49 protein-coding genes (1 of these 49 only partly in view) are annotated in these 57671 nt (G+C 64.8%); 24 read left to right on the top strand and 25 right to left on the bottom strand.

Annotation, left to right across the window (positions count from 1 at the left end; all coding sequences use genetic code 11):
• Window positions 1-1128: 1128 nt before the first annotated feature.
• Window positions 1129-2472 carry an ATP-binding protein gene (locus tag QUV25_RS14465; protein WP_300864970.1) on the bottom strand — a complete coding sequence of 448 codons (1344 nt, stop codon included), beginning with the start codon at window positions 2470-2472 and terminating at the stop codon, window positions 1129-1131.
• Between the two features lie 56 nt (window positions 2473-2528).
• On the bottom strand, window positions 2529-3182 hold the full coding sequence (locus QUV25_RS14460) for a response regulator transcription factor (RefSeq protein WP_300864969.1): 654 nt from the start codon (window positions 3180-3182) through the stop codon (window positions 2529-2531).
• A gap of 243 nt (window positions 3183-3425) precedes the next feature.
• Between QUV25_RS14460 and QUV25_RS14455 the strand changes: the two genes are divergently transcribed.
• The 6 genes from QUV25_RS14455 to QUV25_RS14430 all read left to right on the top strand — a co-directional run bounded on the left by QUV25_RS14455 (window position 3426) and on the right by QUV25_RS14430 (window position 11918).
• Window positions 3426-5081: a serine hydrolase gene (locus tag QUV25_RS14455; protein ID WP_300864968.1), complete on the top strand. Its 1656-nt coding sequence runs from the start codon at window positions 3426-3428 to the stop codon at window positions 5079-5081.
• A 745-nt stretch (window positions 5082-5826) separates the two neighbouring features.
• Entirely contained in the window at window positions 5827-6309 is a 483-nt protein-coding gene (locus tag QUV25_RS14450) for a hypothetical protein (protein WP_300864967.1), read from the top strand.
• A 9-nt stretch (window positions 6310-6318) separates the two neighbouring features.
• Window positions 6319-6954: a ParA family protein gene (locus tag QUV25_RS14445; protein WP_300864965.1), complete on the top strand. Its 636-nt coding sequence runs from the start codon at window positions 6319-6321 to the stop codon at window positions 6952-6954.
• A gap of 681 nt (window positions 6955-7635) precedes the next feature.
• Window positions 7636-8115, top strand: coding sequence for a phosphatase PAP2 family protein (locus QUV25_RS14440; RefSeq protein WP_300864963.1), 480 nt, complete (start codon window positions 7636-7638; stop codon window positions 8113-8115).
• A gap of 249 nt (window positions 8116-8364) precedes the next feature.
• Window positions 8365-9891: an NAD(P)/FAD-dependent oxidoreductase gene (locus tag QUV25_RS14435; RefSeq protein WP_300864961.1), complete on the top strand. Its 1527-nt coding sequence runs from the start codon at window positions 8365-8367 to the stop codon at window positions 9889-9891.
• Between the two features lie 308 nt (window positions 9892-10199).
• Window positions 10200-11918, top strand: a complete 1719-nt coding sequence (locus QUV25_RS14430) for an alkaline phosphatase D family protein (protein WP_300864960.1) — start codon at window positions 10200-10202, stop codon at window positions 11916-11918.
• Window positions 11919-12120: 202 nt separating this feature from the next.
• Here QUV25_RS14430 and QUV25_RS14425 read toward each other — a convergent pair whose 3' ends face one another.
• The 5 genes from QUV25_RS14425 to QUV25_RS14405 form a co-directional block, all read right to left on the bottom strand.
• On the bottom strand, window positions 12121-12774 hold the full coding sequence (locus tag QUV25_RS14425) for a DUF6064 family protein (RefSeq protein WP_300864958.1): 654 nt from the start codon (window positions 12772-12774) through the stop codon (window positions 12121-12123).
• 495 nt (window positions 12775-13269) lie between these two features.
• Window positions 13270-13416 carry a hypothetical protein gene (locus tag QUV25_RS14420; RefSeq protein ID WP_300864956.1) on the bottom strand — a complete coding sequence of 49 codons (147 nt, stop codon included), beginning with the start codon at window positions 13414-13416 and terminating at the stop codon, window positions 13270-13272.
• A gap of 83 nt (window positions 13417-13499) precedes the next feature.
• Window positions 13500-13904 (bottom strand): hypothetical protein, encoded by a 405-nt coding sequence (locus tag QUV25_RS14415; protein WP_300864954.1) that lies wholly within the window; start codon window positions 13902-13904, stop codon window positions 13500-13502.
• The gene (locus QUV25_RS14410) at window positions 13901-16030 is read right to left on the bottom strand and encodes a hypothetical protein (RefSeq protein ID WP_300864953.1); all 2130 of its coding nucleotides are present in this window, start codon (window positions 16028-16030) and stop codon (window positions 13901-13903) included. The genes QUV25_RS14415 and QUV25_RS14410 overlap by 4 nt, the downstream gene beginning before the upstream one ends.
• Window positions 16027-18984, bottom strand: coding sequence for a cation-transporting P-type ATPase (locus tag QUV25_RS14405; RefSeq protein ID WP_300864952.1), 2958 nt, complete (start codon window positions 18982-18984; stop codon window positions 16027-16029). Before QUV25_RS14405 ends, QUV25_RS14410 begins: the two co-directional genes overlap by 4 nt.
• A gap of 92 nt (window positions 18985-19076) precedes the next feature.
• Here QUV25_RS14405 and QUV25_RS14400 point away from each other — a divergent pair, with 92 nt between their 5' ends.
• On the top strand, window positions 19077-20111 hold the full coding sequence (locus QUV25_RS14400) for a magnesium transporter (protein WP_300864951.1): 1035 nt from the start codon (window positions 19077-19079) through the stop codon (window positions 20109-20111).
• 274 nt (window positions 20112-20385) lie between these two features.
• Window positions 20386-21213, top strand: a complete 828-nt coding sequence (locus tag QUV25_RS14395; protein ID WP_300864949.1) for a GNAT family N-acyltransferase — start codon at window positions 20386-20388, stop codon at window positions 21211-21213.
• Here QUV25_RS14395 and QUV25_RS14390 read toward each other — a convergent pair.
• On the bottom strand, window positions 21200-21343 hold the full coding sequence (locus QUV25_RS14390) for a hypothetical protein (protein ID WP_300864947.1): 144 nt from the start codon (window positions 21341-21343) through the stop codon (window positions 21200-21202). The genes QUV25_RS14395 and QUV25_RS14390 overlap by 14 nt on opposite strands.
• A gap of 91 nt (window positions 21344-21434) precedes the next feature.
• Here QUV25_RS14390 and QUV25_RS14385 point away from each other — a divergent pair, with 91 nt between their 5' ends.
• The 3 genes from QUV25_RS14385 to QUV25_RS14375 are packed head-to-tail and all read left to right on the top strand — an operon-like array spanning window position 21435 to window position 23907.
• On the top strand, window positions 21435-22481 hold the full coding sequence (locus QUV25_RS14385; RefSeq protein ID WP_300864946.1) for a M14 family zinc carboxypeptidase: 1047 nt from the start codon (window positions 21435-21437) through the stop codon (window positions 22479-22481).
• Window positions 22478-23263, top strand: coding sequence for an alpha/beta hydrolase (locus QUV25_RS14380; RefSeq protein ID WP_300864945.1), 786 nt, complete (start codon window positions 22478-22480; stop codon window positions 23261-23263). The genes QUV25_RS14385 and QUV25_RS14380 overlap by 4 nt, the downstream gene beginning before the upstream one ends.
• Window positions 23260-23907 (top strand): hemolysin III family protein, encoded by a 648-nt coding sequence (locus QUV25_RS14375; RefSeq protein WP_300864944.1) that lies wholly within the window; start codon window positions 23260-23262, stop codon window positions 23905-23907. Before QUV25_RS14380 ends, QUV25_RS14375 begins: the two co-directional genes overlap by 4 nt.
• A gap of 143 nt (window positions 23908-24050) precedes the next feature.
• On the opposite strand, the gene QUV25_RS14370 is transcribed toward QUV25_RS14375, so the two are convergent.
• The 9 genes from QUV25_RS14370 to QUV25_RS14330 form a co-directional block, all read right to left on the bottom strand.
• The gene (locus QUV25_RS14370) at window positions 24051-24314 is read right to left on the bottom strand and encodes a LysR family transcriptional regulator (protein WP_300864942.1); all 264 of its coding nucleotides are present in this window, start codon (window positions 24312-24314) and stop codon (window positions 24051-24053) included.
• A 582-nt stretch (window positions 24315-24896) separates the two neighbouring features.
• Window positions 24897-25433 (bottom strand): N-acetyltransferase, encoded by a 537-nt coding sequence (locus QUV25_RS14365; RefSeq protein WP_291008959.1) that lies wholly within the window; start codon window positions 25431-25433, stop codon window positions 24897-24899.
• Window positions 25434-25879: 446 nt separating this feature from the next.
• On the bottom strand, window positions 25880-27472 hold the full coding sequence (locus QUV25_RS14360; protein WP_300864940.1) for a Na/Pi symporter: 1593 nt from the start codon (window positions 27470-27472) through the stop codon (window positions 25880-25882).
• Window positions 27469-28839 carry a DASS family sodium-coupled anion symporter gene (locus QUV25_RS14355; protein ID WP_300864939.1) on the bottom strand — a complete coding sequence of 457 codons (1371 nt, stop codon included), beginning with the start codon at window positions 28837-28839 and terminating at the stop codon, window positions 27469-27471. The genes QUV25_RS14360 and QUV25_RS14355 overlap by 4 nt, the downstream gene beginning before the upstream one ends.
• A 118-nt stretch (window positions 28840-28957) precedes the next feature.
• The gene (locus QUV25_RS14350) at window positions 28958-29845 is read right to left on the bottom strand and encodes a universal stress protein (protein ID WP_300864938.1); all 888 of its coding nucleotides are present in this window, start codon (window positions 29843-29845) and stop codon (window positions 28958-28960) included.
• The gene (locus QUV25_RS14345) at window positions 29842-31515 is read right to left on the bottom strand and encodes a cation:proton antiporter family protein (RefSeq protein WP_300864936.1); all 1674 of its coding nucleotides are present in this window, start codon (window positions 31513-31515) and stop codon (window positions 29842-29844) included. Before QUV25_RS14345 ends, QUV25_RS14350 begins: the two co-directional genes overlap by 4 nt.
• Before the next feature lie 7 nt (window positions 31516-31522).
• On the bottom strand, window positions 31523-34267 hold the full coding sequence (locus QUV25_RS14340; protein ID WP_300864934.1) for a cation-transporting P-type ATPase: 2745 nt from the start codon (window positions 34265-34267) through the stop codon (window positions 31523-31525).
• Window positions 34268-34451: 184 nt separating this feature from the next.
• On the bottom strand, window positions 34452-35165 hold the full coding sequence (locus QUV25_RS14335; RefSeq protein WP_300864932.1) for a YebC/PmpR family DNA-binding transcriptional regulator: 714 nt from the start codon (window positions 35163-35165) through the stop codon (window positions 34452-34454).
• A gap of 188 nt (window positions 35166-35353) precedes the next feature.
• Complete coding sequence (locus QUV25_RS14330) at window positions 35354-36586, bottom strand: saccharopine dehydrogenase NADP-binding domain-containing protein (RefSeq protein WP_300864930.1); 1233 nt, start codon at window positions 36584-36586, stop codon at window positions 35354-35356.
• A gap of 144 nt (window positions 36587-36730) precedes the next feature.
• Between QUV25_RS14330 and QUV25_RS14325 the strand changes: the two genes are divergently transcribed.
• The 10 genes from QUV25_RS14325 (at window position 36731) to QUV25_RS14280 (ending at window position 46742) form a co-directional block, all read left to right on the top strand.
• Window positions 36731-37417, top strand: coding sequence for a TetR/AcrR family transcriptional regulator (locus QUV25_RS14325; protein ID WP_300864928.1), 687 nt, complete (start codon window positions 36731-36733; stop codon window positions 37415-37417).
• Window positions 37414-38313 (top strand): SDR family oxidoreductase, encoded by a 900-nt coding sequence (locus QUV25_RS14320; RefSeq protein ID WP_300864926.1) that lies wholly within the window; start codon window positions 37414-37416, stop codon window positions 38311-38313. The genes QUV25_RS14325 and QUV25_RS14320 overlap by 4 nt, the downstream gene beginning before the upstream one ends.
• On the top strand, window positions 38310-39920 hold the full coding sequence (locus QUV25_RS14315) for a carboxyl transferase domain-containing protein (protein ID WP_300864925.1): 1611 nt from the start codon (window positions 38310-38312) through the stop codon (window positions 39918-39920). Before QUV25_RS14320 ends, QUV25_RS14315 begins: the two co-directional genes overlap by 4 nt.
• 84 nt (window positions 39921-40004) lie before the next feature.
• Window positions 40005-41168 carry an acyl-CoA dehydrogenase family protein gene (locus QUV25_RS14310; RefSeq protein ID WP_300864924.1) on the top strand — a complete coding sequence of 388 codons (1164 nt, stop codon included), beginning with the start codon at window positions 40005-40007 and terminating at the stop codon, window positions 41166-41168.
• A gap of 130 nt (window positions 41169-41298) precedes the next feature.
• Window positions 41299-42096 carry an enoyl-CoA hydratase-related protein gene (locus tag QUV25_RS14305; RefSeq protein ID WP_300864922.1) on the top strand — a complete coding sequence of 266 codons (798 nt, stop codon included), beginning with the start codon at window positions 41299-41301 and terminating at the stop codon, window positions 42094-42096.
• The gene (locus QUV25_RS14300; RefSeq protein WP_300864921.1) at window positions 42093-44150 is read left to right on the top strand and encodes a biotin carboxylase N-terminal domain-containing protein; all 2058 of its coding nucleotides are present in this window, start codon (window positions 42093-42095) and stop codon (window positions 44148-44150) included. Before QUV25_RS14305 ends, QUV25_RS14300 begins: the two co-directional genes overlap by 4 nt.
• 9 nt (window positions 44151-44159) lie before the next feature.
• Window positions 44160-45410: an acyl-CoA dehydrogenase family protein gene (locus tag QUV25_RS14295; RefSeq protein ID WP_300864919.1), complete on the top strand. Its 1251-nt coding sequence runs from the start codon at window positions 44160-44162 to the stop codon at window positions 45408-45410.
• A complete protein-coding gene (locus QUV25_RS14290; RefSeq protein ID WP_300864917.1) occupies window positions 45407-45901 on the top strand; it encodes a thioesterase family protein in 495 nt (164 codons plus the stop codon). The genes QUV25_RS14295 and QUV25_RS14290 overlap by 4 nt, the downstream gene beginning before the upstream one ends.
• A gap of 5 nt (window positions 45902-45906) precedes the next feature.
• A complete protein-coding gene (locus tag QUV25_RS14285; RefSeq protein WP_300864915.1) occupies window positions 45907-46341 on the top strand; it encodes a signal peptide prediction in 435 nt (144 codons plus the stop codon).
• A gap of 143 nt (window positions 46342-46484) precedes the next feature.
• Window positions 46485-46742 (top strand): SWIB/MDM2 domain-containing protein, encoded by a 258-nt coding sequence (locus tag QUV25_RS14280; protein WP_300864914.1) that lies wholly within the window; start codon window positions 46485-46487, stop codon window positions 46740-46742.
• A gap of 144 nt (window positions 46743-46886) precedes the next feature.
• Here the strand turns inward: QUV25_RS14280 and QUV25_RS14275 are convergent, their stop codons facing one another.
• From QUV25_RS14275 to QUV25_RS14245, 7 genes are all read right to left on the bottom strand, one after another.
• Complete coding sequence (locus QUV25_RS14275; protein ID WP_300864913.1) at window positions 46887-47279, bottom strand: DUF2784 domain-containing protein; 393 nt, start codon at window positions 47277-47279, stop codon at window positions 46887-46889.
• 108 nt (window positions 47280-47387) lie between these two features.
• Window positions 47388-48554, bottom strand: coding sequence for an ABC transporter substrate-binding protein (locus QUV25_RS14270; RefSeq protein WP_300864912.1), 1167 nt, complete (start codon window positions 48552-48554; stop codon window positions 47388-47390).
• A 43-nt stretch (window positions 48555-48597) separates the two neighbouring features.
• Window positions 48598-50454, bottom strand: a complete 1857-nt coding sequence (locus QUV25_RS14265; protein WP_300864911.1) for a long-chain fatty acid--CoA ligase — start codon at window positions 50452-50454, stop codon at window positions 48598-48600.
• A 135-nt stretch (window positions 50455-50589) separates the two neighbouring features.
• Window positions 50590-51378 carry an ABC transporter ATP-binding protein gene (locus QUV25_RS14260; protein ID WP_300864910.1) on the bottom strand — a complete coding sequence of 263 codons (789 nt, stop codon included), beginning with the start codon at window positions 51376-51378 and terminating at the stop codon, window positions 50590-50592.
• A 79-nt stretch (window positions 51379-51457) separates the two neighbouring features.
• Window positions 51458-52285: an ABC transporter ATP-binding protein gene (locus tag QUV25_RS14255; protein WP_300864909.1), complete on the bottom strand. Its 828-nt coding sequence runs from the start codon at window positions 52283-52285 to the stop codon at window positions 51458-51460.
• A 111-nt stretch (window positions 52286-52396) separates the two neighbouring features.
• A complete protein-coding gene (locus QUV25_RS14250; RefSeq protein WP_300864908.1) occupies window positions 52397-53473 on the bottom strand; it encodes a branched-chain amino acid ABC transporter permease in 1077 nt (358 codons plus the stop codon).
• A 173-nt stretch (window positions 53474-53646) separates the two neighbouring features.
• Complete coding sequence (locus tag QUV25_RS14245; protein ID WP_300864907.1) at window positions 53647-54522, bottom strand: branched-chain amino acid ABC transporter permease; 876 nt, start codon at window positions 54520-54522, stop codon at window positions 53647-53649.
• 160 nt (window positions 54523-54682) lie between these two features.
• Between QUV25_RS14245 and QUV25_RS14240 the strand changes: the two genes are divergently transcribed.
• From QUV25_RS14240 to QUV25_RS14230, 3 genes are read left to right on the top strand one after another with little or no spacing between them, the layout of a single operon-like run.
• Window positions 54683-56086 (top strand): acyclic terpene utilization AtuA family protein, encoded by a 1404-nt coding sequence (locus QUV25_RS14240; RefSeq protein ID WP_300864906.1) that lies wholly within the window; start codon window positions 54683-54685, stop codon window positions 56084-56086.
• The gene (locus QUV25_RS14235) at window positions 56086-56463 is read left to right on the top strand and encodes a hypothetical protein (RefSeq protein WP_300864905.1); all 378 of its coding nucleotides are present in this window, start codon (window positions 56086-56088) and stop codon (window positions 56461-56463) included. Before QUV25_RS14240 ends, QUV25_RS14235 begins: the two co-directional genes overlap by 1 nt.
• The gene (locus QUV25_RS14230) at window positions 56460-57254 is read left to right on the top strand and encodes a crotonase/enoyl-CoA hydratase family protein (protein WP_300864904.1); all 795 of its coding nucleotides are present in this window, start codon (window positions 56460-56462) and stop codon (window positions 57252-57254) included. The genes QUV25_RS14235 and QUV25_RS14230 overlap by 4 nt, the downstream gene beginning before the upstream one ends.
• Window positions 57255-57308: 54 nt before the next feature.
• Here the strand turns inward: QUV25_RS14230 and QUV25_RS14225 are convergent, their stop codons facing one another.
• Window positions 57309-57671: the 3' portion of an acyl-CoA thioesterase gene (locus tag QUV25_RS14225; protein WP_300864903.1), read on the bottom strand. 48 nt of this gene lie beyond the right edge of the window; only the last 363 of its 411 coding nucleotides appear in the window; its start codon lies off the right edge, out of view; the stop codon is at window positions 57309-57311.

The following is a 57671-nucleotide window of genomic DNA, read 5'->3' as shown; positions in this document are numbered from 1 at the left end:
ATTCGTCATCCTGCGAGGCGACCGACCGCTGCATGTGCATCAGCGGCCACTCAACAGCGATGGGCCGCACTAGCTGCCGAGCGACTCCTTCCCGCCAAGGCGACAGGCTCTTTGCGATCCGAAGTTGAGATGGCATTACCCCACAAGATCTGCGGCAGACAGAACAAGAAAAAATAGGATCAAGAAAGACACCGCGGCGACAAATAAATCGAACAACCGCTTACGGTTGAAGGAATCTGTGGGACGCACACGACTTGTGCTCATAAAAAACGCGTCTTTGCCCGCTAAGCGGTTTTGAAAATACCTTAGCGAGGCTCCCCAATACAGTGTCACAGCTCCGGCAGCAATCGACCCCTTCACGCTTTCGATCCACAAAAAGTAGAGACCTGCGGGCACCGCGAAAAACAGGCCCACTACCAAGAAGATAATCATCACTCGCAGTGCCGGACTCCACGCCCTCTCACTGACTTGGTCTAAAGCATCGCGCGGGGGTATTTGGTCTGGGATGGAGTGCATCCAACTTGACAGGTCGGGTCCCGCTCCGCAAGCAGGGCACCTCAACGCTCCTTGGGGAAACTCAAGATTGCACCTGGAACATTGGCGCTGAAGATGCATAGTTCGCGAGCTTTGTCCGAAATTTGATTTATGTTGAGGGAGCAGATTGCACGAAGAGCCCAAGCACAAGGTTAGCAACTTGGCCAAGTTCGCATACCTTCCCAATCATGTCGAAGAATCTCTCAATCTTGGACAAGCTCAGATTCTTTGCTTCCACAGCAATGTCCAGCTTCTGGCCGGCAGTATGAGTACGAGGCCGCTCCGGGAAGCTGACTGTCGATTGATAGACCCACGTCAAGGGTCAAAGTCAGGTTCCAACAGCACTACAGCGAACCCGGTATCGGCCAGGAGCGGTCGTTGCCGAAAGTCAAAAGCAGCCACTTACCGTCGGTGCGGGCTAGCAAACTTGCAACCTAGGTCGCACAGTGGAGATTTTCATCTTTTTGCTCAACGCTGAGCGACTTTTCAACCTTGCCCATCAAAGGCCTGAGTGCTCATCTTCGCACTTGAGTTCACCAATCCAATACGCCCAGCCTCAAGCCGCGGCCTTCGCGGGTATAGCCAGCCAGCGAGTCAACAAATTTGATGCAGGTCAGGCTTTGGCTGCAACGGCCAACGCACCCAAAAACCAATACCCTTTCCATCCAACCCATCCACCATCTGAAGGCTGCCACCCAGCTGCGATGCGGCTTGCGCGGCAATGGCCAGCCCCAGCCCCGAGCCTGAAACCTGCACCTCTCGCCCGCGCTGAAAGCGCTGCATCAACCGCGCGCGCTCCGTCAGGGATATGCCAGGCCCGTCATCGGCCACCAGCAACACCACATCGCCACCCTCTTCACTCAGCGTCAGAGTGACCCGGCCACCCTCGTGTACATAAGCCATGGCGTTGTTCACCAGGTTTTCCAACACCGATTGCAGCAACTGCGTATCTACCCTCACCACCAGCGTTTCGGGTGACACCATCCCCAGATCGATCCCGCGCATTAGAGCTGCTGGCTGGGCTCGGGCCAACTGGGCCTGCGACCACTCCACCAGATCCAGGGGCTGGCGGTTTTGAGGTGGCTGGCTTTCCAGGCGCGCGAGCGTCAGCAACTGGTGAACGAGGTGAGAAGCCCGTTGAATGGCCCGCTCCAGTTCGGCGCGCGCCACCTTTTGCAGCGCGGGATCGGTGGTGGACACCAGCAAATGCGCCTGCGCGGCCATCACAGCCAAGGGCGTGCGAAGCTCGTGAGCGGCGTCTTGCACAAAGCCACGCTCGCTGTGGATGCTGTTTCGAGCTTGTGCAAGCAAATCGTTGAACGCCGCTTCAAGCGGCCGCAACTCCGCGTAGCGCAGGTCCAGCGCCAATGGTGAAAAATCGGTGGGTGCCCGCTCGCCCACCCGCGTCACCAGCTCCCGCAACGGCCGCAGTCCTCGGCGCACCGCCAGCCACAGCGGCAACAACACCAGCGGAAATGCGATCAGCATCGATTGCACCAAATTGCGCGAGATTAGGTACATCGCTTCTGCGTCTGACAACGATGGTTCCAGAAGAGTCACACGCCATTGCGGCGTGGATAGCGTGGCCATCCAATAGGTTTGGCCGTTGCCGGTCCAACTGGGGCGTTCTGAATCGGCAATGGACAGCGCGGCGCCACTAAACCCCTTCGAGGCGTAAACCAGCGAGCCATCCAGCCTCGCCAACTGAAACAACAACTCGTCCCTGGGCAGCGGAAGCGACTCTCGGCGCAAAAGGCTGTACTGGGTCTCGGTTGCCTGCACTACCTGCACCGCCCGGGTTTCATCAGCAAAATCCAGCGAGGCCACCAGTGCACTTACCGCCAACCGCTGCGCCTTGCGACTTTCAGAAATACGCTTGAAATCCCAAAAATCTACCACCACCAGCGCCACCCAGACCAGGGTGAACGCCGCCAACAAGGCCGCCACCACTCTGCGCGCCAACGATGGTCTTCGAAAAGCGTCAAGCACCGTGTTCATGGCACCAACTGGTAGCCCACGCCACGCACCGTGCGCACGCGCTCGGCCCCGATCTTGCGCCGCAGATGCGACAAATGCACTTCAATCGTCGCCGCATCCAGCGGCTCACCCAGTGGCTCCATGCGCCGCCCCAGATCGCGCTTGGAGACCACCGCCGAAGGGTCGCGCGCCAGCTCCATCAGCAACCTGAATTCGCGCAGCGAGAGCTCCAGGGGCGCGCCATCGCGCCAGGCCAGGTGCGCCTGCGGCTCCAGCTTCAGGTCGGCCACCTGCCACACCGGGCTGGCCTGCCGCGCGCTGCGCCGCGTGACCGCGCCAATGCGCGCCATCAGTTCGGGCATGGCAAAAGGCTTCACCAGAAAATCGTCAGCGCCACTCTCAAAACCGCTCAAGCGGTCACCCAAGGCCGAGCGGGCGGTGATCACGATCACCGGAACCAACATCCCCTCGCGCCGCCAGCGGTTCAACAGTTGCAAGCCCAGCCCATCGGGCAACGACAGATCCAGCAACACACAATCCACTCCTGCCGCAGACGGCTCAGGCGCTTCTGACAAACGCCGCACCCAGAGCCCGGAGAAGCCCTCCGCCTTGAGCGCGGCCAACAGCGCTTGCCCCAGGTCAATGTCGTCTTCAACGATCAGGATGTGCATAACGGAGAAGTCTAGCGAACCTGTCTTTGGGAAAGCCCAAGGTTGGCGCCGCCACACTGAAATACTTGCATTTACCGCTCACCGTCCGCCATGAAACAAACCCCTTCCAAAACCACCCGCCCATCCAAGCCAGGCAGCCGTATGAGCAAACTCCTTCTGTTGGCTGCATTGACAGGCTGCGCCAGCGCACCGTCCAGCCCACCCAGGCTGGCCAGGGGCGACCATGCAACCCTGCAAACCCACATGGCCAAGTTCATAGCATCGGGTATGAAGACGAACAAGGTCACGGGCTTGAGCATCGCGCTGGTGAGCGATCAGCGCGTGCTCTGGTCTGAGGGGTTTGGCTGGGCCGATACCGATGCCCAATTGAAAGCCACCGATCAAACCCTGTACCGCATGGGCTCGATCTCCAAGCTCTTCACCAGCACCGCCGCCATGCAACTCGCCCAGCAAGGGCAGCTGAACATCGACGCGCCGATTCAACAGGCGCTGCCGGGTTTCAAGACGGGTGAGCAGGCGATCACTCCTAGGCTGTTGATGACCCACCACGCCGGGCTCACCCGCGACAAAGGCGAGGGCATGTGGGGCAGCGATGTGGGCCAATTTCAAGCCATGGTCAGAGCCCTGAACTCCGACCACCAAGACTTCCCCCCGGGCTTGCTGTTTTCGTACTCGAATGTGGGCATGACGGTGCTGGGCGCCGCTATCGAAAACGCAGCCCGCAAGCCGTTTGAAGCCCACATCAAAACCACGCTGTTGGAACCATTGGGCATGGACACCGCATTTTTCTCCAGCGCCCCAGGCCCCGGCCTCTCAAGGGCCTACAAAGACGGGAAACCGGCCAAAGAGCTCGCGCTGCGCGACACGCCTGCGGGCGGCTTGAACGCCAGCGTGCTCGACATGAGCCGCTTCATGATGATGGTGTTCGCGCAGGGCCGGAGCGCAACCGGGGCAAGCATCTTGCTGCCCGAGGACATGGCGGAAATGTTGAACACCCAGAATGCCCACAATGCGCTGGACTTTGACCTGCACACCGGCCTGGGCTGGATGCTCAACAGCCTGGGGCCAGACGCGTTGCGCAACGGCGGCCTGGTGGCCCACCACAACGGCGGCACCATCAATTTTCACAGCCAGATGTATGTCTTGCCAGAACACAAGCTGGGCGTGATCGTGGCGGCCAATTCGGCGGGGTCGGCCCAGTTTGTGGACGCTGTGGCGAAACGCGCCTTGGCCATGGCCCTGGAAGCCAAGACCGGCATTCAACAACCTGCACCCAAGCCCGAATTCACCGTCGCCCAGGCGCCCATTTCCGAAGCCCAGTTTCAAAGCTGGCTGGGCGACTACGCCACCATCGCAGGCCATGCCCGGGTGGAGCGCGATGGCAAGAGGCTCAAGGTACAAGCCATGGGCCAGGCGCTGGACCTTGTTCCCGGGAAAAGCGGCGACATGGGGTTGAGCTACAAACTGCTGGGCCTGTTCAGCTTGCCCATCCCCGATTTCAAGAGGTTCACACTCTCGCGCAAGCGGGTGGGCACCCGGGAACTGCTGGTCGCCAGATCGGGCGGGCAAGAGATATTGGTGGGCGAGCGCCTTAGCCCTCAACCCGATCCCCGCGCGGCCGCATGGGTGGGCACCTACAAGCCAGTAGTGCAAAACAATGAAGAGCCTATTGAGCGCATCGAATTGCGTATGGACAAGCAAGTGCTCCTCGCCACGGTGCACATGACCGCCATAGAAGGCGGCGCTACCGAAGTATTGCCCATTCGCCTAGTCTCCGAGCGCGAAGCCCGCGTTTTGCGCTCCCTGGCCGACTTTGGCGAAACCGTGCGGTTGCACGAAATTAATGGCCAGCCCGGCTTTGAAGTGTCGGGCATCGCTTTCGTGAAGTCGGCGCCATGAAGATCAGAAAGGGGGTGTTCTTTGTGGTCTCCAATTTGGCCCTGGCTGGTTTACCAGCCTGTTCAATGCCTGCCTTGCTGCGCCGTAGTCTCCTCACGGTTTTCAGCGCCACCGAGTGGCCAATTTCGATGCGCAAGCCCTAACGAAAAGCTGTTGCATCAGGCCAGGCATCTGGATGCCATGGCGTTGGACTGTTGAGTGACCGCTTTGCGGAGAATGCGCGAAAGACTGCAACGGGTCGGGAGTGCCACTTCGCCCCATGCGAAACCGGTCCTTCATCGAGGGTTTGATGCCATCCGCTGGCGAGTACCCGGTCTTGGTAGTGAAGCGGTCGGTGGTGTGGCCGATCGCTGAATGACCGCTGATGACCGTCCCTGCTGTTTGGACCGCCGTCCCTGAGTGACTCAGTACAGCCTGGGACCGACTTCGAAATCCAAGAACCGCATCGATTGAATTGTCTCCACTGGAGATCAGGCTTCAGATCACCAGCCGGCCAGCCTTTGCAGAAGGCGCAATCTACGCCTCTGTATCCGCTGAAACTTGGAGGTAGTCGGTCTGCATGCCGTCAGAAAAGATGATGCCGTTGTCCGACATGCGTGACCGGACCTTGAGCGGCTCACCGGCGAGCACTCGTCTGCAGAGCAGCCTGGCCTGAGCGGTCCGCGTCGGAAAAGGCTCTCAAACGGCAAACACCCGCATCAGCTTGGTATAAACTGTTTATACAGTTAATCAAAGGATCGTCAACATGCAAGAATCTGCCGCTACACCAACCAGCAAGGCCGCTGCGAACGCGTCCCCCGACGCTGCAACGGTTCAAATAAAAACGACTTCACCAAAGGCTGTAAAGCCGGCATCCACGAGCCCTCAGACAGGCGCTCGAGTGCCAGCCCCGAAAAGGACGGCGCCCCCTCTGAAAAAGGCTGCTGCAACACCAGTGTCGACCAAAGCCTCAGTTCCGACCAAGAATGCTACAAAGCCAAAGGTTGTCAAAGCTTCGTCTCAAAGGCCTCAGAAGATCAAGCTTGTGCGAGACAGCTTCACATTTCCCGAATCTGATCACAGGAGTCTGGTAGACCTCAAGAAGCGGGTCATCGCGCTGGGCATTGAAGTGAAGAAAGGGGAGCTGGTCCGCGCTGCCCTGGACCTACTTGCCTCCCTGGACAATCAGAGGTTGCTCAAGGCCATTGCCAGCGTGGAGAAGCTGAAGACTGGGCGCCCGAAGAAGTGACGTAGGGCGATGAAGGCGATCAGCATTGTCAATCCAAAAGGTGGCTCGGGAAAGTCAACCATTGCCACCAACTTGGCAGGCTACTTCGCACAGCGAAGTCCTGCCGTCCTGTTGGGGGACATTGACCTGCAACAGTCCTGCAAGCGCTGGCTTGACAGTCGCCCCGAGACTCTGCCTTCCATTGAGACGTGGCGGATTGGGGCAGATGGCGTTGCAAGACCACCCAAAGGCGTTACTCACGCGATTCTGGACACGCCCGCGGGCTTGTCCGGCAAAGCCTTGGAAAAGGTGGTTAAAGTTTCTTCCCGAATCATCGTCCCTGTACATGCCTCGCCATTCGACCTGTGGGCTTCCAAGCGATTTCTGGATGCATTGGCGGAGGTCAGGCGCGTGGCTGGTGGAAAAGCGCAGGTAGCCCTAGTGGGAATGAGAGTTGACCCTCGGACATTGGCGTCAATTCAACTGAGACAGTTCCTGGCGCAGCAAGGGTTTCGCGTCTTGACGACAATCCGCCCGGCTCAGCTGTACCCGCGGGTCGCGGCACAAGGGGCGACGGTCTTCGATCTGCCGGAGTCTTCTGCTGCCCGCGAACTGCAGGATTGGAAACCCCTGTTGGATTGGGTAGACCAGCCTTGGGGCCATTAGCGCCACTGGCACTTCGGTGCATTTGTGGTGGTCCTACAAGTCAAGGGCGCCACTGAGATGTCTATGACAGCTTGAAGACCGCTACCCTGCCTTCAAGTTTGGCGGCTTGGGCGAGCGTGCTTCCAGTGGCGGCAGCCCACTCTGCTCCACCGAGGCAGAGTTCTATCGTGAACCGTCCCGGGGCGGCTCACTTCGGTGAATCAGCATCGCAAGCGACTCATCTGCGCAAATGATGGGTACGGGCGCTGGCACTGACGTGCAGGCATCTAGGTCAAATGCCTGTTGCCAGCCGGGAAATGGAGTTCAGCCTTGCGACGTGTACTTTTCCTGCGCGACTTCCTGGGAGGTTGCTCAGGACGGCTCATCCTGGGACTTCAAGCGTCGGCGATAGCTGCCGTCTGCCTCTGAGCCATCTATGAAGGCCGAAGAACTGAAGCCGGCGTTCATTTGGAATATGGTGTCCCGATATTTTTTACCCGTCAGGACCAGCGGATACGCTGAAGTGTGCGCAGTCAATATGACACTGTGGTTGCAGCGCCAGCCCACGTGGTGTGCGTGTGGCAAAGAAATGCGGGTGACACATTCAGCGGGTTCAATGGTGGAATGAGGAGCTCCCCCGAACTCAGTGCCGCACCCGCCCTCCAATCGGGTCGATCCCGTGATGTTGCGTGGTTTCTCTGGATGGGTGCTGGTCAAACCGACCGCCCCTTGCGCCTGAGGTGTGCGATCGTCACGGCCGACTGGAGCTGGTTGCCATTGGCCGCCGTGCTCGGACTTACCCTGGTCGTCAGGACGAACTCCATCGGCCCCGTGCTGCAGGCCTTGGTGGTGGCGACGCTGCTGCAAGTACTGGTCAAACGGTTGGCGAAAAGACTTTCCTCGCGGCGCCCGTTCGCCATCGGTCTTTGCGCCAACCACCTCCAGCATTCGGATCGGGGGGGAATGCCCAGCACTCACGCCGCGGTGATGGCCTGTCTGGCCGGGTCGCTGTCGCCATGGATGGTCGCCTGGCCCGAAATCGCCTTGGTGCCAATCATTGCTGTGATTACCGCATGGGCGCGGGTTCACGCAGGCGCCCACTTCCCCTCGGACGTGCTGGCGGGACTGATGCTGGGAGAGTCATGTGGGTACGCGGCTTCACAAGTCTCTTTTTGGGCCTGATGAGGGATACCCTGATTTCGGAAATATCGCCAGGCGGCTAAGGCGTGCCTGCGTTGGGCAGGAGCTGTCACTGGCACGTGACCTACCCACCGACCGAACCATGGTTCCGCGAATCGGCTTAGGCTGGCATCTACCTGCAGCCCGGCGACCGCTTGCTGCTGCAGGTCGACGGACTGGGATTCATCCGCAACACCATCGCCGCTGGTGCCGGGCCGACGCCCGGCAGGCCGACCCCTTGAGGAGCTAACCATGTGGGACACCATCGTTCTCGGTTCGGGCATCGGCGGGCTCACGGCCGCCACGGCGCTGGCGCGGCGCGGCCAGCGCGTGCTGGTGCTCGAACAGCACCAGGTGGCGGGCGGACAGACGCAGACATTCCAGCGCCAGGGCTGGACCTTTGCCACCGGCGTGCATTACATCGGCGGCGTGGCGCCGCAGGTCGGCGAGGCGGGCCAGTTCGGCCGCCTGCTCGGGTGGCTCAGCGGTGACGCGCTCGAGTTCCATGACTGCGGCAACCCCTACGACATCGTGCGATTGCCGGGCTTCGAGTTCGGCATCGAGCACCCCGAGGCGGCCTACCGCGATCGGCTGCGCGAACGCTTCCCTGGTCAGCACGCCGCCATCGACACCTGGTTCGATGAGGTGAAGCGGGCGCGCGCAGCCGCGATGTCTCTGTTCGCGCTGCGCGCGCTGCCGGCGCCCTTGGCTTGGGGCATGAAGCTCTGGCGCGGGGCCGAGATCGAGCGCATGTCGCAGCGCAGCCTTGCGCAGGCGCTGGCCGACATCGCCGACCCTTACCTGGCTGCCGTGCTGGGCGCTCGCTGGGGCGACTACGGGGCCACACCTGATCACGCACCCCTGCTTGAGCACGCGCTCGTCACCGGCGCCTATAACCACGGCTCCTATTTCCCTTTGGGTGGCCCAGCGCGCTTTGCGCAGACCCTGGTACCGGTGATTCGGGCGGCCGGTGGGGCGCTGGAGCTGGGGGCCTCAGTCCAGCGCATCCGCGTGAAGGGCGGGCGCGCCTGCGGGGTGGACTATGTGCAGGGCGGGCAGATGCACCAGGCCGATGCCCAGCAGGTGATCTCGGCCATTGGCGCGCACAACACCGCGGGGTGCCTCGATGCGGCGCAGGCACCCGAGTGGCAGGCCGAGCTGACGGGCTTCGAGCCGGGCTTCTCCTACGTGTCGCTCTACCTGGGTCTGGAGGGCGACATCGTCGCCGCCGGTGCCAGTGCGGCCAACTACTGGCTCTATGCGTCCCCCGACATCGGGCGCCTGTGGCAGCGGCCGGCCGACGAGGACGCGCCGGGGCTCTTCGTCTCATTCCCCTCGCTGAAAGACCCCTCCAGCGGCGGCCCGCCCACGGCCGAGGTGCTGGCTCCCTGCGACGCGGCTGCGTTTGCGCCCTGGCTCGGTTTGCCGCCCGGTGAACGCCCCGAGGACTATCTCGCCTTCAAGGCCTGGGTTGAAGAGCGTTTGCTGGCGCAGTTTGCGCAACACTTCCCGGCTCTGGCGCCGATGGTGCGCTTCCACGAACTGGCCACGCCGGTGACACAACAGCACTACGTGCGCGCACCCCGCGGCGCCATGTACGGCCTGGAGATGGATGCCGAGCGGCTGGGCTCGCAAGCCTTGAACGTGCGCACGCCAGTGCCAGGCTTGCTGCTGGCGGGCCAGGATGTCTCGGGTGCGGGTGTACAGGCCGCGGCAATGAGCGGAATGATGGCGGCGGTGGCCATTGAGCCAGCGCTGCTGCGCCAGCTGTCCCGGTGAACGGCTGGTGATGAACCGACTCCTTCTGGGCGCGCTGGCAGCCTGGGCCTGCCTCGCAATATCGGCGGTCTTGACCTTTGCCGCGCCGCTGTGGATGCCCCGCCAGCTACTCTGCCCTTCGGCACAGCATCAGCGAGTCGGCGGCCCAGGGTTGGGCTTTTGCCCGAGTTCAATCTGGATGGGTTGGGATCGAGGCCCTGACAAGAACCTAAACGGATCATGTTTTTGCAGTGAGCGCGACATGGGAATGGCAAACACCCTGGTGAAACTTGAAGGTCGGAAGTATTCGGCTTGATCCAGGAGTACGTATGGCAATCGATCGGCGGCGATTCATGATTCACCTTGCTTCGGCTTCGGCTGTGGCAACCAGCGGCAAGGTCATGGCGAGCGATTCGCACAGCGCGCGGGAAGAAAAGCATTGGCGCCGCATACACGGTCCAATCGAGTTCAACTATGGCGTAGCCAGCGGCGATCCGTTAGCGGACCGTGTCATCCTCTGGACTCACGCGCACCGGCGTCACACCCCGATCCCCATCCGAATGCGCTGGGAAGTGTCGCTGGATGCACGTTTTCGCCGTGTGGTCTCATCGGGTTGGACGGTTGCGCATCCTGACAACGGACATACCGTCAAGGTCGATGCCACCAACCTTCGCCCCGGGCACACCTACTTTTACAGATTCCGAACCTTGTTCGACGTTTCTCCGGTGGGTGTGACGCGCACACTGCCTGAAAAGGGTGTGCAAGGCGTGAAACTTGCGGTATTCAGCTGCTCGAATTATCCGGCTGGCTTCTTCCATGCATACAGCGAGGCAGTACGCGCCGGGGCGCAGTACGCTGTGCACCTGGGTGACTACATCTATGAGTATGCGGCCGACGGGTACGCCTCGGAGGACGCAGGTACGCTCGGCCGAGTCAGCCAACCTCGCAATGAGCTGCTGAGCCTCGACGACTATCGCCGCCGCTATGCTCAATACCGCAGCGACCCCGACCTCAAGCAGATGCATGCGCGTCTCCCGATGATCGCCATCTGGGACGATCACGAGATTGCCAACGACACTTGGACCGACGGAGCAGAGAACCACACGGAAGGTGAAGAAGGTGCATTCGGCACGCGCGTGGCAGCTGCGCTGAAGGCTTATCACGAGTGGATGCCTATCAGAACGCCCGATGTCAATGACCTCAAGCGCGGCTATCGCAGCTTCGACTTCGGAGACCTGCTGTCTCTGCACATGCTCGAAACCCGGCTGCTTGGCCGCGAGCAGCCCATCGACATCGTCTCCTTGGTCAACCCGGAAACGGCTCCTGAGGCTTTGGCTGCTCTGACTTCCCCAACACGGGAAATGCTTGGCACCGAGCAACTCAACTGGTTGCAGCAGCGGTTCATTCAGTCCGACGCCGTTTGGCAGGTGCTAGGCCAACAGGTGCTGATGGCCCGCATGGAGTTTCCGGTCTCCATCCTGACCGCTCTGAATCCAGCCAATACCAGCCCCGAGGCCATCGCCGCTGGCGAGCGGGCGGTGCAGGATTACCTCACCGCCAAGGCCATCGCTGCCGCCAATCCCGCCGCGCTCACACCACTCCAGCAGGCTTTGCTCGATCCGCGGACCAACCCGCGCCTGGGCTACAACCTCGATGCCTGGGATGGCTATCCGGCCGCCCGCGAGATGGTGCTGGGCACAGCTTCCGCACTGGGCAAGCGACTGGTGTCTCTTGCGGGCGATACCCACAATGCTTGGTACAACGAACTGCGCTTGATCGATGGAACCCTGGTTGGTGAGGAGTTTGCCACCCCCAGCGTGAGCTCCCCAGGCTTGGAGCAGGCGCTGGCTACCTTGTCTCCCGCACAGACAACTGCGATCTTCCGCGGCGTGATCGACACACTGAAGTTCACCGACACCTTCCGTCGTGGCTTTCTGCTGATGCATTTCACGCAGGAAGCCGCGCAGGGCGAATGGTACTTCCTAGATACGGTGAAGTCGCAGACCTACAAGGTATCCAAAGGCTTCACGGGCGAGTTTTCGGCCTGAGCGTCAACGCGCTGGGTAAACCGCCGCCCCGTTTTGGGGGTACTACGCCTGCAGCTCTGCGAGCCTGGCATCGATCGCGCGTTCGGCTGAACTGCCCGTCGTACCAATGAAACGTCGGAAGCCCGGGGGCCTCGTCCACGCGGCCAGTTGCGGCCTTTGCTTGGGCGGAAGGACTCCGCCCAAGCCGAGTGATTCCTTGGCTTCAGACCTGCGGAGCCCTACTAGGGGATCGTCCGGATCGCAGCGCCAGCCCAAGAGCGATGAGCCCGGCAACAAGTAGGCCCGAGTCTGGAGGGACATCGAGGAGGAACGCAGCCTGGCCACCAACGAACGACCACAGTATCGGTACGACGAGCGCGATTCGCACCTTGCTTCCAACTGCCATGGCGAGCATGCCGATGGTGAAGATCGTGGTCGGGCATGGCAGCCCGAAGGTGGGGAGGTTGGGGTAGGCGTGTCCGGCAATTGACGACCACACTGGGTAGATCAGCAAGGCGAATACAACGAGCACCATACCCATCAGACCTCGCCCGTCGCGGCGCGGAACGAAATCAAGTTCGCGGCGGAGCATCCCGAGCCAGACGAACACTGCAGCGCCCACGAGGGACATCGCACCAAAGACGTAAGCGAGTGGATTGATGCTCGTGAAGAAGGCAAGGTGGTAGGCCACACCCATCCACGTCCAAAGCAACGCGAGGATGCCAGCGATGGCAACGCTGCTCCAAGAACGCTTCCACAGGAGCAAAGCGATCGCGGCCAACCCCATCAGCAGGACCAGCACTTGTGCGGGCCAGACAGCCTCGTTGTACTGGCGGATGATTGCGAAGAACTGTTCTACTGAAAACGGCAGTCGCATGACGGACTCCCAGGTTGCCTAAGGAACGGATTTGAACCATAGCCCAGGCAAGCAACTGGGGTTGACGCAACTCACAAGCCCAGGGAGTTTTGCAGCTCGTGAGCTCGATAGAGCCTGCAGACTGCTGATTCCAGAACTAGGGCTTGAGGTTGGCAGCCCGATATCCCCTCCGGGTCGCCTGCAGCCTGTCGTCTGATTTTCTGCCAAGGCCTACCCCCAGTCTCAAAACGACATCCCGATGCCTTGGACAAGTGCGCAGCGAATACTGACTGTGGGTGGTAAACGCACGATGCGCGCTGACCGCTACAAAGCGTCTGCAATTTTCGACATCGCGGTCACATGGGCTACGCTCAAAGGCTGCGCACCATCTTGTCCAGATCGGCTGCCATGTGTTCCATCGTTTCTCTCCTGTGGGGTTTGATTTCGGTTCAACTGCCGCCGCACGGCGATGTTGTCTCAACCGGCAGCGTCGCAACATTCGATTGTTGCAGCCCCTCAAGACGCCCGCGCTTCAAAGGCCGCTCCCACCCGATTGCCCGCCACGTCCTCCAGCCCCTCGCGCCAGTGCAGGGTCACTGGCCTTGCTGGCCAGCGGTACACCGGCACAAAAGAAGCGCTGTGCGGCTGCTGGGTCAAGCGCATCTGGGTTTCCACCGTGGCACCGTCCTCACCCACATGTGTCAGTGCCGTTGTCAGGTCAGGAACCACGGCTGCGCCGCCGCCCTTCAGGCCTGGTCTGGGGGCAGATCCGCAGCGTTCACTGTCGCTGACTTTCGGGGTGTGATTGCTTTGCGCGAACGGCTTGTCCGTTTGTGCGTTGCCTTGCCCGGCATGGTCTCCGGTGCTGCCGTGGCTGCACTCGTGGCGGCACGTTCGAAGTCAGCTGCATCGACCTCGGCGAGCGCTTCCTCGCGCGCTTCAGCCCACAGGTCTTCGACATGTTCGCGGGCCTGCGCGGCCAACAGCGTCGCGCGTTCCATGCTGCGGGCTAAGCCGCGCACCGTACGACGCAGGACTGCGGGGTCGCGCGCCACCGCAACGCCAGCGGCAAAACCGAGCAGCGCCGTGGCAGCGACGCCCACGATGCCCAGTGCGAGCACGCCCGGGCGGGCCACATCTTCGATCTTCATGAGGAATCACTCCTTTGGGTTACGGATCTGGCGGCTCGACGCCGCCGGGGGATCTTCGCAGGTTGCCGCAACGCAGCGAAGGGTTCTTGATGCAGTGCTTCGAGCGATTCAACACGCAGGCTGTCCAGCAAGAGCAGCAGAGCGAAGGCATGGTGCACCAGCGAGGTACCGATCGGCGGCAGCCAGCGCAGGGCGGCGGCTGTCATCAGCGCCGCATTGACAGCCGTCGCCGTGCCCTGATGCAAGCGCAGCCGCCGATGCACGCGTTGAGCCAAACGACGAGCCACCACCAAGCTGGTCAGCGGGTCGCCAAGCAGCACACCGTGCGAGCCGGCATCGGCGTCGGTCGGGGTCAGGCTCAGGCTACCGGGCGGCACCAGATCGCGCAGCACGGTATGCACCATGACGAGCGGTGAGCCGTCACGTGCGACGTCGGCGAGCCAGTCGGCACGAGTGCCTGCCTCGTCGATGACAAGTTCCAGCCCTTGCTGGCCTCTCCAGGCGGCTGGGCCAGCCTCCCCGCCGCACCCCCCATCGCCCTCCACGAATATGGCGACGCGATCAAAGCCCAGCGCCGCGAGTTCGTTCAAGCGGTCGAGCGCCGAAGGGCGCAATGCACTCACGAGAACGACCTGAGCGACCACCCGCCCGGCGGCCACCACCAACAACTCGCGGCGCATGGGTCCGGTAACAGTGAAAGGGGTCTCGGTACCAGGTGGCCGCCCCCAGACCTTCTGCAATCGATCCCGGCTGGCCAGATGCACCTCGTGTTCGTCGACACGCAGCACGGCACCGTGGCGGACCCACAGACGCACCACACGGTCGGGGAAACTCGCGCTTCCCAGCACCTCGGGCGGCATGGCGGCCAGCGCGGCCAGCCAGCTGCGCACCCGTTCAGCGTCGCCGCCTGCCTCGGTGTTCACGGCCTCGATGGTCCAACGACCGCTGGACAGCACGCCAGTGTCCTGTAGCACCAGCGTGCTCGCCGTGGCCAGGCGTTCGATGGTTTCAAGCCCAGCGGTCAGCAAGCCGTGGCGTGCCAGTGCGTACAGCGCGGCTTCGCGAGCCAGAGGCAAGGCCAGGTCCAGCCCCTGCTGAGGGTCGGCCTGCAGCATCGCCGCCGAGCGTGCGGTGTCGCCTGTGAGGCCGAATACCAGGGCCGATGCGGTCAGCGGCAGGGACAGCAGCCGCTCGATGCCTGGTGCCAGGCGGCCCGCCGGTTCGTGTGAACTGACGGCGTGTCGCACCTGGGCTCGCAGGCGTTCCAGCCGCGACGCCGCCGCGTCGGCCTCGGCACGCAGTTCGAGCGTGCCTTTGTGCAAGCGCTCGCCAGATGCCACATGGTCACCAAGGCTCACCAGGCGCGGCTGGCCCCGCTGCGCCGCTGGGACGAGAACGGCCGAGCCCTGGACTACGCAGCCGTCCACAGGCACCACGTCGCCGCGAAACAGGCGCACGCGGTCACCCGCGCGCAGCGAGCGCAAGGGCAAGAATGACCAGTCTCCGCCGTCCTCAGGATCACGCAACGCGGTGTACTGCGCTGCTGCGGTCGGCAGCAGGTGGTCGAGCAGGTCGTCCGCCTGGCGCACCAAACGTCCGGAGAGGCGCTCGGACAGCATGCGCAGCAGCACCGAAGTCGAGACGACAAGGGGCTGGCCGCTGAGGGCCAGCGATGCCAGCGACGTAGCATCGAGCAGCACGGCGGCCGGGTCATTGCGCATTCGATCGGCCTGGGTCAGCACGCGCGTCACCACTGCGCCGAGCGCCGCGCCGCGGCGCCAGTCTTGCGGCAGCACCGGCACAGCCACTGCCAGCACGGCCGGCGTCCACGCAGCCGTCTCGGTGGCCAGTCGGTGTGACCGAGGTCGTGGCCGCTTTGGTTTGTGCAAGGAGGTCCGGGCGCTATCTTGTTCTGGTGGGGTACGCAGGCGGGCCAACACGGCGGCCCGGGTTTCGGGAAGGCCGTCGTGCTGCACGACGACGCAGCGCAGCGTGGCATTGATGCGCACGGACTGCACGCCGAGCAGTGGCACCAGGTTGGCGCCGAGCGTGTCCAGGTCGACGCCCGGCGCCACACCCAGCCGCAGTCTGCGCGCGGTCTCGTGCAGGATTTCACCGCCGCTCATTGCTCGCGCTCCTTCAGAAGTTCGCGTGTGAGTAGCGGCAGCATCGCGGTGGCCGCGACCACGACGGCGTCGATCGGACCTATGGGGGTCGTTCGCAGGATGCGCCGCGCGAACGGCAGCAGCACGGTGCCTGCTTGGGCCGCCAGTGTCCAGCCGACGGCACGGCCCAACATCGGATTCGGCTGCAGACCACCACTGCGCAGGGGCCGCGGCGAGCGCATCGCGAGCGCGTAGAGCAATTGCGACGAGGTCAGCGTCATGAAGGCGAGTGTGCGCGCCTGCGGCCCGGCCCCATAGCGGGCGAGCCCGTAGCCGAAGCTGGTCAGCGAGGCCAGCGTCATCGCGCCTGCATCCGTGGCCACAGCGCCCCACTCGCTGCGGTCAAGCAATCCACCGCGAAGCGAAACCGGCGGACGCTGCAGGATGCCCGGCTCGGCCGGCTCCAGGCCGAGTGCGATCGCTGGCCAGATGTCGGTTGCAATGTTGGTCCACAGCAGGGCCAGAGGGTCATACGGGTCGGGCAGCCCTGCTGCCACCGCGATGGTCGTGGCCGCCAGTTCGCTGAGGTTGGTCGCCACCAGATAGCGCACCGACTTCTTGATGTTGAGAAACGCGGTGCGCCCCTGCTCGATGGCCACCAGCATCGCGGCCGGGTGGTCGTCGCGCAGCACGAGGTCGGACATCGCATGGGCGAAGTCGGTGCCGGTGACGCCCATCGCGACGCCGACATCTGCGGTCTTCAGCGCTGGTCCATCGTTGATGCCGTCGCCAGTCATCGCCACCACATGGCCACGTTGCTGCAAGGCCCTTACGATCTCCAGCTTCATCGCAGGGCTGGTGCGTGCGAAGCCACTGGAGTGCTCGGCCTGGTCGGCAATCAGCGCTGCCGACTCGGGCAGTTTCGCTGCATCGACTATCGGCTGCAAGCCGTCCAGACCGATGCGATCGGCCACAGCCTGGGCTGTGCCCATCTGGTCGCCGGTGATCATCAGCGGGCGGATGCCAGCATCCTTGAAACGTCGAACCATCTGCGGCAGATCAGGCCGCAGCGGATCGGCAAGCCCTGCCAGCCCGAGCCAGGACAGTCCGACCGTCTCACCGTAGGCCTGGTCCGGTTGCTGCCGAATAGCCAGCGCCAGTACCCGCTCACCGCGCGCGGCCATCCGGTCATTCAGCTGAAGCAGGTGGCGCCGCTGCGCAGGTTTCAAGGACCGCATGCGGTGCCCGTCAAACCAGGCGTCACAGCGCGCGAGAACTTCTTCCGGTCGCCCCTTCACAGTCACCAACAGGCCACGTTCGGCTGAGGCATGCAGAGTCACCATGTACGGGTGGTGCTCGGAACGATGGCGCACGCCCAGGGTCGGATGGCAGCGGCGCAGTTGGTCCACATCCGCACCCTGGGCTGCTGCAAACTCGAGCAGCGCGACCTCGGTCGACGAGCCTTGCCAGGCGCCTGCCGTATCACCATTCGGTCGCTCGACCGTGTTGCACAGCGCGGCCACGCGCACCCAATGCTCGGGCAAGGCAGGCGGCGACGGCGTGTCGCCGAGGACAATCAGGTCCAGTCCCAGCGTCAGGGACGCCACGCTCATGCGGTTCTGCGTCAGCGTGCCGGTCTTGTCGAAGCAGACGGTGTCGACCGCGCCGAGGTTTTCGATGGCGTCGAGACGGCGGGCGTAGATCTGGCGCTGCTGCAGCGAACGGATGCTGGAAGCCAGCAGGCTGGTGGCAACGGTTGGTAGACCTTCGGGGATGGCAGCCACGCCAAGCGACACCGCCGTGCGGAGCAGCGGCAGAAGCGGCCGGCCGCGCAGCGCTCCGATCGCGAACACGCCGACGCACAGCGCGGCCGCTCCGATCGCCAGGCGCCGCCCGAGGCCGTCTAGTTCCTGCTGCAGTTGCGTGTGCGGCGCCTCGGAGCCCTGCGCGAGCTGACGGATGCGACCGAGCGCGGCGTGTTCGGCCGTGGCCACCACCACCGCGCGGCCGGCACCGCCCGACACCACCGTGCCCATGAAGATCATGTTGCGGCGCTCCCCCAGCGGCGTATCTTCTGGCAAGCACGCAACGGGTTCCTTGCGCACCGGCAGGCTCTCGCCAGTCAATGCCGCTTCGTTGGTCGCCAGTCGGTGCGCCTGGATGACACGGGCGTCGGCCGCCACAGGTTCGCCAGGCCTGAGCACAAGCACATCGCCCACGACCACGTCACGCGCATTGATCGTGACCGGTACGCCGTCGCGCAACACCGTCGTCTCGCGTGGACCGAGCTTGCGCAGACTGGACACCGTTTCTTCAGCGCGCCGCTCGGTAACGAAGCCCAGCGCGGCGTTGGCGGCAAGCACGGTGCCGATGGCCCCTGCGTCGACGAACGCGCGCGTGGCCAAGGCCAGTCCGGCCGAGCCGCTAAGCAGCGCGACCGGTACCGACCTGAACTGGCCGAGCAGGATCTCCGACGTGCTGCGGCCGGTGATGTCACGGATTTCGTTGGGACCGTTGCGGGTCAGACGCTGCTCGGCTTGCGCGCTTGACAAACCCTTCTCTAGATCGATTTGTCCATCGTCTCCGAGATCCTCCAGCAGCCGCGGCATTGGCGTGCTGTGGGTCGCATCGGTCCAAGTGGCAACAGCCATACCGGCGGCAATCGATGGCTTCGGCGGCCGCAAGCGCCGCATAGCCGCACGCTGCCCAGGAACAATCGGCGATGGGGCTGGCGGTGCTGCGCCCAGTTGCGCCTCGACAGTCACCGACAACCATTCAAACCAGAAGGCCTCGGGACGCTCAGGCGACAACAGGACACGAACCGAACCGGTGTCGAGCCGAATCTCGATGGCGTCGGCGCTGGCAGCTGCCAATCTGGCGGCCAACGCAGCGTTGCGCAGCAGACCACGCACCCGGAAAGTGGTCCGGCGTCCGTTGCGTGAAGTGAGGACAACCTGACGTGCGAGAACGGACATGGATTTGACAAAGCTAGTCGAAGAACATGACAAAACCGTGACATCACTGGCGGTGCCTTCTGACCAAGACGCGCCTTCCGATAAATCCGATAATGCAGCAGCGCAGAGCACCCGCAACCAAGAACGGCTGCGCTGTTGATCGGAATCAATTGCCGCACCGCCACAAGTCGCGTCGCGAGACCTCCTCCGACCACCTCAGTCCTCACGCCATGCTGGCCAGCCCCAGCGAAACGGCCGAGGCGGTCGTCGCACGCATTCGCCACCACCGAAGCACTGCATGGGACCTGGTGTGCGTGATCGACGGCGACGAACGCCTGCTTGGCACGCTGACGGCTGCCGAGCTGATTGCACTGCCAGGGACCACCGCGCTCGGTCAGGTGGCGCGACGCGATCGTGTCAGCGTCCTGCCGGGAGCCGACCAGGAAAAAATGGCGTCGATCGCCTTGCATCACGGCGTAGTCGCAATGCCGGTGGTTGCCGAAGACGGTCGCCTTGTCGGGGTGGTTGGCCCGGCCAAGCTGATGAACATCCTGCGACGCGAACACGTTGAGGACCTGCACCGCCTAGCCGGCATCACGCGCGAATCCGACCAGGCGCGCGAGGCGATTGAAGAGCCGCCGTTGCGCCGGGTGCGTCACCGGTTGCCCTGGCTCGTCGTCGGCCTTGGCGGAAGCATGGTGGCGACTTTTGTTGTCGCACGTTTCGAAGCGGCCCTCACGGTCAAGCCGGCGCTGGCGTTCTTCGTGCCGGGTCTGGTCTATCTGGCTGACGCCATCGGAACGCAGAGTGAGGCCGTGGCGGTGCGCGGTCTGTCGCTCAGCCATGTCGGTTTGGCGAGACTTCTTGGCGGGGAGTTGCGGACCGGTGCCCTGATTGGGTTGGTGCTCGCGCTGCTCGCGTTTCCAATGGTCTGGCTGGTGTTCGGCGAGTTCCGCCTGGCCGCTGCCGTGACGCTGGCGTTGGCGGGGGCCAGCATGCTGGCTTCGGTCCTCGGTCTTCTGCTGCCCTGGTTGCTCGCCCGCTTCGGGTCCGACCCAGCCTATGGAAGCGGGCCTCTGGCGACGATCATGCAGGATGTTTTAAGCCTTCTCATCTACTTCGCCTGCGTCTCGGTGATAGTCCTTTGAGCGCCTCATGTGCATGCGCTTTTCTAGAGCCGATTTATTCCGAGACATCGGGTCAACATACAGCGATCTGAACTGAGTGGATTGCGGCCGACGCACATGGTTATGCTTCGAATAGGTCGTCATCCTCGTCACTTTCACGTTGCTGGCGGTCTGGTCTGCGTTCAGGAGACCCGATTGAAAAGGCACTGTCGCCATCCGCGCACCAGCACGCGATGTCACAACATTGCCGCGATGCCGTCACGACACTGTCAATTGACTGGAACAGCATCCGGGCATGGATCGAAACTATTTTTTCGCCACGCCCACTGCCGAAAGAAGCGGACATTTCGCAACACCTGCGGGGCTCCCTCCGCCGACGGCACGGCCTGCTGCGCTCGAGGTTGTTTGGGCCCGGCATGCCGATGAGGTGGAGCAGGCACAGCGACTGCGCTTCCAGGTTTTTGCCCAGGAGATGGGCGCGCGTCTGTCGCCACCGAAGGGGACGCCAGCAGGTCTCGATGTTGACCGCTTCGACGCCGCATGTGAACATCTGATCGTTCGCACGATAAGAACTGCGGACACTGCCTCCCAGGTGGTCGGCACCTACAGGGTGCTGACGCCGGCCGCTTCGCGGCTGACTGGCGGTCTCTACAGCGAGTCCGAGTTCAATCTTCAGCGCCTTGATTCGCTACGCCCACGCATGGCCGAACTCGGTCGATCATGCACCGCGCCTGCCTGGCGACAGGGTGGCGTGATCCTGCTGCTGTGGGCTTCACTGGCTGAGTTCATGCAACGCAGTCGGCTCGATCTGATGATCGGCTGCGCCAGTGTGCCGATGCTTGACGGCGGCCACTTCGCTGCAAGTCTGTGGAACCAGTTGCGCCAGAACCACTTGGCCGCAGCTGAGCGCACGGTGCAGCCACTGCTGGCCCTGCCGGTCGATGACCTAGACGGCGAGCGCAATGTTGAGCCGCCACCGCTGATCAAGGGCTATCTCAAGTGCGGTGCGAAGGTCCTCGGCGCGCCAGCCTGGGACCCCGATTTCGGAGTCGCTGACCTGCCGATGATGATGGACCTTAGGGATCTACCTGCTGCCTATCGCAGGCGCTTCATGGGCGGGTGATCGTGCGCCGCCAACCCGCCAGACGATCGTGCGCTCGTGACCGTGACAGTGCCAGCCATTCGATCACGCCATACGCTGCTGCAGCGATGATGAAGATCAAGGCAGTCAAGGTGATTGGCTTGGACGTCATGATTGCTCCCAATGGTGACCGTGGTCGACTGCCGGAAGTTTGCGATTGAGATATGACGTGTTGATGGCAGATCGCGGATACGCCGCAAGCCATGAACGATGACCCAGGTCCTGAGTCGGCTCGCCTGCCCGAGCTCGACGAACTGCTGCAACTCGTCGACGAAGGTGGCAAGTACCTGTGCTGCCGCACGCTTTGCCAGGTGACCACCGGTGAGCGCAGCTTCGACGTCCATGCGATCTCGCTTGGAAATCCTGACCCAGCGCTGCCTGCTGTCGGCTTCTTCGGGGGCGTTCACGGTCTTGAGCGCATTGGCGCCGAGGTCGTGCTGGCCTGCCTGCGCAGCTTGGTGCGCCGTCTGCGCTGGGACACCAGCTTGCACCAGATCCTCGAAGGCCTTCGTGTCGTGCTGGTTCCGCTCGTCAACCCCGGCGGGCTTTGGCGCGGCACGCGTGCCAATCCTCAGGGTGTCGATCTGATGCGCAACGCGCCTGTTGAGTGCACTGAAGGTGCCGCATTCCTGCTCGGCGGGCAGCGGCTGAGCGCGGGCCTACCCTGGTACCGGGGTGGGGTCGGACATCCCATGCAGCCAGAAGCTCAGGCGCTGTGTGACTTCGTCGCCGCCGAGTTGCTGGTGCGCGATTTCTCAGTGAGTATTGACTGCCATTCGGGCTTCGGCCTTGCCGATCGCTTGTGGTTCCCACACGCACACACGATTAGCCCAATCGAACACCTGCCCGAAATGCATGCGCTGAGCCGCTTGCTGGACGACAGCCTTCTGCATCACCGCTACCTGTTCGAACCACAGAGTCGACAATACCTCGCCCATGGCGACCTTTGGGATCACCTCTACCTTCGCGCGGCAGCGCAGCCGCAGCGCACCTTCCTGCCGCTGACGCTGGAGATGGGATCCTGGCTGTGGGTCAAGAAGAACCCGCGCCAGCTCTTCTCGCGGCTCGGCATCTTCAACCCGTTGATCGGTCACCGCCAGCAACGTGTGCTGCGCCGCCACGTCGCTCTGCTGGACTTCGCGATGCGCGCAGCGTACAGCTACCGCCGCTGGCTGCCCGGCGGTGACTCCCGAGATGAGCAGCGCGCCTGCGCCCTTGCCCACTGGTACTCACCGCAGGCAAGCCAATGACCACCTGGGTTCTGCTGCGCGGTCTGACGCGCGAAGCAGCGCACTGGGGTGAATTCCCCGCGCTGCTGGCGCAGGCCATGCCCGGCTCCCACATCGTCGCCATCGACCTGCCGGGTGCGGGCAGCTTGTGGCGCGAGACCTGTCCCCCGCGAGTCGAGGCGATGGTCGAATCTTGTCGCCGTCAGTTACATGAAAAAGCGCTGATGCCGCCATATGCACTGCTCGGGCTTTCGCTTGGCGGCATGGTCGCTGCTGCCTGGGCATCGGCCTGGCCTGGCGAGCTGTCAGCCTGTGTTCTGGTCAACACCAGTATGCGACCGTTCAGTCCGGCGCGCCACCGACTGCGGCCATCCCGGCTACCGACCTTGCTCCGGCTGCTGGTCCCTGGGGACGCACGGTCTGCCGAGCAGACTGTGCTGCACCTGACTAGCAATTTCCCCGAGCAGCATGCGGCTGTCATCGACTCGTGGACTGCTATCCGCCAGCTGCGGCCGGTGACCGCAGCGAATGCCATGCGCCAGTTGCTGGCGGCGGCGCGCTACCGCCACCCGGGGCCCTGGCCCTCGGTGCCCTTGCTGGTGGCCTTCAGCACGCGCGATGCGCTGGTCGATGCCATCTGCTCACGTGAACTGGCCAGGCGCTGGAGCGCCGCGCAGATTAACCATCCGTTGGCAGGTCACGATCTGCCGCTGGACGCCGGACCTTGGCTCGCTTCCCACCTTGCCGACTGGAGCGCGCGCATTCTGGCAGCCGACACGCAAGCCCGACCTCCAGCCCCGTGAACGTTCCACAAGCCCGCCAACAAAGCCCCGCCGAGGAAGTCGCCAACAGCGTCAGTCACGGCATCGGCTTCCTGCTGGCCGTCGCGGCACTGCCGATCCTCGTGCACAGCTCCCTGCAGCAAGCCAGCGGCGCGCTGCACACCCTATCGGTCGCCGTCTTCGCAGCAACGATGATGCTGCTGTACCTGTCATCGGCTCTGTTTCATGGTCTGCCGCCGGGGCGCAGCAAGCTGTTCTTCGAGAAAGTCGATCACGCAGCCATCTACCTTTTCATCGCCGGCAGCTACACGCCGTTTGCAGCGCCAGCGTTGCAAGGCTTGCAGGCCTGGCTGATGTTCGCCCTGGTCTGGACCCTGGCCGTCCTGGGCGTGGTGTACAGCCTGTCGAAGCGGGTTGAGCGACCGCTGCTGTCGACAGGTTTGTATGTCGCCTTGGGATGGATGGTGCTGCTGGCAGCACTGCCGTGGATCGGACAGGTCTCAACAACAGGCGTCACGCTGCTGCTGGCAGGCGGCGTTGCCTACACGCTTGGCGCTGCGCTGTTCCTTCTCAGCTCACGGCTGCGCTTCGCGCATCTGGTGTGGCATCTGTTTGTCATGGCAGGCAGCGGACTGCATTTTTTTGCGACGCTGTCGCAGGCCTGATCGACCAAGCAAATGTCGAGCTTGGCGTCCCACCCCGCCCTGGGTTGAACCTCAAAACTGCCGTGAAACTGGTGTTGCTAACCATCGCGGGCCGTTGGCGAGGTCTTGGCCTGCAGCCCGTACGTGGTGAGCTCAGGGCCACCTCACCCGCCAAACCTAATACTGCAAGCCCAGCCAGGTCGTTGGCTTGCTGTGTTGGTGGTGGCGCCGCGGCTCTTCGCCAGAATGCGCGTCAGTTCACTGGCACCTCCTTCCACCTGGCGTGCGGCCTCGGCAATGGCCAGCCCGGTAAAGGTGGGTGTAACGGCACGGCCGGTGCGCTTGAACAAGGGCACGCCAAGCTGCAGCTCGAGCTCGGCTATATGTCGCGAGAGCGTGAGCTGCTGCGCCTGCAGGCGCCGCGCCACGCCCATCAGGCGTAGCCCAGCGCTACAACGTCGGCTGGCTCATGCCCTAGCGTGTCCTCTGACAGATCTCCTGGCGGTGGTATTGGCGCCCCATCGCAATCTGCCAGGGGCTGGAGTGAGGCAAATGCAGCCGTTCAGGCCATCCACATTGAATGATCGCTGATCAGCCTTCAGCGGTCAGCGCGCCCTCGTGACCTGCATCGAAATCAGCCACCCGTGGAGATCGCAACGGCCCTCGTACCCCAATCACTCCTGCGCATCTTCCGCGCTCGGCCGATCAAATCCGATGCGGTCTGAGGGTTGAGCGTATCGGCTCAAAGTCTCGTCCAGGGTCTGCCCTAAGCCCAGCGCCCAAAGAACCGTGAAATAAGCTCCTACTGGGGTACTCGAGCGACCGAGCTCGATGGCCTTGAGTGCACTGCGGCTAACCCCGTCCTAGTCTCCAAGTCAGCGAGCGAAATGTTTTTGCATGTTCGCACTGTCCGAATGTGTTGGCCAAGAACGACCAGACGATCAGCGACAAGCGCAGAGGGTACAAAGGCACTCACGGCATTGGCCTCTCATCTCTGTAGACGCGAACCATCACCAGAGCCTTGGATCGTCGAAGCCGGCGACGCAGGACGCGGGGGCTTTGAGCGGCGTCAGGGGGGCCTCCTGTAGCGACTGGCCCAGCCAGCCCTCGGGATGCTGCAAGCTGTGAGGTGCGGGGATGGTGCCCTCGGCCACAGGCACGAAGCCGACGCGTCTGTAGAAGGCAGGGTCGCCATAGGTCACCGCTATGTCGACGCCCTCGCTGCGCAGCAGGTCCAGGCCGTGGGTGATCAGCGCCTGCCCAATGCCCTCGCCCTGGCGATCCGTTGCCACGGCCACAGGCGCAAGCATGAAGGCCGTGCGGGGGTCGTCGAAGACAAGGCGTGTGAACAGGATCGCGCCGACCAGCGCGCCGCCGTCCCACGCGGTGAAGACGCGCAACGCGTCGGGCGGCGTCTCGGCCATCAAGCGGCGGGCGAGATCCCCGATCAGGGTCCCTTCCTCAGCCCCTTCCGATGCCGTGAAGGTCGCCTTGAACATCGCTGCGATGGTCTCGGAGTGCGGCCTCAAATTCGAAGAAAAGTCCATGTTTCGATCCTCTATGGCGCCAGACAGGCACAAGGCCGTCGCATCACTAACGTCTCGTAGCCAAATTGTCCGCGCCCGGCTTGTGGCATGGCAATCTCATCGCGCAGACCGTCGGGCACCCGGTCTCGGAGGTCCAGCAGTCATGTGGAGCGCAGCCGTTCCAATCACCGGTGATGAAGGCTGCTGTCGTTCAGGCTACGGCCGCGAGTGACTCTGACCAGCCTTCACCCGATATTGCCCGCGGTCGAGCGAACTGTTGCTCCTGGCCGCCAGCCTAAATGCGAGGTGGCGCGAGTGAGCTGACTTTCGCTGCGCTGGATGGCCTGCCAAGGGAAACGGATAGGGGCAGGTTGTCTTCTCGACCAGGGAACTCCTGCGATCACCCGGGATGCGGCAGTTGGACCAGCCAACAAAGGCGGATATCCAGGCCGTTGCACGGTCCCGCTTCAGTCTGCCTGCAGCCCTTGCAACCGAGTGCGCGCCTTGACCGCCTGCTGCAAAGCCCGGCGCAGCGCGCTGTACCGTTCGAGCGCGGCCTCCATCTCCACCATGGGCAGGTGTCCCGCCGCGGCAGCGGCCAGCACCGCAGCCTTGAGCTGCTGGTAGGCCTCTTCCATCGCTGCCGGATCCAGCGCCACTGGCGGCGCTCCGGGCGTTGGCGGCTGCTCGTGTGCGGCCAGCAACTGCCGCGCAGCAGACACCAGGCGCTGGTGGGCTTGCAGCGGCTGAGGGTCGGTGATGGCATAGGGTGGCAGCGGCGCCGCTGCCAGTGCCAGTTCGGCGCAGGTGGCGTAGTACCGCTGCACACGCAACAGCTCGGCCAGGCGTTCGGCAGCCAGGCCCGACAGCGCCGAGCGGCCGATGCGCTCGACGAAGGTTTCCACCGCCGCGTCCAGCTGCTTGATGACGATCTGAGCCTTGCCCAGGTCGGCGGGCGAGCTGCCCTCCAGCACCGCACCCACCTGGCGCACACACAGCTGGCCGAAGCGCGTGACTTCCTGAGTCAGTGCGTCCAGCGCCAGCGTGGGCACGGCCAGCACGTTGTCGTCCAGGAAGCGGGGCCTGGCCTCGTCTTCCTCGCGCGCCCGGAAGCGCTGCTGCAGCCAGCGCGTGAGACGGTCGGCCAGTGGCCACATGAGCAGCACGCCCAGGATGTTGAAGGTGGTGTGGAACAGCGCCAGTTTAGTGGCCGGATCGGGCGGCAGGCTCAGCGCCTCGCCCGCGCTGGTCAGGGCGCCGATGAGCCAGGGCAGCAGCAGCAGCGCCACCGCGCCTGTGAGCAGGTTGAACACCACGTGCGCAGCGGCGGTGCGGCGGGCGTTGGGTGTGGCGCCGATGCCGGCCAGGGCGGTGGTCACGGCGCTGCCGATGTTGGCGCCGATCACCACCGCAGCGGCGCCTTGAGGCCCGATCAGTCCGCTCTGGGCCGCCGTGAGGGTGATGGTCAGGGCCGCGCTGGACGACTGCATCAGCACCGTCATCAGCAGACCAATGCCCAGCTGGGCCAGCACCGACAGCGCGTCCGTGCCCTGCGGCAGGCTGATCTCGGCGGCCAGGCCCACAAAGGCCTGCTGGAGCAGGCCGATGCCCATGAACAGAAGACCAAAGCCCGCCAGGGCGGTGCCCATGGCGCCACGCCGCTGGTGTTCGCCGGTCAGGCGCATCACCGCGCCTAGTCCCACCAGCGGCAGCGCCAGCACCTCCACCTTGAACTTCAGGCCCACCAGGGCCACGATCCAGCCGGTCATCGAGGTGCCGACATTCGCCCCGAACACCACCCACACCGCCGGTGCCAGCCCCAGCAGCCCGGCGTTGACGAAACCGATGGCGGCGATGCCGACCGCGGTGGACGACTGCACCATGGCCGTGACCAGGACACCCGTACCCAGTGCGTGCCATCGCGTGCGGGTGGCCTTGGTCAGGATGTTGTGCAGGGCTGGACCTGCCACCAGTTTGAGCCCGTCGGTCATCATGCCCATGCCGATCAGGAACAGGCCCAGACCACCGGCCAGCAAGCCCAGCGAGGTCCAGAGGTTCATTGGGACATCCAGACGGTGGCGGCCAGGGTGATGGCAGCGATAAAGACCAGGTTGAGCACGAAGCCGCAGCGCATCATGGTGGCCTGCGGCACTTGGTCGGTGGCGTACACGATGGCGTTGGGTGGCGTGGCCACCGGCAGCATGAAGGCGCACGAGGCCGACACCGCAATGGCCACGGCCAGTGGCGCGCCCGGCAGACCCAGTGACTGGGCCACGCCGAGAAAGATGGGAATCAGCAGGGCGGCGCTGGCGGTGTTGCTCACCAGTTCGGTGAGGAAGACGACAAACGCCACCACACCGAGCACCAGCCAGAACGTGGAGGCGCCCTGCAAGGCGTCCACCAGCGCGGTGGCGAGAAAGCCGCTGGCGCCGCTGACCTGCATGACTTGGCTCAGCGCCAGGCCGCCGCCGAACAACAGCAACACGCCCCAGTGCGTCTGATGCTCGATGGCCTCCCAGCTCAGTGTGCGGCTGGCCACCAGGGCCGCGACGGCGGCCAGTGCCACCCAGCTGTCCATGTCGGCGGTGATGCCCAGTGCGCTGCCCAGCGGCGCGGCGCCGATCCAGCCTGCGGCGGTGAGCGCGAAGATCAGCAGCGTGAGGCGCCGCGCTGGCGTCCACTGAAACGGTGCCGAAGCCGTCAGCGCGATGCGTCCGCCCAGGCGGGGCCGCAGCACCCCGTACAGCACGGCCACCATCACCGGCAACAGGAGCATCACCAGCGGGATGCCGAACCCCATCCATTCGGCAAAGCTGATCCCGGCCTGGGCCGCCGCGATGGCGTTGGGCGGACTGCCCACCAGTGTGCCGATGCCGCCGATGCTGGCGCTGTAGGCCACGCCCAGCAACACGAACACCCGTTCGCGGGGACCAGTGTCATCGCCGTCACCCGCCGGGCCAGGGCTGCTCAGCAGGCCCAGCGCCATCGGCAGCACCATGGCCGCGGTGGCGGTGTTGCTGATCCACATGGACAGCAGGGCGGTGAGGCCGAACAGCAGCGCCACCGCCAGCGCCCGCCGCCCGTCGGCCAGGCGCAGCACGGCCTGGGCCAGGGCGCGGTCCAGGCCGTGCTGCTGCAAGGCCGCGGTCAGCGCAAAACCGCCGAGAAACAGGAAAATGATCGGGTGCGCGAACGCGCTCAGGGCGGTGCGCAGATCCATCAACCCGGCGCCAGCCGCCAGCAGCGGCACCAGCAGGGCGGTCACGCTCAGATGCAGGGCCTGGGTCATCCACAGCCCGCCGATCAGCGTGAACAAAGCCAGGCCAGCCCGCAAGGCGTCGGTCCCGGGCGCCATCTCGTGGACCCCGGCGGCAAGTGCCAAGCAGGCCAGTGCGCGCAGCAGGGGACCGGGTGCGCTCAGCGGCATGGGCAGGTCTCCACCGGAGCGCAGTGCGCCAACCCAGGATGCTTTGGTCCCGGCTTTGCCGGGCCGCACCGCATCGCCCCATTGAGGGGGTCGCGCGCAGCGCGGCGGGGGTGTTCCTTCATCTCGCTGTCGACACCAGCACGTCGACGCTGCCTTCGGCCAGCACGTGTTTGGTCACGCTGCCAAGCAGCAGATCCTCCGTGGCGGAACGGCCGTGTTTGCCCAGCACCACCAGATCGCAATCGCGTTCCTGTTCCTGCTCAACGATGCGCTGCGAGGCCTCCCCTTCGACCACACAGGCCTCCCACCTGCCCGGCAACAGGGCAGCCTGGGCAGCGAGAGCGTTCACGCGTTGTGTGGCGTCGGCGCGCGCCTGCACCCGGTAGTGCTCGATGGTGGCTTCGTCCACGCCGGCGTAGCGCAGCTTGTCCCCGAACGGCACCTCGTAGGCGGTGAACAGCACACAGTGGGCTTGTGGTGCCACGCGCTGGGCGACCGCTACTGCCTGGGCCGACCAGGGTGAAAAGTCCAGCGCGACCAGCACCCGCCGGTAGGGCTCGTGCGGCGTCTGGCGCACCACCAGCACGGGGCGGGTGGTGCGACGCAGCAGGCGCTCCGAGGTGGAGCCCAGCACCAGCCGGCGCATGAAGCCAGCGCCCCGCGCGCCCACCACCAACAAGGCTGCGTCGAGCGCATCGGCTTCGCGGCGGATTTCCTCCAGCACCGAGCCATTGGTTTGTACCGGCTTCGCAGTGATGCCTCGCGCAGTGCCGACGGCGTCCACCAGCTGCTGCAACTGCTGGCGATTGGCTTGAGCCAACTGGCTCTCGGAAGCATGGCCTGTGCCGAGCCAGCGGCGCAGTTCGGCCAAGACCTCTCCGGGCATCACATGCATCACGCTCAGCGGGCTGCCGGTTTCGTGCGCTAGGTGGGCTGCGCGATCCACAGCGTGCCGCGCCGGGCCAGAAAAATCGGTGGTGGCAAGGATGGGTCCCCAGGCGGTCATGGCGTTGGCTCCTTGGTGCGGATGGTTTTCGCGAGGTGTTCGGCGGCGAAGTCGGCGGCATCGTCGAACGGGTTGAGGATCTGGCGCACACCGGCCTCGCGCAGGGCGCGCCCGTGGGCGGCATCGCGCACCGCGGCCACCACCTCACCCTCGAAGCGCGCCACTTTCAGCGCGTGAAGCAACGCTCGGTTCGACTCCCATTGCGGAAACGTGGTCACCACCCAGCGCAATCGGGAAAGGGGCAGTGACTCCAGGAAGTCGGGGTCCTCGCCGTCACCGAACTGCACCGGCAGCTGCTGCGCCTGCAACGCACGCACCGCCTCGGGGTCGAAGTCCACTCCGATGGTCTGCACACCGGCGCTGCGCAGTTGCTGCAGCAGCCGGCTGCCGTAGCGTCCCAGACCGAACACGATCACCTCGGCTGGGGCCTGGTCGGCCGGCGCCTGCTCTGCCGCCTGCTCGCGGAAGGGCTGCTGGCGCTCGAACCATCCCAGCCAGGGTGCCAGGCGTTCGTAGAGCGGCTGCGAATACAGGATCATGTAGGTCGACAGCGTGATGGTGATCACCCCGACCAGGGTGGTCAGGCCCAGCGCCTGCGGTCCCACATGGCCGAGCGTGATGCCCATGGCCATGAACACGATGGAGAACTCGCTGATCTGCGCCACCGTGAGCCCGGCCATGAAACCGGTTCGCTTGCGGTAGCCCATGGTGCCCATGATGGCCATCACGATCAGCGGGTTGCCGATCAGCACGAACAGCGACAGCAGCACCGCAGGACCCACCTCGGCGCCCAGGGTGGAGAAGTCGAGTTGGGCCCCGAGGTCGATGAAGAAGAACAGCAGCAGGAAGTCGCGGATACCGGTCAGGCGCGCGTTCATGGCTTCCCGGAACGGCGTGGACGCCAGCGAGAAGCCCGCCAGAAACGCGCCCGCTTCCTCGCTGAAGCCGGCCCAGTCGCCCAGCGCCGCCAGCGCCACGCCCCAGGCGATGGCGAACACCAGCAGCAGCTCCTGCGAGCGCGCCATCGAGGCCACCACCACCGGCAGCACCCAGCGCATCAGCACGAACATCGCCACCGCCGCCAGCGCCAGGCGCCACGACAGCGACAGCGCCACGTCGAGCAGCGTCGCTTCGCTGCCGTCGGCGCCGCCGGTGCCGCGCAGGGCGCTCATGGTCATCATGGCGACCACCACCGCCAGGTCCTGCACGATCAGGAAGCCCACCGCAATGCGCCCGTGCAGGCTGTCGAGTTCGCGTTTGTCTGACAGCAGCTTGACGATGATGATGGTGCTGGAGAAGGTGAGCGCCACGGCCACGTACAACGCCTCCACCCAGTCGCGGCCCAGCGCCATGACGATGCCGAAACCGATCACGATGGTGAACGTCAGCTGGCCCAGCCCCGTGGCCAGTGCCACCGGGCCGATGTGGCGGATGTGGTTCAGGTCCAGCTTCAGGCCCACCGCAAACAGCAACACCGCCACGCCCACCTGCGCCAGCAGGTCGATCTGGTCGTGTGCCGTGACCAGGCCCAGCACCGCCGGGCCCACCACCACGCCCACGAAGATGTAGGCGATCAGCACCGGCTGGCGCAGCCGCACGAACAGAGCGCCGATCAGGGCGCAGATCAGCAGCAGCATCGCGATCTCGCTGAACGTGTCCTGAGCGATCATCGGCGCGTCATCCGGTGACCACGCCCAGTCGGCGCAGCAGCAACTTTTCGAGTTCGAGAACGACCAGCACCGCCACTCCAATACCCACGATTGCGATGCCGGTGCGCAGCGTGAGCGCGGTGCTGGCGAACAGCCCCTGCATAAAGGGCGTGTAGGTGAACACCAGTTGAAGCGCGAACACCGCCGCCACGGCCAGCAGCACCCGCGGCGTGCCCTTCACTCCTTGCAGCGTGAAAGACGGTGCCTTGAGGTAGCGCACGCTGAACAGATAGAAGACCTCCATGGCCACCAGCGTATTGACTGCAACCGTGCGGGCTGTCTCCACGGATGCGCCGTGCCACAGCGCCCATTCGTACATGCCGAAGATGCCGGCCAGGAACAGCGTCGAGACGAAGCCGATGCGCCACAGCACGAAACGCGACAGCATCGGCTCGTCGGGCCGGCGTGGCGGGCGCCGCATGACGTCGACCTCGGTCGGCTCGAACGCGAGCACCAGCGCCAGCGCCACCGAGCTGACCATGTTGACCCACAGGATCTGCGCCGGTGAGATCGGCAGCGCGACGCCGATCAGCACCGCCAGCAGCAGCGACAGCGACTCACCACCGTTGATCGGCAGCAGGAAGGTGACGGTCTTCTTCAAGTTGTCGTAGACCGTTCGCCCTTCCTTCACCGCGTGCGCAATCGAAGCGAAGTTGTCGTCCCCGAGCACGATCGAGCCGGCCTGCTTGGCCGCCTCGGTTCCCTTGCGCCCCATGGCGATGCCAACGTCGGCCTGCTTGAGCGCCGGCGCGTCGTTGACGCCGTCGCCGGTCATCGCGACCACCTCGCCATTGGCCTGCATGGCCCGCACCAGGCGCAGCTTGTGCTCTGGGCTGGCGCGTGCAAACACGCGCGTGTCGCGCACCAGCTCGCGCAGCTGGGCGTCGTCGGCAGCCTCCAGCTCTGGCCCTGTGATGGCGTGCAGGCCTTCGCCGAGGCCGAGCTGTCCGGCAATGGCGCTGGCGGTCACGCCGTGATCGCCGGTGATCATCACGACCCGGATGCCCGCCGTGCGGCACTGTGCCACCGCCTCGATCGCCTCCTGGCGCGGCGGGTCGATGATGCCGACCAGACCGAGCAGCGTCAGCCCGGCGGCAACGTCTGCGTGGTCGAGATCCTCGGTGCCGGCGGGCAGGGCGCGGCGGGCCAGCGCCAGCACGCGACGTCCGGCTCGCGCTTGCGTCTCGACCGCAGCGTGCCAGTATTCGCCGTCCAGCCGCTCGATGGTGCCGTCGGCACCGAGCTGGTTGGCGCACATCGCCAGCACGCGTTCGGGTGCGCCCTTGACGAGGACGACGCGCGCCTCGTCGCGTGAGCCACCATCACCACGTTCCGATTGCAGCGTCGCCATGAAGCGGTGCTCGGACTCGAACGGAATCAGGTCCAGCCTTGGCCGATCGAACCGCATCTCGGCCGGGTGCATTCCAACCTTGCCGGCCAGTGTCTGCAGCGCGCCTTCGGTTGGGTCGCCGGAGAGCTGCCACTGACCGTCTCGCTCATGCAGCGCAGCATCGTTGCACAGCGCCGCCACCTCGGCCAGCGCGTGCAGCGCCGGCAGGCGAGCCTTGAGCGCTTCGGGCGCCACCACCTCGTCGTCGATGCGCAGCGCGCCCTCAGGCGCATAGCCGGCGCCTTCGACTGCAATCACGCCGTTGGCGCACACCACCTCCTGCACCGTCATCTCGTTGCGTGTCAGGGTGCCGGTTTTGTCCGAGCAGATCACCGTCACCGAGCCCAGCGTCTCGACCGCCGGCAGGCGGCGGATCACCGCATGGCGCGTGGCCATGCGCTGCACGCCGATCGCCAGCGTGATCGTCATGATCGCCGGCAACCCCTCGGGAATCGCCGCAACCGCGAGGCCGACGGCCGTCATGAACACTTCACCGGCCCCCATGCCGCGCACCAGCAGACCAAAGAGGAACAGCGCGGCCGCCGCGACCAGGATGACCAACGTCAGCGTGCGGCTGAACTCCCCCATCTTGCGCAGCAGCGGCGTCGTTCCGGTTTCGACCGACTCGATCATCTTGCCGATGCGGCCGATCTCGGTGGACGCACCGGTGGCCACCACCACCGCGCGCGCCTGACCCTGGGTGACCAGCGTGCCCGCATGGCCCAGGCACAGCCGGTCGCCGATCGGGGCATCAGCCGCCACCGGCGTGACCCCCTTTTCAACCGGCACCGACTCGCCCGTCAGCGCCGACTCGTCGATGCGCAGGTTGCGCGCCAGCAGCAGGCGCACATCGGCCGGCAGACTGTCTCCGGAGGCCAGCAGCACGATGTCGCCAGGCACCAGATCGGCAGCGTCGACCTCGCGCTGGTGCCCATCGCGCAGCACCACCGCGTGCGGCGACAGCAGGTGGCGGATCGCCTGCAGGGCCTTTTCGGCCTTTCCCTCCTGGACGAAGCCGATCACCGCGTTGAGGACGACCACGGCCATGATGACCGCCGTGTCGACCCAGTGGCCCATCAGCGCGGTGACCAGTGCCGCGGCCATCAGCACGTAGAGCAGCAGGTTGTTGAACTGGCGCAGCAGCCGTGCCAGCAAGCCTGGCGGCTCAACCTCAGCCAGCCGGTTCGGACCGTGGGTCTGGAGGCGAACGTCGGCCTCAGCCTGGGTCAGCCCGCCTGCCGACGCATGGGACAACGCCAGCACCGCTTCGGCAGACAGCGCGTGCCAAGGTGCAGGGGGTTGTTTGTCCGGGCTCGACCGCACGTTTCACACTCCAGTGGAAGGGGGCATTGATCACTCCGTTTCACTGTATCGGCATGGCGGCGAACGAGGCTGATGCGCATCAAGGTTGAGGCCGCTAGGGTCTTTTTTTTGCCGTCGTGGCTGGCGGCTGACGCTGTGGCATCGCCGACGCGGTGGACTTCAGCGCCTGTGGGCGCGCAGTGACCTACCCAGCCAGGCCCGCGTAAACGTGCTGCACGTCTTCGTTGGCGTCCAGCGCGGCCAGAAAGGCCTCGACCTCTTCGAGCTGCTCGGTCGTGAGGCTGGTCGAGTCCACCGGGTTTTTCGGGCGGTAGGCGAGCTGGGTCGCCAGCACGGTGAAGCCGTGCTGCGGCAGGGCGCGGCTGACCAGGTCAAGGTCGGCCGGGTCGGTGATGAAGCGGGTGCTGCCTTCGTCGTCGCCGGGCTCCAGGTCTTGTGCGCCGGCTTCAATCGCGGCCACCTCCGGGTCGGCTCCCGGTACGCTGGGCTCGGCCTCGATGTGGCCGACGTGGTCAAAATCCCAGGCCACCGAACCTGGGGCGCCTTGCTGCCCTTTGCGGAACAGCACGCGCATGTCGGAGGCGGCTCGGTTCACGTTGTCGGTCAGGCATTCCACCATCACCGGCACGCGGTGCGGCGCAAAACCCTCGTACATCACGGCGTCAAACTGCACCGTCTCGCCGGTCAGGCCCGCGCCTTTCTTGATCGCGCGGTCCAGCGTGTCCTTGGGCATCGACACCTTGCGCGCCTGCTCCACCACCAGGCGCAGCCGCGCGTTGGCAGCCGGGTCGGCGCCATGGCGCGCCGCGATCATGATGTCTTTGGCCAGCTTGCCGAACAGCCGCCCCTTGGCGTTGGCGGCGAGGTCTTTGTGCTTGGCTTTCCACTGCGCACCCATGCGGATTCTTTCGTTGTCGATCCGGGGCGAAGGCGCCGGAGAAGTCGGAAGGTGAGTTTAGAGCCTGTTCATCCCGTTCTTCATCTCAGAACAAAGGCTTGAACTGGCCCCAGTGGACGATGTTTGCCGCTGCGCGCGCGCCGCGAGGACTGGTGGCGTGTGGCCAGTGGTGTGGGCGAGTGCCAGCGCTACGCGGTCGCGGCGTTGATGGCGAAGCTGAGTCCTGCGCGGGCTTGCAGGCGGCTCGCCAGCGTGAGCCCCATGGCGGCACCAGGCGTCCACACGCCGCCCGGCGCCATCTGGTGGTCCACTTCCTGGATCAGGCACAGCGCGCTCTCGGTGATCAGCTTGCAGGTGGAGCCATAGCCCGGGTCGCGGTCGCCCTTGACGGTGGCGCTCAGTGTCTGTCCGCCCGCGGTCTGACCCACGAACAGCAGCTCATAGTGCCCGGTCTCGCGCTGATGCTGGTTGGGGCCTTCGCCCGGCTTGGGCAGGGCAAAGCGGCGAATCAGCGCGCGGGTCGGTCCGATGGCGAGCAACACGTTTTGAATCTTGGTGTTGCGCGCCATCTTTCTGGCGCGCTGCTCACCCTTGCTGCCTTTGCCGGTGAGCATGCGCTCGCTGTAGACAAAGTCGGTGCCCCAGGGGTGGCCGCGCAGGGCGTGGGTGCGGTGCACGTTTTTGGTGTTGATCGGCGCCATCACGAACGGCGCCGTCCAGGCCTTGGCCAACTCGTCGTACTCGGCCACGCCATCGTTGGGCTGGCGCGGGCCTTTGAAGCCAGGCACGAGCGCGTAGGGGTTCCCCAGCGTCTTGATGAGCGAGCGGTCTCGACCGACGGCCTCCATGGTGGCCAGCAGGCTGGCGGCGGTGCCGCCGGAAAACGTGCCCTTCATGGTCTTGACCCGGCCATGCACCCGCACCAGCGGCTCGCCCAGGCGCTTCATCGCTTCGTGCTGGAGGAAGACCACGCCGAGGTCAAACGGAATCGAATCAAAGCCGCAGGAAAACACAATGCGCGCGCCGCTGGCGGCTGCGGGTTTTTGCAGCTGTGGGATCTTTTCTGCCATCCACCCGGGTTCGCCGCACAGGTCCACGTAGTCGGTGCCGGCGTCTGCGCAGGCACCGACCAGTTGATTGCCGTGCAGCTGGTACGGCCCTACCGTGGTGATGACCACCCGGGTCTGGGCAACCAGTTTTTTCAGCGCTGCTGTGTCGCTGGCGTCGGCCACCAGCAGGGGCAGGTCTTCGCTGATCCCGAGCTCGTCGCGCACCCGCCGCAGCTTGTCCAGGCTTCGCCCGGCCATGGCCCATTTCACGTCGCGGCCAACGCCGTAGGTGGTGTTCAGGTACTCGGCGACGAGCCGACCGGTGAAGCCGGTGGCGCCGAAGACAATCAGGTCATGGGTTTTTGGGTTCATGTTTTCATCCTCGCACATGCGTCGCCCGCGCGGTAGGCACGTGACCCTGCGAACGCGGCGTGTTGTCAGACGCGGGACAGCGCCCATTTATTTTCGCCAAGCAATTGCTTGCTGAAAATAGACTGGCCTGCTATTGTCCCCCTCATGACCAGCGCCAGCCCCGTTGACGACATGCTCCCTGCGGCCGCAGTTCGACCGCGCGGGCGGCCGCGCAAGACCGCCGAAGAGCGTGACGACGGCAACCGTCGACTGGCGCTGCTGGCGACCGCGGCGAGACTGTTCCGCCAGCAGGGCTTCGACGCCACCAGCACCCGCGACATCGCCAGCGCGACCGGCATGCGATCGGGTTCGCCCTTCTACCACTTCGAGAACAAGCAGGCGCTGCTGGCGGCGGTGATGCGCGAAGGCATGCGCAGCGCGCTGGCGCGTCAGACGGCGGCGATCACGCTGCTGCCCGCGCAGGCGACCCCGCGCGAGCGGCTGTCAGCGCTGGTTCGCAACCACTTTGAGGTGCTGCTCGGGCCCGACAGCGATTTCATCCCGGTGATGCTGTACGAATGGAGGCGACTGGCGCCCGAGCAGGTCGGTGAAGTGACCGCGCTCAAAGACGCCTATGAAGCTGCCTGGGTGCCGGTGCTTTCGGCGCTGCACGCCAGTGGTCAGCTGGCAGGCGATCCTGTGCTGGCGCGGCTCATGATTTTCGGTGCGCTGAACTGGGCCGTGCAGTGGTACCAGCCACCACCCGCGCGGGCCGGCCGCGGCCGTCACCGTGCCACGCTGGACGACCTCACCACCACTGCCTTGCGTCTGTTTCTCAAGGACCCCGAATGAGTGCCGAGTCTGCTGCCCGCTACCGCTCCGTTTTTGCACCTGGCCTGTTTGCGGGCCGGGTGATCGTCATCACCGGCGGCGGCTCGGGCATTGGCCGCTGCACCGCGCACGAGCTTGCCAGCCTGGGAGCAACCGCGGTGCTCGTGGGGCGCAACCCCGACAAGCTGCAGACCACCCTGGCCGAAATCGAAGCCGATGGCGGGCGCGCGGGTGTGCAGGTGTGCGACATCCGACGGGAAGAAACGGTGCGCGCCATGGTGACCGCGGTGCTGGACGCACACGGCCGCATCGATGGCCTGGTGAACAACGCCGGCGGCCAGTACATGACGCCTCTGGAAAAGATCAGCGCCAAGGGCTGGCAGGCCGTGATCGACACCAACCTCACTGGCGGTTTCCTGGTGGCGCGCGAGTGTTACCTGCAAACCATGCAGGCGAGGGGTGGCGCGGTGGTCAACATCGTGGCCGACATGTGGGGCTCCATGCCGGGCATGGGCCACAGCGGCGCGGCGCGCGCGGGCATGGTGAGCTTCACCGAGACCGCGGCGCTGGAATGGGCGAAGAGCGGCGTACGGGTGAATGCGGTGGCGCCAGGCTACATCGCGTCCAGCGGTATGGACCACTACCCCGCTGAAGCCGGCCCCCATTTGCGCGCGATGCGCGACACCGTGCCGGCCGGGCGCTTCGGCAACGAGGCCGAAACATCGGCTGCCATCGTGTTCCTGCTCTCGCCCGCGGCCAGTTTCATCAGCGGCTCGGTGTTGCGGGTGGACGGCGCACGGCCTCAGGTGCGTCTGGGCTGGGGGCAAGTGGCGGCGAGCGCCGAGGCCCAGGCGCGCGACGCGGTGAAACCGTTTGACGGCTTCCATCGCGCGGTCACACCCAAGGTGTTTTCATGAGCCGGTTCAACTCTGCGTTCAACGCTCAGAGCGAAGCAGCGCAGCATCGCCGCTCGACCATGCTGGCCCGAATCGCGCAGCTGCGCGCACTCGAAGACCGCGCCGCGCAGGCCTCGGCGAAGTCCATGCCCGTGTTCGACAAGCGCGGTCAGCTTCTGCCGCGCGAGCGCATCGGCTTGCTGCTCGACGCCGGTGCGCCATTTTTGCCGCTGTGTTCGCTGGCCGGGTTTCTGCAGGACAGCAAAGACCCCGAGAAATCGGTGCCGGGTGGCGGCATCCTCGCGGGAATCGGTTTCGTGGGCGGCGTGCGTTGCATGGTGGTGGCCAGCGACTCGGGCATCGAGGCGGGTGCCATTCAGCCGCGCGGACTGGAGAAAATTCTGCGGGTGCAGGAGATGGCGCTGGAAAACCGGCTGCCGTTTGTGCACCTGGTGGAGAGCGCAGGCGCCAACCTCACCAAATACAGGGTCGAGGGCTTCGTGCTCGGCGGCGCGCTGTTCCGCAACCTGGCGCGCCTGTCGGCCGCCGGCCTGCCGGTGATCACGGTGCAGCACGGCTCGGGCACGGCAGGCGGCGCCTACATGCCGGGGCTTTCCGACGTGGTCATCATGGTGCGCAGCCGGTCCCGCGCTTTCCTCGCTGGCCCGCCCCTGCTGATGGCGGCCACGGGCGAGGTGGCCACCGAAGAAGAACTGGGTGGCGCCGAGATGCACACCAGCATCTCGGGCCTGGGCGAGTGCCTCGCTGAAGACGACCGGCAGGCGCTGGGCATCGCGCGCGAGGTGGTTCAACGCACCGGTTGGGCACTGCCCGCGCGCGCAGCCGCGCCATCGCCCGCGCTGCCTGCGGACGATCTGCTGGCTCTCATGCCAACCCACCACCGTGAGCCGGTGGACATGCGCGAAATCGTGGCGCGCCTGGTCGATGCTTCCGAGCTGCTCGAATTCAAGCCGCTGTATGGCGCAGCCACGCTGTGTGTGCAGGCGCGCATTGGCGGCCACGCGGTGGGCATCGTCAGCAACAACGGCCCGATCGATGTGGCTGGCGCCAACAAGGCCACGCACTTCATTCAGTGGATGTGCCAGCTCGGCCATCCGCTGATCTACCTGCAGAACACCACCGGCTACATGGTCGGAAAAGAGAGCGAGCAGGCCGGCATGATCAAGCACGGCAGCAAGATGATTCAGGCCGTGACCAGCGCTAATGTGCCGCAGCTCACCATCCAGTGCGGCGCCTCGTTTGGCGCGGGCAATTACGGTATGTGTGGACGCGGCTACGCGCCTCGCTTCCTCTTCAGCTGGCCCAACGCCAAAACCGCGGTGATGGGCGGCGAGCAGGCCGCGCGCACCATGCAGATCGTGGCCGAGGCCGGCATGAAGCGCAAAGGTATCGCACCCGACCCGCTTCAGATGCAGGCGCAGTTTGACCAGATCGTTCAGGTGTTTGACGACCAGTCCGACGCCTTCTTCACCAGCGGCCTGGTGCTGGACGATGGCGTGATCGACCCGCGCGACACGCGCGCTGTTCTCAGCTTCTGTCTGGATACCTGCGCCGAGGCCGCTGCCCGACAGGCCAGGCCCATGCAGTTTTCGGTGGCACGTATGTGAGACCTTGCGGGACAGACCCAAGGACGCGCGAAGCGCCCCTTGGCTCTGTCCCCAACTTGATAGGACGGACCTCAGGAGACAACCATGCAATTCACCCACGAACACCGCGAAATCCAGAACACGCTCAAGCGTTTCATCGACGACCAGATCAATCCCCATGTGGACGATTGGGAGGCCGCTGAGATCTTCCCGGCACACGAGGTCTTCAAGCAGATGGGCCAGCTCGGCCTGCTTGGCCTGACCAAGCCCGAGGCCTATGGTGGCGCGGGTCTCGACTACTCCTACAGCGTGGCCATGGCCGAGGCGCTGGGTCACATCCACTGCGGCGGCGTGCCCATGGCCATTGGTGTGCAGACCGACATGTGTTCGCCCGCGCTGGCGCGCTTTGGCAGCCCTGAGCTGTGTGAGCAGTTCCTGGCGCCAGCCATCGCGGGCGACGCGGTGGGCTGCATCGGCGTCTCCGAACCCAGCGCCGGCAGCGATGTCTCGGGCATCAAGTCGTTCGCCAGGAAGGACGGTGACGACTACGTGATCTCCGGCCAGAAGATGTGGATCACCAACAGCTTGCAGGCCGACTGGATGTGCATGCTGGTCAACACCAGCGAGGGACCGACGCACAAGAACAAGAGCCTGGTCATGGTACCGATGCGCGAGCACGGCCGGTTGGTCAAGGGCATCGAAGTGGGTCAGAAGATCCGCAAGATCGGCATGAACAGCAGCGACACTGGACTGATCTATTTCGACGAGGTGCGCGTGCCGCAGCGCTACCGCATCGGTCAGGAAGGCGCAGGCTTCATCTACCAGATGCAGCAGTTCCAGGAAGAGCGGCTGTGGGCCGCGGCCAGTTGCATCCAGAGCCTGAGCAACTGTATCCAGTGGACGGTGGAGTGGGCGCAGGAGCGCAAGCTCTTTGGTGCGACGCTGGCCGACCAGCAGTGGGTGCAGTTCAAGCTGGCTGAGATGAAGACCGAGGTGGAGACGCTGCGCGCACTCACCTACCAGGCCTGCGAACACTATGTGGCGGGCGAGGATGTGACTGAGTGGGCCACCATGGCCAAGCTCAAGGCCGGCCGCCTCAACCGCCTGGTGCCCGATACCTGCCTGCAGTTCTGGGGTGGCATGGGCTTCACCTGGGAGAACAAGGTCTCGCGCATGTTCCGGGATGGCCGTCTGGCGTCGATCGGTGGCGGGGCCGATGAGGTGATGCTGGGTATTCTGGCCAAAACAATGGGCATCGCGAATCGATGACCCCCCGCGCCGCTTTGCGTCACCCCCCTTCCAGGGGGGCAATCCCTGTGGCCCGGCGAAGCCGGTTCCACGGGATTTCTGGGTTGAAGGCATTGCGCTCCGACTTGTCGAATGCAAATGAGGAAAGACCATGGCCGAACTCTTGATCGAACGAACCGGCGACACCGAGCGCTGGACGCTCAGCGATCCGGCCACGCGCAACGCCTTGAGCGATGCGATGGTGGTGGCTCTGTTTGAGGCCTGCTTGCGCGCCAAGCAGGATGAGTCGCTGCGCCTGATTGTGCTCACCGGCGCGAGCGGTGCGTTTTGTGCGGGCGGCAGTCTGGGCCATTTTTCCAGCGCCATTGGCCAACCCCTGGCCCCGGGCGAGAGCGATCCGCTGGTGGCGGCCAACCGGGCGTTTGGCGATGTGCTGCACGCGTTGTGTGAACTGCCCCAGTTGCTGGTTTGCGCGGTGGACGGTGCGGCCATGGGAGGCGGTTTTGGTCTGGTGTGCTGTGCCGACCATGTGATCGCCACCGAGCGTTCGGTGTTCGGCACGCCCGAGGTCAGCCTGGGCCTGCCGCCGGCGCAGATCGCGCCCTTTGTCTCGGCGCGCCTGGGCGACCGGGTGGCGAGGCAATGTCTGTTGCAAGGCCTGAGCCTCAAGGCCGATGCGGCCATGGCCGTGGGCCTGGTGGATGAGCTGACCGATGGCGATCTGGCCTCCGCTCTGGAAGACCGGCTGCAGCGCCTGCGCCGCGCCGCGCCGGGTGCTGTGGCCAGCACCAAGCAGCTTTTGCAGCGCATGCGCGGCCGCGTACCCGATCTGCGCGACGAAGCCGCCATCGCTTTTGCCAGCGCATTGCGCGGCCCCGAGGCCCGGGATGGTCTGGCCGCGTTTGCCAAGAAAAGACCCGCACCCTGGGTGGATCACGGCAAGCCATGAAAAAGCTGCTGATCGCCAATCGCGGTGAAATTGCCCGCCGCGTGATCCGGACGGCTCACGCCATGGGCATCGATACGGTGGCCGTGTATTCAGACGTGGATCGCGATGCCTTGCACGTGCGAGACGCCGGCACGGCAGTGGCGCTGGGGAGCAACGCTTCGGCAGACACGTATCTGCGCATTGACAAGCTGCTCGATGCAGCGCGCGTGAGCGGTGCGGACGCGGTGCATCCGGGCTACGGCTTCCTGAGCGAGCGTGCCGAGTTCGCTCAGGCGGTCACGGACGCTGGTCTGATCTGGGTGGGTCCGCCAGCCTCGGCCATCAGGGCGCTGGGCAGCAAGGCCGCCGCCAAGCAACTGGCGCTGGCGAACGGCGTGCCCTGCCTGCCGGGCTACCACGGTGAGGCGCAAGACGAAGATCGCCTGCAGGCCGAGGCTCAGCGCATCGGCTTGCCCTTGATGGTGAAGGCGGTGGCGGGTGGCGGTGGTCGTGGCATGAGGTTGGTGACCGAGTGGACGCAGTTGCTGCCTGCGCTCAAGAGCGCGCGCTCGGAAGCGCTGTCGGGTTTTGGCTGTGGTGATCTGCTGCTGGAGCGTGCGCTGTTGCGCCCGCGCCATGTGGAGGTGCAGGTGTTTGCCGACGCCCACGGCCACTGCATCCACCTCGGCGAGCGCGACTGCTCGGTGCAGCGACGGCACCAGAAGATCATCGAAGAGTCGCCGAGCCCGGCGGTCTCGCCCGAGCTGCGTGCCGAGCTGGGGCGCTGCGCGGTCACGCTGGCGCAGGCTGCGGGCTACGTGGGGGCCGGGACGGTGGAGTTTCTGCTCGACGAGGATGCGGCAGGTTTCGCCGCCGGGCCGCCTCAAGGCGAAACAGCCCCAGAACCGGGAAGGGATCTGGTTCCGCCCAGTTCCCGGGGCAGCGACCCGCGAAGCGGCGGAGCGTGGGGGCCCCATTTCTTCCTCATGGAGATGAACACTCGCCTGCAGGTCGAGCATCCTGTCACTGAAATGTTGACCGGGCTGGATCTGGTCGAGTGGCAGCTGCGCGTGGCGCGGGGCGAACCGCTGCCATGGGCGCAAGAGCAGCTGCGGTTGCATGGACATGCCATCGAGGTGCGCCTGTGTGCCGAAGACGAGCATTTCATGCCGCACACCGGAGAGATCCTTCACTGGCAACCACCGGTCGAGAGCGCCAGCCTGCGTCTTGACCACGCGCTGGCCTCGGGCACGGAGATCACGCCGCATTACGACGCCATGCTGGGCAAGGTGATTGCCCACGGCACCTCTCGGGAAGCGGCGATCGATCGCCTGCTCCAGGGCTTGCGCGACACCCGCGTGCTCGGGCTGCACACCAACCGCGCCTTGCTTGCGGCCTGCCTGCACCATCCGGTATTTCGTGCCGGCCACGCGCGCATCGACTTTCTCGCCCAACACGGTGACGAGCTGCGCGAAGGCCTGGTGCTGCGCGATCCAGCCTTGCGCGCGGCCGCTGCGCTGGCCGTGTATTTTGCCCAGGCAGCGCCGTCGGCGGCATTGCCTTGCCCGTATCCGCGCTCGCTGCGCATGGCCTGGGCCGATGGCGAGACCACGGTGGGGTCGGTTCTGGAGCTCGGTGCAGGCCAGGTTCAGCTGACGACGGAAGACGGATCGGTGCACCGGGCCACGGTTCAGGCCGGCGGCGCATCGGGCAGGCGCATCACGCTGGATGGCGTGGACGTCTGGACCCATGCGGTGCTGGTGGACGATCGGCGCTGGCACCTGCAGCTTGCGGAGCGGGAGGTCTGGCTGGCGGACCTGAGCCACGCGCCTGCCGTCGCGGGTGGTGCAGAGCATGCCCACCGGGAGCTGCGAGCGCCGTTCAACGGCAAGCTGCTCGCGGTGCACGCAGCCGCTGGTCAGCAGGTGGCGCGTGGCGAACCGCTGCTGGTGATCGAATCCATGAAGCTGGAGCACGTCTTGTGCGCGCCGCGCGATGGCGTGGTGGCCGAGGTGCTGGTGGCCGCGGGGGCGCAGGTGGCGCCGGGTCAAATTCTGCTGCGACTTGACCACTGAGATCACCTCATGATCCCGACCGACACACCTGTTTTCACCGCTGAAGACCAGCGCGCGCTGCTGTCAATGGTGGCGCGTTTTGCGCGCGAGGTGGTGGCACCCCAAGTGCCCGCCTGGGAGGCCGCTGGCGAGTTCCCGCGGTCGATTTACCGCCAGGCTGCGGATCTGGGCCTGCTGGGCCTGGGCTACCCGGAAGCGCTGGGCGGCACGCCGGCCCCCTGGTCGGTTCGCAACGCGGTGATGCAGACGCTGTCGCGCGTGGGAGGCAGCGGCGGCTTCATGGCCAGCCTGTTTTCGCACAACATCGGCTTGCCGCCGCTGATGGCGCATGGAACCGCCGAGCTGCAGGCCCGGGTGGTGCCGACTGTGTTGCGCGGTGAAGCGATTGCGGCGCTGGGCATCACCGAGCCCGGTGGCGGATCGGATGTGGCCAGCCTGCGCACCACCGCGAAGCTCGATGGCGACCACTACGTGGTGAATGGTGAAAAAGTTTTCATCACCTCCGGGATGCGCTGCGACTGGCTCACGCTCGCGGTGAGAACCGGTGAACAAAGCAAAGGCGCGACGGGCATCTCTCTGCTGCTCGTGCCCTGCGACACGCCGGGCATCTCGCGCACTCGCCTCGACAAGATGGGCTGGCTGTGCTCCGACACCGCCCATCTGCGGTTTGACAACGTGAGGGTGCCGGTGGCTCTCCGGCTGGGCGAGGAGGGCGCGGGCTTTCGCATGATCATGGCCAACTTCAATGGCGAGCGCCTGGCGATGAGCGCGATCGCTCTGGGCTTCGCACAGGCCTGCTATGACGAGGCGCTGGACTGGGTGCGCCAGCGCCAGACCTTCGGCGTGCCACTGATCGAACGCCAGGTGATCCGCCACAAACTCATGGACATGCAGATGCGCATCCAGTCCACCCAGGCCTGGGTCGACGCGCTGGGTGCCCGAGCGGATGCGGGCGAAGCGGGCGTTCCGCCGCCGGGCCGCCCCAAGGCGGAACAGCCCCCTTGGGGGGCAGAGACCCTTGCGCAGCAGGGGAGCGTGGGGGCTAACAGTGACTGGGTCGCCAACGTCTGCCTGCTCAAGAACCACGCCACCCAGACCATGCAGTTTTGCGCCGACGCGGCGGTGCAGATGCTCGGCGGCATGGGCTTCATGCGCGGCACCGTGAGCGAGCGCGTGTACCGCGAGGTGAAGGTCATGATGATCGGTGGCGGAGCTGAAGAAATCATGAAAGAACTCGCCGCACGACAATGGAACCTATGACCCCAACCACCGCGACCGCCCCAATCACCCCCGATGCATTCGAGACGGAGTTTGTCGACGCGCTCAGACAACTGTTTGAAGAAAAAATTGTGTTCAACCAAGTGCTGGGCTTGAAGATCACCGCCATCAAGCCCGACAAGGTGACCGCGCGCATCAACATGAAGCCCGAGCTGGTCGGTCACTACAGCCACAACCGCATCCACGGCGGCGTCATCAGCGCCTGCCTGGACGCCATGGGTGGCCTGGCCTGCATGGCCGCCATCGGTGCGCGCCACATGAACGAGCCCCCCGTGCAGCGCCTGCATCGCTTCGGCAAACTCGGCACCATCGACTTGCGCATCGATTACCTGCGCCCCGCCATCAGTGACCACTTCGAACTGCGCGCCGAGGTCATGCGCCTGGGCTCGCGCGTGGCCTCCACCCGCATGGAGTTCCTGGCCGCAGACGGCAAGCTGCTGTCCACCGGCGCAGGCGCCTACATCGTTTCCTGAGGGCAATGGTGCCTCGCGCCCCGGCTGCGCCGGCACCCACGTCCCGCCTGTTGCGGGTACTGCGACTGGCCTGGGCATCGCCTTACACGCTGCTGGGCTTGGTGCTCGGCGCGGCCTGGTGGCTGGGCGGGGCTCGCCCGCAGCGGGTCCATGGTGTGCTGGAGCTTGCGCTGGCTGACACCGGCCGTTTCCCGCGCCAGGGCGCATGGCGGCTTCCGTTTGCTGCCATCACGCTCGACCATGTGGTGCTGGCGGTCGATCAGGCGTCGCTTGATCAGTGGCGTGCGCATGAGCGGGTGCACGTGGCTCAGTATGAGCGCTGGGGGCCGCTGTTCCTGCCTGCTTACCTCGGCTCCAGCCTCTGGCAGTGGCTGTGTGGGCGTGATGCCTACTGGGACAACCGATTCGAGGTCGAGGCGCGGCGTGCTGATGGCTGTTGATTGACGTAATCGCCCCTATGGCGGTCATCCAACACGCCGCTGTAGCGGACAAGAAGCGCTCTGAATCGATGGCTCGTCGGCACGTGATTCCAGGGCGATCGAAAGCACGCCCTAGAATCGGGCTTTTAACCAGTAAGTTTCAAATGACCACTGCCAAGAAGCAAACCGCATTCAATCGTGCCCTCACTCCCAGTGCCGAGCTGGCCGCTGTGATCGGTGCAGCGCCGCAACCCCGCACCGAAGTTGTGAAGCTGATGTGGGAGTACATCAAGGCCAACAATCTTCAGAATCCGAAAAACAAGCGAAACATCTTGGCGGACGCCAAGCTCAAGGCGGTTTTCGGAAAAGATGAAGTCACCATGTTCGAGATGACCGGGCTGGTGGGCAAGCACCTGAGCTGACGGGATCTCACCGCGCTCGGCGCTCGTGCCCTGCCTAAGAGCGATCGACTGAGGTCTTCCGCGTACCGATCTTCATCCGATGTGCCCACCGGGTTCGATCGGTTTCGCGCGACCGGCATCAGCTGGTGCCAGCCATGACCCAGCTCATGGCCTGGGCCTGACCCATCTCCAGGCGGCTGCCACCAGCACCGCAAACCCCGTGTACGCCGCCACGAACACCCACCACGGGGCTTCCCAATACAGCAGGCGCGAGAGCCAGTGTTCGATGAAGCTTTCGCGGTAGGCCGTCTCGCCCGCGAGGCGGCGCAGGTCCTGCTCCCAGACGGTGAGTGGACACAGCTGGCCGAGCCAGGCCTGGGCCGCAATGAAGACCATCAGGGCAAGGTGGGTGAGTCGCAATCTGACGTTGCGCACCCATCGCCAGCCCAGCGCACCACCGATCAGGATCAGCGGCAGCAGGCCGACCACGAACAGCACCACGCCCACATGCAGGACGAGCAGGGCGTCGGCCAGGAGGGCAGCGGTGGTGGCGTTCATGGCGGCATGTTGGTGCAGGTGGGTAGCCCAGGTCAAAGAAAAAGCCGCCATCGCACGGGGCAATGGCGGCTTTTGTGCCAGGCCTGATCGATCAGGCGGCGCGGCAGATCACTTGGTGTTCATGTAGTCCGAAACCACCTTCCACTTGCCGTCCTGGATCTGGGACATGCGGGTGGCATCGCTGCCCAGGCGCTTGGTGGGGCTGAAGGTCATCTCTGCGGTACCGAACATGTCGGGTGGAATCACCATGGTGTCCATGGCCTTGATGAAGCTCTCGGTGGTCAGGTTGTTGCCCGCCTTGCCCGCGGCCTTGAGAAACGCGTCGACCAGCTGGTAGCCATAGACAGAGAAGACGGTGGGTTCTTCGCTGAACTTGGTCTGGTACTTGTTGGCCCAGAAGCGGATGTTCTGCGAAGGATCGTCGGCGTAGGGATGCTGCGTCGCCATGGTGGAGTAGAAACCGTTCATGGCTGGGCCACCCAGCTTGTGGATCAGGTCGGTGTACGAAGCGCTGGAGCCCAGGAAGGTGGGATTGAAGCCCAGGCGCTTGGCTGTGGCGATGCCGCCGATGGTCTCGCGGATGATGGTGCCCATCACCACGAAGTCGCACTTTTCTGCCGCCAGCTTCTGCATCTGGGATGAAAAGTCGGTGGCACCTCGCTTGAAGCTGGTGGTCTCTGCCATGGCCATGCCCGCGGCCTTGAGGCCTTCTTCAGCGCCCCGCAAGACTTCCAGGCCGAACTCGTCGTCCTGGTACATCGCACAGACCTTCTTGGCACCTTTTTCCTTGGCCAGCTTGGGTACACCCACGCGCATCTGGTCGTAGTAGGGCGCAGCAAAGGCGTACTTCAGCTTGTGAAACGGGTCGTACATCTGGCGCGCTGCGGTCACCGGGAAGAAGTTGATCACGTTCTTCTGGAATTGCACCGGCATGGCGGCCATGTTTTGCGCGGTACCGAGGTGGCCCACCATGGCAAAGATCTTCTCCTGGTTGACGAGTTTTTGCGCAGCGAGCACCGCATTGCGGGGGTCGTACTTGGAATCTTCCACCAGCAGCCGGATCTTGCGGCCGTTCACGCCGCCTTGTTCGTTGGCTTCGTCCACGCGCAGCATCATGCCGTTGCGGATCTGTTTGCCAAAACCGGCGATCGGTCCCGACAGGTCCTGGATCGAGCCCAGCACGATTTCGTTCTTGCTCACACCCTGGGACTGCGCCAGGGCAGCGCCGGTGGTGAGCGCCAAGGCGGCGCCGATCAGGCTCAGGGAAATTTTCATGGGGGTTGTCTCCTGGGTGGTGGGGAAAAACTGGTTTCTGACTTCAGCGGTACATGGCGTCGATCTGCTCGGCGTATTTCTTCTGCACCAGCTGGCGTTTGAGCTTCATGGTGGGGGTGAGTTCTTCGTCTTCGGCCGAAAGCTGGGTGTCGAGCAGGAAGAACTTCTTGATCTGTTCGACCCGGGCAAACTTCTTGTTGACCCGGTCAATCTCGGTCTGGATCAGCGCCTGCACCTCGGGTGCTCGTGTCAGGCTTGCGTAGTTGGAGAAGGGCACATCGTGGTCCTGCGCGTACTTCTCCACGTTTTCCTGGTCGATCATGATGATCACGGTGAGGTAGGGCCGCTTGTCGCCGATCACGACCGCGTCGGTCACGTAGGGGGAGAACTTGAGCTCGTTCTCCAGCTCGCTGGGCGTGATGTTCTTGCCCCCTGCGGTGATGATGATGTCTTTCATGCGGTCGGTGATGCGGAAAAACCCTTCCTCATCGACCACACCCACATCGCCCGTGTGCAGCCAGCCGTCGGCGCTGATGGTCTCGGCGGTTTTTTCTGGCAGGTTCAGGTATCCCATGAACACGTTCTTGCCGCGCACCTGGATTTCGCTGGTGACCGGGTCCAGCCGGACTTCGTTGTATTGCGCCGCCGGGCCAATCGAGCCGGGCTTGATGCGCTCGGCCGGGATCCCCGTGGAGGCGCCGCAGGTCTCGGTCATGCCCCAGACTTCCAGCATGGGCACACCCAGCGCCAGGTACCAGCGCACCAGATCGGGCGAAATGGGTGCTGCGCCGGTGACGAGAAAGCGCGCGCGGTGGATGCCGATCAGCTTGCGCACGTTGTTGAGCACCAGCAGTCGCGCGAAGTGGAATTGCAGCCTGAGCGAACCCGGTACCGGCTGCTTCGCCATCACCAGATCGGCCACGCGCTGACCAATGCCGATGGCCCAGGCATACGCGGCCTGCTGCAGCGCACCCGCTTCCTTGAGCGAAATCATCACCCCGGAATAAAACTTCTCCCACACGCGCGGCACGGCGGTGAACACGGTGGGTGCGATCTCGCGCACGTTTTCGGGGACCGTCTCGGGGTTCTCCACGAAGTTGAGTCTGGCGCCGGTGTAGAGCGAAAAATACTCGCCGCCCATGCGCTCGGCAATGTGGCACAGCGGCAGGAAACACATGCACTCGTCGTTCTCATCGCGCGCAATCAGCGTGTTGTAGCCGCGCACGGTGTAGACCAGACCCTCATGGCTGTGCATTGCGCCCTTGGGTCGTCCGGTGGTGCCCGAGGTGTAGACCAGGATCGCCAGGTCTTCTGGCCTGCTCGCCGCAATGCGCGTCTCCAGCGCTTGCGGGTGGGTGCGAGCGTGTTGGCGACCGAGCTCGCGCAGCGCGTCCAGGCTCATCACCTGCGGGTCGTTCAGCTCACGCAGACCTTCCATGTCGCCCACGATGATCTTGCGCAGGCGGGGCAGTTGCTCGCGCACGGCGAGTGCCTTGTCGAGCTGCTCGTCGTCTTCGACAAACAGCACCGTGGTGCCCGAGTCCTCGCACAGGTACTGCACCTGCTCGGCCGCATCGGTGGGGTAGATGCCGTTGGACACACCGTTGGCACTGAGCACCGCCAGATCGCACAAGACCCACTCGATGGTGGTATTGGACAGGATGGACGCGGTTTCGCGCTCTGCAAACCCGAGAGCGATCAAGCCGTTGGCGATTTCCCGCACGGCCTCACCCGTCTGGTCCCAGCTCCAGCTGCGCCAGATGCCGTAGTCCTTCTGCCGCATCCAGACCTGGGGCCCGCGCGCTTTCACACCGTTCCAGAACAAGGCAGGAATGGTTTCGCCAGGCAGGACGATGTCAGTCCTAGGCTGGATACCGGAAAGATCCCAGAGAGTGCTCATGCTAGATGTCCAACGCCGAAGCCAAGTGTGGTGCGCGTGAGAAGACGCGGTCCAGGGCACCGTGGAACCGGCTTTGCCGGGTGACCAGTGCCGCCCCCTGGGGGGTAGCGCGAAGCGCTGCGGGGGGAGTCACATCTACCTCCAGTTCTTCTTCTTTTTCCAGCGCCGGTCAGCGCGCACGCCTTCTTCCTTCATGCCCAGGTAGAACTCCTTGATGTCGTCCTTCTCGCGCAGGTGGGCGCAGGTGTCTTCCATGACGATGCGGCCGTTCTCCAGCACATAGCCGTAGTCGGACGCGTTGAGCGCCATGTTGGCGTTTTGTTCGACCAGCAGGATGGTGGTGCCGCGCTCGCGGTTGATGCGCACCACGATCTCGAAGATTTCCTTGGTCAGCTTCGGGCTCAGGCCCAGGCTGGGCTCGTCAAGCAGGATCAGGTCGGGGTTGGCCATGAGCGCCCGGCTGATGGCGAGCATCTGTTGTTGGCCGCCCGAGAGCAGGCCGGCGTCTTGCGCAGCGCGCTCGCGCAGGATGGGAAAGTAGGCAAACACCGATTCCATGTCGCGCGCCACGCCATCGCGGTCCTTGCGTGTGTAGGCGCCCATCAGCAGGTTGTCGCGCACCGAAAGCAGCGGAAACACCTCGCGCCCTTCGGGTACGTGCGACAGACCTTGTTGCACGATGAAGGCGGGATCCTTGGCGGTGATGTTCTCGCCCTTGAAATCGATCGACCCTTTGCGTGGATCGATGATGCCGCTGATGGTCTTCAGGATGGTGGTCTTGCCCGCGCCGTTGGAGCCCAGCACCGTGGCGATCTCGCCGCGGCGCACCTGCAGACTGACTCCCCGAATGGCCTTGATCGGACCGTAAGAGCTTTCGACGTTGAGCAGCCTGAGTACTGGCTCGTCGGTGGTGGCCACGCTCATGCTGCCCCCAAGCTGGTTGCCGCGCAGACGGCGCTGCCCCCCATGGGGGCGTTCGAAACCTGGGACGGCTTTGTGTTTCTCATGCAGCCACCTTGTGGTTTTCGCGGCGCAGGTTGGACACATCGTCCACCGAGCCGAGGTAGGCTTCGATCACGCCCGGATGCGACTGCACTTCCGACGGCGACCCGGTGGCCAGTTCTTCGCCCATGCTCATGGCCAGCACCCGGTCAGACACCTTGGACACCAGGCTCATGTCGTGCTCAACCATGAGTACCGTGATGCCGAGCTCGTTCTTGATGTCGGTGATCCAGAACGCCATGTCGTCGGTTTCCTCCACATTCAGCCCAGAGGACGGCTCGTCCAGCAGCAGCAGTTGCGGCTCTGTGCACAGCGCGCGTGCCAGCTCCACCACCTTGCGCACACCATACGGCAGACCGGCCACCATCGATTCACGGTGATGCTGAAGGTCGAGCAGCTCGATCACATGCTCCACCTTTTCCCGGGCCTCGATCTCCGCAGCCCGGGTCTTGCTCGTGAAGAAGATCTCGCTCCACAAGCCGGTGCGGCGATGGGTGTGGCGTCCGATCAGCAGATTTTGCAGAACGGTGGCGTGTTCAAAGAGCTCGATGTTCTGGAAGGTCCGCGCGATGCCCAGGCTGGCGATCTGGTGCGGCGGCTGATCGGTCAGGCGCAGCATGCCTTGCGGCCCAGCGAAATCGATGGAGCCGGTGGTGGGCGTGTAGATGCGGCTGATCAGGTTGAATACCGTGGTCTTGCCCGCGCCGTTGGGGCCGATCAGCGTGAACACCTCGCCGCGTTTCACGTCGAAGCTCACGTTGTTCACCGCCAGCACGCCACCAAAGCGCACGCTGAGGTTTTTTGCTGAGAGCAGGATGTCGTTACTCATGCAGGCGACTCCGAAGAGAAGTGTCTCGACCCAGAATGCCGCGGGACTGGCTTTGCCAGACCGCAGGCATTGCCCCCTTGAGGGGGTAGAGCGAAGCGACGCGGGGGTGGGTCATTTCAGGCGGTCCGATTTCTGGAAGCTCTTTTGCCGCTTGAACATGCCCTTGCGGTAGAACGGAAACAGCTGGAGATAGGTCCGGATCTTGAGCCATCGCCCGTACAGGCCCATGGGCTCGAACAGCACGAAGGCAATCAACATCAGGCCATAGACCGTGCCTTGCAGACCAGTGGCCTGACCGATGGCGGTGGGCAGGAAGTCCTTGGCGATGGCGATCAATTGCGGCATCACGATCAGGAAGATCGCGCCCAGGAACGCGCCGTGGATCGAGCCCAGCCCGCCGATCACGACCATCAGCAGCAAATCGATCGACTGGATGATGCTGAACTGCTCGGGCGAGAGAAACTGGATCTTGTGGGCATACAGCGCGCCCCCGATTCCGGCCAACGCCGCGGAGATGGCGAAGCTCAGGGTCTTGTACCGGGCCAGGTGAATGCCCATGCTCTGGGCCGAAATTTCTGAGTCTCGGATGGCCACAAACGCGCGCCCGGTGCTGGAGCGCATCAGGTTGACGATGCCCAGCGTGGCGCCGATGGTGATGATCAGGCAGAGAAAATAGAACTCGTTGGTGCTGTCCAGCGTCCAGCCGAACATGGCGGGGTAGTTCACCATCAGACCTGCGTTGCCACCGGTGACCGACTCCCAGCGCGCCATGCCTTCTTCGACGATGAAGCCAAACGCGAGCGTCGCCATGCCGAGGTAAATGCCCTTGACGCGCAAGGCCGGCAGGCCAACCACCATGCCCACGGCGGCCGACAGAAGACCGGCGCAGGCGATGGCAATCGGAAACGGAATGCCGGAATTGACCATGATCGCCTGCGTGTAGGCGCCCACGCCGAGGAAGGCCGCATGCCCGAGCGAAAACAGCCCGGTAAAGCCGGCGAGCAGCATCAGCCCCAGACCGACGATGGCGTAAATCAGCACAAAAGTGAGCTGCGCCAGCCAGTATTCCTGAATCAGCCAGGGCGCGGCCAGCAGGCCCAGCACCAGCAGCCCGTACCAGAACACATGACCGCCATGCTTGGCGAGCTTGATGTCCTGGTTGTAGTCCGTTTTGAAAATAAACCGCATGTGGCTCGGTGCCTTTTGTCAGAAGCCGCAGCGCAGCTCGATTTGCCGACAGGTCGTTCGGCGGGCGGGGTTCGTTTCCAGGCCAGCGCGGAGCCCGCTTTGCCGGATCGCCAGTGGCGCCCCCTCGAAGGGGTGACGCGCTGCAAGCGCGGCGCGGGGGTGGGCCAAGCTGCTCATACCTTCTTCCTGAGTTTTTCGCCGAAGAGGCCATTCGGTTTGAGCACCAGCATCAGCAGCACCACGATGTAGGGCGCAATGTCCTTGAAGCCTTCGGGCAGGTAGAAGCCCGCTACCGATTCGACGATGCCGATCACCAGGCCGCCGACGATGGCGCCGGGCAGGCTGCCGAAGCCGCCGACCACCGCGGCCGGAAAGGCCTTGAGACCGATGAAGCCCATGTTGGCGTGCACAAAGGTGATGGGCGCGAGCAGCAGGCCGGCGATGGCTGCGACCGCTGCCGCCAGACCCCACACCAGTCCGTTGATGCGCTTGACCGGAATACCCATGTAGTAGGCGGCGAGCTGGTTTTGCGAGGCGGCCTGCATGGCGATGCCCAGCTTGCTGTAGCGAAACATGGCGTAGAGCGCCGCGCAGAGCAGGGCGGTGGAGGCGATCACCACCGTCTGCTCGGCCGAGATCACCAGTCCACCGAGGCGCAACACGCCGCCCGCGTAGGGCACGGGCAGGGTGTGGGTGTCGGTGCCGATGTCGGGCACCATGGTGATCACGCCGCGCAGCACAAAGCCCACGCCGATGGTGAGCATGACGATGGAGAATGCTGGCTGGCCCAGGATGGGTCGCACCACCACCCGTTCGACGCCGACGCCAAACAGCGCCATGCCGATGATGGTGGCGGGGACCGAGATCCAGTACGGCAGGCCCATGAATGTCATCAGGGCCAGGCCGCCGAAGGCGCCGACCATCATCAGATCGCCCTGGGCAAAGCTCACCGTTTCGGTGGCCTTGTAGATCAGCACGAAACCCAGGGCAATGAGTCCGTAAATGCAGCCCTGGGAGACGCCGTCGATGAGCAGTTGCAGCAATTGCACGCGGGTGTCTCCTGTCGTTTTGTCTTGATGGCGCCCGCCGTTCCTGCTGCAGACCGTGTCGCTCGAATTGACCTGCAGAAGTTATAGCTGTCTTGTATGAGACTGGCGCTAGGGGTTGTCCCGATCACGAGTCACCGAGGTGCCAACGATAGTTCTGCCTATGCAATCGGTTCGCATCGGCGCTGGCCTGGGTTTTTACGGTGACAACTGGGAGCCGGTGGCCGCCAGCATCGATCGCGGTGGCGTGCAATTCATCGCCAGCGACCACCTGGCCGAACTCACCCTGGCGATCTTGCAGAAAGACCGGCAGCGGGATCCAGATCTGGGCTATGCACGCGATCTGGTGCCCATGCTGCTGCGGCTCTGGCCGCTGATGCGCGAGCGGGGGGTGCGCTTCGTTTGCAATGCGGGGGGACTCAATCCGGCGGGTGCGGCTCAGGCCTTGCTGGCGGCGTTTGAGGCCAAAGGCTGGCGGGCCCGGGTGGCGGTGGTGGGGGGCGACGATGTATTGCCGCAGCTGATGCAAGCCGATGTGTCCGCCACGGACTTTCCCCACCTGTTCACCGGCGAGCCGGTGGCTGGCGTGCGCGAGCGGCTGGTGTTCGCCAACGCCTACCTGGGCGCTGCACCCATCGTGCGTGCTCTGGACGGCGGGGCCGAGATCGTCATCACCGGTCGCGTGGCCGACGCCGCTCTGTTCCTCGGCCCCATCGTGCACAGCCTGGGCTGGACGCTTGCCGGGGCAACAACCTCCAGGGATCTCGACCGCCTGGCGCAGGGCCTCACGGTCGGCCACCTGCTGGAGTGTTCGGGGCAAGGCAGTGGTGGCAATTTCGGCAGCCAGGAAGCCTGGCAGCGCATTCCCGATCTGGCCCACATCGGCTACCCGATCGCCGAGGTCTACCAGGACGGCACGGCGCTGATCACCAAAGCGCCCGATACCGGCGGGCGGGTGAATTTCGACACCGTGCGCCAGCAACTGCTCTACGAGGTGCACAACCCGCACGCTTACCACTCGCCCGATGTGGTGCTGGACATGGGCGCCGTCACCCTGCACGACGAAGGTCACGACCGCGTGCGCCTCACCGGGGCACGCGGCCAGCCACCAAGTGAGCAGCTCAAGGTGGTGGCGGGGTTTCGTGACGGTTTCAAGGCCGAAGTCACCTGGGGCTTTTCCTGGCCTGACGCCTGGGACAAGGCGCAAGCGGCGCAGGCAACCGTGCGCAGCATGCTGCGCGAAAAACGCATCCCGCACGACGAGCTGTTCGTGGAGTACCCGGGTCTGAATTCGGCGCACGGCGCGCTGGCGCCCTTGCCCGAACCCGCCGCACTCAAAGGGTTGAACGAAGTCTGGACGCGCATGGTCTTGCGCACGCCGGTGAAAGCCGCCGCCGAAGGTTTTGGCCGCCTCTTTCCCTGGCTCGCGTTGAGCGGGCCGGCCTACACCTGCGGCTTCAACGGGTTGCACAACACCAGCGAGCTGCTCGGGATCTGGCCTACGCTGGTGCCGCGCGCGGATGTCGAGGCCGGCGTGACGGTGCAATTCGTCGGTGAATCGGAATAATGAGCCGAATCCGCATCCCCTTGGCCCGCATCGCCCACGCCCGCAGCGGCGACAAGGCCGACTGGGTGGACTTCGGCCTGTTTGCCTGGAACACCGAAGGCTATCGGCTCATCGAGCGCGAAGTCACCGCTGCTCGCGTGCAGGCGCACTTCGCACCCTGGTTGGCCGGGGAGGTCGAGCGCTGGGCCTTGCCCAACATCTTCGCAATCAAACTCGTCCTCAAGGGCGCACTGCAAGGTGGCGGCGCGCGCAACCTGCGGCTGGACAACCTGGGCAAGGCCATGGCCGGTGCGTTGCTGAGGATGGAAATCGAGGTCACGCAGGCCGAGCTGGATCAGGCCTTGAGCGCCCCGCGCGTCGGCTGGTGGCCTGAATGAGCGCGGTCACGGTCGAGCGCCTGGAACACGTGCACGTGGTGACGCTTTCGCGCCCGACCGTTCGCAACGCGGTCGACCGCGAGACCGCAGAGGCGCTGCACACGGCCTTTCTGGCCTTCGAGGACGATAAGGACGCGCGGGTCGCGGTGTTCCACGGCGCGCATGGGCACTTCTGTTCCGGGTGGGATCTACAGCACGGCGCCCGCCTGGCGGCATCGGGCGATGACCAGACCTTGAGCGGGCTGGACTTCGACGTTGACGACGCCCGTGCAATGGGTCCCATGGGTCCGTCGCGCCTGCGCCTGCGCAAACCGGTGATCGCCGCCGTCAGTGGCGCCGCGGTGGCGGGCGGCATGGAGCTGGCCCTCTGGTGCGATTTGCGCTTGATGGAGGCCGATGCCTACTTCGGCATCTACTGCCGGCGCTTTGGTGTGCCGCTGATCGACGGCGGAACCGTGCGCCTGCCGCGCCTGATCGGCATGGGGCATGCCATGGACCTCATCCTCACCGGGCGCAAGGTCGAGGCGCCCGAGGCGTTGCAGATGGGCCTGGCCAACCGCGTGGTGCCCACTGGCACCGTGCGCGAAGCGGCCATCACCCTTGCCCAGCAACTCGCTGCCTTCCCGCAGGCCACGATGCGCGCCGACCGTGAGAGCGCGTACGCGCAATGGGATTTGCCACTGGGCGAAGCCTTGCAGCAGGAGTGGCAGCGCGGCCGAGAGCGCATCCCCGACGCTCTGGAAGGTGCTGTGCGTTTCTCGGCCGGGCATGGGCGTCACGGCCGGTTCTGAAGGCTCGGCGACAGGCCTTCGACGCGCCGCCCGTATCAACCCGCGCGCGCAGTCTCAGCGGGGAATGACGCGAGGCTTGCCTTGGTCGTCGATCGCCACGTAGGTCAGGCTGGCCTCGGTGACCTTGACGTACTGGCCCTGAGCCCGAAAGCGTTCGGCGTACACCTCCACCTGCACCGTGATCGACGTGTTGCCGATGCGCTCGATGTGCGCGAAGAAACTCAGGATGTCGCCCACGCGCACCGGGTGCTTGAACACGAACTGGTTCACCGCGACCGTGGCCATGCGCCCCTGTACGTGGCGCGCTGGCAGTACCGAGCCCGCGAGATCGACCTGGGCCATGACCCAGCCACCGAAGATGTCGCCGTTGGCGTTGCAGTCGGCGGGCATGGGAATGACCTTGAGCACCAGCTCCCG

This window comes from Hydrogenophaga sp. (assembly GCF_030373245.1).
In the GTDB taxonomy this organism is placed as follows: domain Bacteria; phylum Pseudomonadota; class Gammaproteobacteria; order Burkholderiales; family Burkholderiaceae_C; genus Hydrogenophaga.
Note: the sequence above shows the minus strand (reverse complement) of the source record. Positions and strands in the feature narration are given on the sequence as shown.

Bases quoted from the DNA above. Each gene is read 5' to 3' on its own strand.
- QUV25_RS14460 (WP_300864969.1), bottom strand. From the start codon at position 3,182: ATGCACATCCTGATCGTTGAAGACGACATTGACCTGGGGCAAGCGCTG.
- QUV25_RS14455 (WP_300864968.1), top strand. From the start codon at position 3,426: ATGGCCAAGTTCATAGCATCGGGTATGAAGACGAACAAGGTCACGGGC.
- QUV25_RS14450 (WP_300864967.1), top strand. From the start codon at position 5,827: ATGCAAGAATCTGCCGCTACACCAACCAGCAAGGCCGCTGCGAACGCG.
- QUV25_RS14445 (WP_300864965.1), top strand. From the start codon at position 6,319: ATGAAGGCGATCAGCATTGTCAATCCAAAAGGTGGCTCGGGAAAGTCA.
- QUV25_RS14440 (WP_300864963.1), top strand. From the start codon at position 7,636: ATGGGTGCTGGTCAAACCGACCGCCCCTTGCGCCTGAGGTGTGCGATC.
- QUV25_RS14435 (WP_300864961.1), top strand. From the start codon at position 8,365: ATGTGGGACACCATCGTTCTCGGTTCGGGCATCGGCGGGCTCACGGCC.
- QUV25_RS14430 (WP_300864960.1), top strand. From the start codon at position 10,200: ATGGCAATCGATCGGCGGCGATTCATGATTCACCTTGCTTCGGCTTCG.
- QUV25_RS14425 (WP_300864958.1), bottom strand. From the start codon at position 12,774: ATGCGACTGCCGTTTTCAGTAGAACAGTTCTTCGCAATCATCCGCCAG.
- QUV25_RS14420 (WP_300864956.1), bottom strand. From the start codon at position 13,416: ATGCGCTTGACCCAGCAGCCGCACAGCGCTTCTTTTGTGCCGGTGTAC.
- QUV25_RS14415 (WP_300864954.1), bottom strand. From the start codon at position 13,904: ATGAAGATCGAAGATGTGGCCCGCCCGGGCGTGCTCGCACTGGGCATC.
- QUV25_RS14410 (WP_300864953.1), bottom strand. From the start codon at position 16,030: ATGAGCGGCGGTGAAATCCTGCACGAGACCGCGCGCAGACTGCGGCTG.
- QUV25_RS14405 (WP_300864952.1), bottom strand. From the start codon at position 18,984: ATGTCCGTTCTCGCACGTCAGGTTGTCCTCACTTCACGCAACGGACGC.
- QUV25_RS14400 (WP_300864951.1), top strand. From the start codon at position 19,077: ATGCAGCAGCGCAGAGCACCCGCAACCAAGAACGGCTGCGCTGTTGAT.
- QUV25_RS14395 (WP_300864949.1), top strand. From the start codon at position 20,386: ATGGATCGAAACTATTTTTTCGCCACGCCCACTGCCGAAAGAAGCGGA.
- QUV25_RS14390 (WP_300864947.1), bottom strand. From the start codon at position 21,343: ATGACGTCCAAGCCAATCACCTTGACTGCCTTGATCTTCATCATCGCT.
- QUV25_RS14385 (WP_300864946.1), top strand. From the start codon at position 21,435: ATGAACGATGACCCAGGTCCTGAGTCGGCTCGCCTGCCCGAGCTCGAC.
- QUV25_RS14380 (WP_300864945.1), top strand. From the start codon at position 22,478: ATGACCACCTGGGTTCTGCTGCGCGGTCTGACGCGCGAAGCAGCGCAC.
- QUV25_RS14365 (WP_291008959.1), bottom strand. From the start codon at position 25,433: ATGGACTTTTCTTCGAATTTGAGGCCGCACTCCGAGACCATCGCAGCG.
- QUV25_RS14360 (WP_300864940.1), bottom strand. From the start codon at position 27,472: ATGAACCTCTGGACCTCGCTGGGCTTGCTGGCCGGTGGTCTGGGCCTG.
- QUV25_RS14355 (WP_300864939.1), bottom strand. From the start codon at position 28,839: ATGCCGCTGAGCGCACCCGGTCCCCTGCTGCGCGCACTGGCCTGCTTG.
- QUV25_RS14350 (WP_300864938.1), bottom strand. From the start codon at position 29,845: ATGACCGCCTGGGGACCCATCCTTGCCACCACCGATTTTTCTGGCCCG.
- QUV25_RS14345 (WP_300864936.1), bottom strand. From the start codon at position 31,515: ATGATCGCTCAGGACACGTTCAGCGAGATCGCGATGCTGCTGCTGATC.
- QUV25_RS14335 (WP_300864932.1), bottom strand. From the start codon at position 35,165: ATGGGTGCGCAGTGGAAAGCCAAGCACAAAGACCTCGCCGCCAACGCC.
- QUV25_RS14330 (WP_300864930.1), bottom strand. From the start codon at position 36,586: ATGAACCCAAAAACCCATGACCTGATTGTCTTCGGCGCCACCGGCTTC.
- QUV25_RS14325 (WP_300864928.1), top strand. From the start codon at position 36,731: ATGACCAGCGCCAGCCCCGTTGACGACATGCTCCCTGCGGCCGCAGTT.
- QUV25_RS14320 (WP_300864926.1), top strand. From the start codon at position 37,414: ATGAGTGCCGAGTCTGCTGCCCGCTACCGCTCCGTTTTTGCACCTGGC.
- QUV25_RS14315 (WP_300864925.1), top strand. From the start codon at position 38,310: ATGAGCCGGTTCAACTCTGCGTTCAACGCTCAGAGCGAAGCAGCGCAG.
- QUV25_RS14310 (WP_300864924.1), top strand. From the start codon at position 40,005: ATGCAATTCACCCACGAACACCGCGAAATCCAGAACACGCTCAAGCGT.
- QUV25_RS14305 (WP_300864922.1), top strand. From the start codon at position 41,299: ATGGCCGAACTCTTGATCGAACGAACCGGCGACACCGAGCGCTGGACG.
- QUV25_RS14300 (WP_300864921.1), top strand. From the start codon at position 42,093: ATGAAAAAGCTGCTGATCGCCAATCGCGGTGAAATTGCCCGCCGCGTG.
- QUV25_RS14295 (WP_300864919.1), top strand. From the start codon at position 44,160: ATGATCCCGACCGACACACCTGTTTTCACCGCTGAAGACCAGCGCGCG.
- QUV25_RS14290 (WP_300864917.1), top strand. From the start codon at position 45,407: ATGACCCCAACCACCGCGACCGCCCCAATCACCCCCGATGCATTCGAG.
- QUV25_RS14285 (WP_300864915.1), top strand. From the start codon at position 45,907: ATGGTGCCTCGCGCCCCGGCTGCGCCGGCACCCACGTCCCGCCTGTTG.
- QUV25_RS14280 (WP_300864914.1), top strand. From the start codon at position 46,485: ATGACCACTGCCAAGAAGCAAACCGCATTCAATCGTGCCCTCACTCCC.
- QUV25_RS14275 (WP_300864913.1), bottom strand. From the start codon at position 47,279: ATGAACGCCACCACCGCTGCCCTCCTGGCCGACGCCCTGCTCGTCCTG.
- QUV25_RS14270 (WP_300864912.1), bottom strand. From the start codon at position 48,554: ATGAAAATTTCCCTGAGCCTGATCGGCGCCGCCTTGGCGCTCACCACC.
- QUV25_RS14265 (WP_300864911.1), bottom strand. From the start codon at position 50,454: ATGAGCACTCTCTGGGATCTTTCCGGTATCCAGCCTAGGACTGACATC.
- QUV25_RS14260 (WP_300864910.1), bottom strand. From the start codon at position 51,378: ATGAGCGTGGCCACCACCGACGAGCCAGTACTCAGGCTGCTCAACGTC.
- QUV25_RS14255 (WP_300864909.1), bottom strand. From the start codon at position 52,285: ATGAGTAACGACATCCTGCTCTCAGCAAAAAACCTCAGCGTGCGCTTT.
- QUV25_RS14250 (WP_300864908.1), bottom strand. From the start codon at position 53,473: ATGCGGTTTATTTTCAAAACGGACTACAACCAGGACATCAAGCTCGCC.
- QUV25_RS14240 (WP_300864906.1), top strand. From the start codon at position 54,683: ATGCAATCGGTTCGCATCGGCGCTGGCCTGGGTTTTTACGGTGACAAC.
- QUV25_RS14235 (WP_300864905.1), top strand. From the start codon at position 56,086: ATGAGCCGAATCCGCATCCCCTTGGCCCGCATCGCCCACGCCCGCAGC.
- QUV25_RS14230 (WP_300864904.1), top strand. From the start codon at position 56,460: ATGAGCGCGGTCACGGTCGAGCGCCTGGAACACGTGCACGTGGTGACG.